This window comes from Pseudoflavonifractor capillosus, from assembly GCF_016899775.1.
Classification (GTDB): domain Bacteria; phylum Bacillota; class Clostridia; order Oscillospirales; family Oscillospiraceae; genus Lawsonibacter.
This window is the reverse complement of record NZ_JACJJE010000023.1, coordinates 1-49043: the sequence shown is the minus strand read 5'-3', so window position 1 is coordinate 49043 and position 49043 is coordinate 1. Positions and strand designations below refer to the sequence as shown.

General features: G+C 59.3%; 47 protein-coding genes and 1 pseudogene. 15 read left to right on the top strand and 33 right to left on the bottom strand.

What is annotated here, in order from left to right; genetic code table 11:
• Positions 1–25: 25 nt before the first annotated feature.
• The 11 genes from H6B31_RS09060 to H6B31_RS09010 all read right to left on the bottom strand — a co-directional run bounded on the left by H6B31_RS09060 (position 26) and on the right by H6B31_RS09010 (position 11081).
• Positions 26–277 carry a hypothetical protein gene (locus H6B31_RS09060; protein WP_204898211.1) on the bottom strand — a complete coding sequence of 84 codons (252 nt, stop codon included), beginning with the start codon at positions 275–277 and terminating at the stop codon, positions 26–28.
• A gap of 4 nt (positions 278–281) precedes the next feature.
• Positions 282–2171, bottom strand: a complete 1890-nt coding sequence (locus tag H6B31_RS09055) for an S-layer homology domain-containing protein (protein ID WP_204898210.1) — start codon at positions 2169–2171, stop codon at positions 282–284.
• A 58-nt stretch (positions 2172–2229) separates the two neighbouring features.
• Positions 2230–3414 carry an ABC transporter permease gene (locus tag H6B31_RS09050; protein WP_510186749.1) on the bottom strand — a complete coding sequence of 395 codons (1185 nt, stop codon included), beginning with the start codon at positions 3412–3414 and terminating at the stop codon, positions 2230–2232.
• 2 nt (positions 3415–3416) lie between these two features.
• On the bottom strand, positions 3417–4160 hold the full coding sequence (locus H6B31_RS09045) for an ABC transporter ATP-binding protein (protein WP_204898208.1): 744 nt from the start codon (positions 4158–4160) through the stop codon (positions 3417–3419).
• A gap of 12 nt (positions 4161–4172) precedes the next feature.
• Positions 4173–5891, bottom strand: coding sequence for an efflux RND transporter periplasmic adaptor subunit (locus H6B31_RS09040; protein ID WP_204898207.1), 1719 nt, complete (start codon positions 5889–5891; stop codon positions 4173–4175).
• A 457-nt stretch (positions 5892–6348) separates the two neighbouring features.
• A complete protein-coding gene (locus tag H6B31_RS09035) occupies positions 6349–6975 on the bottom strand; it encodes a hypothetical protein (RefSeq protein ID WP_204898206.1) in 627 nt (208 codons plus the stop codon).
• A gap of 67 nt (positions 6976–7042) precedes the next feature.
• Positions 7043–8665, bottom strand: coding sequence for a recombinase family protein (locus tag H6B31_RS09030; protein ID WP_002334812.1), 1623 nt, complete (start codon positions 8663–8665; stop codon positions 7043–7045).
• Positions 8666–8764: 99 nt separating this feature from the next.
• Entirely contained in the window at positions 8765–8959 is a 195-nt protein-coding gene (locus H6B31_RS09025) for a hypothetical protein (RefSeq protein ID WP_002334813.1), read from the bottom strand.
• 72 nt (positions 8960–9031) lie between these two features.
• Complete coding sequence (gene mobV / locus H6B31_RS09020; protein WP_002334814.1) at positions 9032–9976, bottom strand: MobV family relaxase; 945 nt, start codon at positions 9974–9976, stop codon at positions 9032–9034.
• A 184-nt stretch (positions 9977–10160) separates the two neighbouring features.
• Positions 10161–10556, bottom strand: a complete 396-nt coding sequence (locus H6B31_RS09015) for a replication initiator protein A (protein WP_002575861.1) — start codon at positions 10554–10556, stop codon at positions 10161–10163.
• A gap of 111 nt (positions 10557–10667) precedes the next feature.
• Complete coding sequence (locus H6B31_RS09010) at positions 10668–11081, bottom strand: cysteine-rich VLP domain-containing protein (protein ID WP_002575860.1); 414 nt, start codon at positions 11079–11081, stop codon at positions 10668–10670.
• A gap of 228 nt (positions 11082–11309) precedes the next feature.
• Here H6B31_RS09010 and H6B31_RS09005 point away from each other — a divergent pair, with 228 nt between their 5' ends.
• Positions 11310–11573 (top strand): hypothetical protein, encoded by a 264-nt coding sequence (locus tag H6B31_RS09005; RefSeq protein ID WP_002575859.1) that lies wholly within the window; start codon positions 11310–11312, stop codon positions 11571–11573.
• Positions 11574–11651: 78 nt separating this feature from the next.
• Complete coding sequence (locus H6B31_RS09000; RefSeq protein WP_002575858.1) at positions 11652–12452, top strand: helix-turn-helix domain-containing protein; 801 nt, start codon at positions 11652–11654, stop codon at positions 12450–12452.
• Between the two features lie 80 nt (positions 12453–12532).
• Here H6B31_RS09000 and H6B31_RS08995 read toward each other — a convergent pair whose 3' ends face one another.
• The 9 genes and pseudogenes from H6B31_RS08995 to H6B31_RS08955 form a co-directional block, all read right to left on the bottom strand.
• The gene (locus tag H6B31_RS08995) at positions 12533–13753 is read right to left on the bottom strand and encodes a Mef(A)/Tet(V) family efflux MFS transporter (protein WP_002584949.1); all 1221 of its coding nucleotides are present in this window, start codon (positions 13751–13753) and stop codon (positions 12533–12535) included.
• Positions 13754–14128: 375 nt separating this feature from the next.
• The gene (locus tag H6B31_RS08990) at positions 14129–14422 is read right to left on the bottom strand and encodes a hypothetical protein (protein WP_007886029.1); all 294 of its coding nucleotides are present in this window, start codon (positions 14420–14422) and stop codon (positions 14129–14131) included.
• Positions 14423–14822: 400 nt separating this feature from the next.
• Positions 14823–14960 carry a helix-turn-helix domain-containing protein gene (locus tag H6B31_RS08985; RefSeq protein ID WP_204898205.1) on the bottom strand — a complete coding sequence of 46 codons (138 nt, stop codon included), beginning with the start codon at positions 14958–14960 and terminating at the stop codon, positions 14823–14825.
• 81 nt (positions 14961–15041) lie between these two features.
• Complete coding sequence (locus tag H6B31_RS08980) at positions 15042–15731, bottom strand: winged helix-turn-helix domain-containing protein (protein WP_204898204.1); 690 nt, start codon at positions 15729–15731, stop codon at positions 15042–15044.
• Positions 15732–17144, bottom strand: a complete 1413-nt coding sequence (locus tag H6B31_RS08975; protein WP_204898203.1) for a sensor histidine kinase — start codon at positions 17142–17144, stop codon at positions 15732–15734.
• Positions 17145–17308: 164 nt separating this feature from the next.
• Positions 17309–19093 (bottom strand): LTA synthase family protein, encoded by a 1785-nt coding sequence (locus H6B31_RS08970; protein WP_204898202.1) that lies wholly within the window; start codon positions 19091–19093, stop codon positions 17309–17311.
• Between the two features lie 163 nt (positions 19094–19256).
• Positions 19257–19334: pseudogene (locus H6B31_RS17805) on the bottom strand (HIT domain-containing protein); the annotation flags it as partial.
• A 160-nt stretch (positions 19335–19494) separates the two neighbouring features.
• Positions 19495–19833 (bottom strand): histidine triad nucleotide-binding protein, encoded by a 339-nt coding sequence (locus H6B31_RS08960; protein ID WP_204898201.1) that lies wholly within the window; start codon positions 19831–19833, stop codon positions 19495–19497.
• A gap of 82 nt (positions 19834–19915) precedes the next feature.
• On the bottom strand, positions 19916–20773 hold the full coding sequence (locus H6B31_RS08955) for a rhomboid family intramembrane serine protease (protein ID WP_243418951.1): 858 nt from the start codon (positions 20771–20773) through the stop codon (positions 19916–19918).
• 217 nt (positions 20774–20990) lie between these two features.
• Here H6B31_RS08955 and H6B31_RS08950 point away from each other — a divergent pair, with 217 nt between their 5' ends.
• From H6B31_RS08950 to H6B31_RS08895, 12 genes are all read left to right on the top strand, one after another.
• A complete protein-coding gene (locus H6B31_RS08950; RefSeq protein WP_204898200.1) occupies positions 20991–22235 on the top strand; it encodes an adenosylhomocysteinase in 1245 nt (414 codons plus the stop codon).
• A 136-nt stretch (positions 22236–22371) separates the two neighbouring features.
• The gene (gene murB / locus H6B31_RS08945; RefSeq protein ID WP_204898199.1) at positions 22372–23283 is read left to right on the top strand and encodes a UDP-N-acetylmuramate dehydrogenase; all 912 of its coding nucleotides are present in this window, start codon (positions 22372–22374) and stop codon (positions 23281–23283) included.
• 1 nt (position 23284) lies between these two features.
• Positions 23285–23485 carry a hypothetical protein gene (locus H6B31_RS08940; protein WP_204898198.1) on the top strand — a complete coding sequence of 67 codons (201 nt, stop codon included), beginning with the start codon at positions 23285–23287 and terminating at the stop codon, positions 23483–23485.
• Between the two features lie 12 nt (positions 23486–23497).
• Positions 23498–24358, top strand: coding sequence for an RNase adapter RapZ (gene rapZ, locus H6B31_RS08935; RefSeq protein ID WP_087291497.1), 861 nt, complete (start codon positions 23498–23500; stop codon positions 24356–24358).
• A 45-nt stretch (positions 24359–24403) separates the two neighbouring features.
• Positions 24404–25438 (top strand): gluconeogenesis factor YvcK family protein, encoded by a 1035-nt coding sequence (locus H6B31_RS08930; protein WP_243418950.1) that lies wholly within the window; start codon positions 24404–24406, stop codon positions 25436–25438.
• A 4-nt stretch (positions 25439–25442) separates the two neighbouring features.
• Positions 25443–26342, top strand: coding sequence for a DNA-binding protein WhiA (gene whiA / locus H6B31_RS08925; RefSeq protein WP_204898197.1), 900 nt, complete (start codon positions 25443–25445; stop codon positions 26340–26342).
• Positions 26343–26349: 7 nt separating this feature from the next.
• Positions 26350–26985: a VanZ family protein gene (locus H6B31_RS08920; RefSeq protein WP_204898196.1), complete on the top strand. Its 636-nt coding sequence runs from the start codon at positions 26350–26352 to the stop codon at positions 26983–26985.
• A complete protein-coding gene (locus tag H6B31_RS08915; RefSeq protein WP_346014060.1) occupies positions 26982–27470 on the top strand; it encodes a GNAT family N-acetyltransferase in 489 nt (162 codons plus the stop codon). The genes H6B31_RS08920 and H6B31_RS08915 overlap by 4 nt, the downstream gene beginning before the upstream one ends.
• A gap of 204 nt (positions 27471–27674) precedes the next feature.
• On the top strand, positions 27675–28208 hold the full coding sequence (locus tag H6B31_RS08910; RefSeq protein WP_204898195.1) for a hypothetical protein: 534 nt from the start codon (positions 27675–27677) through the stop codon (positions 28206–28208).
• A gap of 98 nt (positions 28209–28306) precedes the next feature.
• Positions 28307–31780 (top strand): DNA polymerase III subunit alpha, encoded by a 3474-nt coding sequence (locus H6B31_RS08905; RefSeq protein WP_204898194.1) that lies wholly within the window; start codon positions 28307–28309, stop codon positions 31778–31780.
• Between the two features lie 601 nt (positions 31781–32381).
• Positions 32382–32918 (top strand): rubrerythrin, encoded by a 537-nt coding sequence (gene rbr, locus H6B31_RS08900; protein ID WP_204898193.1) that lies wholly within the window; start codon positions 32382–32384, stop codon positions 32916–32918.
• 111 nt (positions 32919–33029) lie between these two features.
• Positions 33030–33632: an immunoglobulin-like domain-containing protein gene (locus H6B31_RS08895; protein ID WP_204898192.1), complete on the top strand. Its 603-nt coding sequence runs from the start codon at positions 33030–33032 to the stop codon at positions 33630–33632.
• A 52-nt stretch (positions 33633–33684) separates the two neighbouring features.
• On the opposite strand, the gene H6B31_RS08890 is transcribed toward H6B31_RS08895, so the two are convergent.
• The 7 genes from H6B31_RS08890 to H6B31_RS08860 form a co-directional block, all read right to left on the bottom strand.
• Entirely contained in the window at positions 33685–34437 is a 753-nt protein-coding gene (locus tag H6B31_RS08890) for a hypothetical protein (protein WP_204898191.1), read from the bottom strand.
• A 150-nt stretch (positions 34438–34587) separates the two neighbouring features.
• Entirely contained in the window at positions 34588–35106 is a 519-nt protein-coding gene (locus H6B31_RS08885) for a hypothetical protein (RefSeq protein ID WP_204898190.1), read from the bottom strand.
• A 29-nt stretch (positions 35107–35135) separates the two neighbouring features.
• Positions 35136–36407: a competence/damage-inducible protein A gene (locus tag H6B31_RS08880; RefSeq protein WP_204898189.1), complete on the bottom strand. Its 1272-nt coding sequence runs from the start codon at positions 36405–36407 to the stop codon at positions 35136–35138.
• 38 nt (positions 36408–36445) lie between these two features.
• Positions 36446–37012 (bottom strand): hypothetical protein, encoded by a 567-nt coding sequence (locus tag H6B31_RS08875; protein ID WP_243418949.1) that lies wholly within the window; start codon positions 37010–37012, stop codon positions 36446–36448.
• Between the two features lie 98 nt (positions 37013–37110).
• A complete protein-coding gene (locus H6B31_RS08870) occupies positions 37111–40206 on the bottom strand; it encodes a hypothetical protein (protein WP_243418948.1) in 3096 nt (1031 codons plus the stop codon).
• A 351-nt stretch (positions 40207–40557) separates the two neighbouring features.
• Positions 40558–41730, bottom strand: coding sequence for a tRNA uracil 4-sulfurtransferase ThiI (thiI, locus tag H6B31_RS08865; protein WP_204898188.1), 1173 nt, complete (start codon positions 41728–41730; stop codon positions 40558–40560).
• Positions 41731–41791: 61 nt separating this feature from the next.
• Positions 41792–42073, bottom strand: coding sequence for a hypothetical protein (locus tag H6B31_RS08860; protein ID WP_204898187.1), 282 nt, complete (start codon positions 42071–42073; stop codon positions 41792–41794).
• A 965-nt stretch (positions 42074–43038) separates the two neighbouring features.
• Between H6B31_RS08860 and H6B31_RS08855 the strand changes: the two genes are divergently transcribed.
• Positions 43039–43218, top strand: a complete 180-nt coding sequence (locus tag H6B31_RS08855) for a hypothetical protein (RefSeq protein ID WP_087291524.1) — start codon at positions 43039–43041, stop codon at positions 43216–43218.
• Positions 43219–43435: 217 nt separating this feature from the next.
• Here the strand turns inward: H6B31_RS08855 and H6B31_RS08850 are convergent, their stop codons facing one another.
• The 6 genes from H6B31_RS08850 to H6B31_RS08825 form a co-directional block, all read right to left on the bottom strand.
• On the bottom strand, positions 43436–44053 hold the full coding sequence (locus H6B31_RS08850; protein ID WP_204898186.1) for a flavodoxin family protein: 618 nt from the start codon (positions 44051–44053) through the stop codon (positions 43436–43438).
• A gap of 86 nt (positions 44054–44139) precedes the next feature.
• Positions 44140–44775 carry an ABC transporter ATP-binding protein gene (locus H6B31_RS08845; RefSeq protein WP_204898185.1) on the bottom strand — a complete coding sequence of 212 codons (636 nt, stop codon included), beginning with the start codon at positions 44773–44775 and terminating at the stop codon, positions 44140–44142.
• On the bottom strand, positions 44772–45710 hold the full coding sequence (locus H6B31_RS08840) for an ABC transporter ATP-binding protein (RefSeq protein ID WP_204898184.1): 939 nt from the start codon (positions 45708–45710) through the stop codon (positions 44772–44774). Before H6B31_RS08840 ends, H6B31_RS08845 begins: the two co-directional genes overlap by 4 nt.
• 778 nt (positions 45711–46488) lie before the next feature.
• Positions 46489–47310 (bottom strand): ABC transporter permease, encoded by an 822-nt coding sequence (locus tag H6B31_RS08835; RefSeq protein WP_204898183.1) that lies wholly within the window; start codon positions 47308–47310, stop codon positions 46489–46491.
• Positions 47307–48299, bottom strand: coding sequence for an ABC transporter permease (locus H6B31_RS08830; RefSeq protein ID WP_204898182.1), 993 nt, complete (start codon positions 48297–48299; stop codon positions 47307–47309). The genes H6B31_RS08835 and H6B31_RS08830 overlap by 4 nt, the downstream gene beginning before the upstream one ends.
• Positions 48300–48488: 189 nt before the next feature.
• Positions 48489–49043 (bottom strand): IS30 family transposase (locus tag H6B31_RS08825; protein ID WP_204898181.1); only part of this gene is annotated, 555 nt, incomplete at its 5' end.

The following is a 49043-nucleotide window of genomic DNA, read 5'->3' as shown; positions in this document are numbered from 1 at the left end:
CCTTCACTTTTCTTTTCCCTTTTTCTTACAAAATCCCTGTTTTCATCTCTTGAAAACAGGAGTTCTTTGACAGACTGAAGCGGCCCGCGGAATATTCCGCGGGCCGCTTTGTGCTGCTGCGTTCCCGGCCCGTTCCGGGCTGGGAAAAATACGCTGTTTTTCTTTCGATCAGCCAGCGTTTGAACTGGGAAACAAAGGATAGGACGCCGCCGGGAGATAATTCCTCCCGGCGGCGCTGTTCTGCCTGTGAAGAGGATTGGTTGGACTGTGGAGCCATTTATTTATTCCTTAGGGGTGGCAACAATGATTCGGATGTGGCCGCCGGCAGAGTGGTCCAGGTCGTCATACCAGCCTGTGAGATCATAGTCCTGTGCGTTAATTTCAGACAGGTCTGTCAGGTAATAGGAGCGGCGGCTGTTGTCGTCCCGAAGCAGAACCTGAACCTGCTCCGAGATAGTGTACTTCCTGCCGTCTCCCACGGCGGTGAGTCCGCTGAGGCTGTCCAGAGTCACCGAGTCCAGCTGCTTCATAGAGTCCACCTGGCCGTCCTCGTCATACCCCAAGGCCGCGCCGCCCGTCTTGATGCTGTACTTCCGGTCGCTGTTGAGGGTTTGGGTCTCGCCGTCCTGAATGTACGTGTACGTCACGGAGATGTTTTGGATGGAGCCGCTGCCGCTGGTGGAGTTGTCCTCGACCCCGCTGAGATAGACGTACTCCGCCGTGTCCCCTGTGACATTGCTGAGAATCAGACAGTCAATCTCCCCCTGGTTGTTCAGGGTGTAGTAGACCACGTCGCTGCTCTTCAGGGTGTAACTAGCCAGACGGGAGGGGTAGATGCGGGCGTAGCCCCCCTCTCCGTCGGTGTCCAGGATCTCCACATCGGAGGCGAAGTCGTAGTCGGCGAAGGAGGTTCCGTCACTGCTGACCTTGCCGGAGAGGGATTTGGACTGCATGGATTTGATGGTGGTGCCCGAGCTGTCCAGGGTGACGGACACCAGGCGTCCCACGGAGTAGGGGCCGCCGCTGGTGTAGAAGGTGCGGACGGTGCCGTCGGAACAGACCACCTGGGTGGTTGTCTGGATGGAGGAGGTGTCCGACGAGCTGGTGGAGGAGCTGGAGGAGCCCTTCTTGCTGGAGAGAACCACGCCGTAGTAGATGGATTGTGCGCTTTCGATGGAGACCACATCCACCACCTCGCCGTTCATGCCCAGCAGGAGGGTAACCACGTCTCCGGTGGAGAACTCGCCCTGGCTGGAGCACTTGTAGATAGCGGTGGAGGTGCCCAACTCATACTCCGTGCCGGCCACAGTGATGGAGGTGGGGGCGGCGGAGCTGGGGGACAGGGCGGTAAGGGTGCCGCTGACCTTGTCGCTGTACACCCAGACGGTGCGCAGGTTTTCATTATAGTAGTACACGTCGTACTCCTGGACCGCCGACAGGCTGGAAAGCGCGCCGTTGCGGTAGATGGTGGCCCCGGAGGTGGAGAAGGGCAGGGACAGGCTCTTGTTGGCGCTGGCCACGTAGGGGCCCTTGGTGTCGGCGGTCACCAGAGTGGAGTAGTCCACCTCGCCGTTGGTGACAGTATAGCCCAGGGGGGTGCCGTATACCGTGCCGCTGCTGTCGTCGCTGACCAGCAGGTTATAGAAGAGCATGACGCAGTCCTGGCGGGTGAGGGCCTCCCCCTGAACCGCGTCCACATCGTCCCGCAGCCCCACGGAGGAGGCCTTGGACAGCTGGGCGGAGGGATAGGAGCCCGCCAGGGTGGAGGAGTCATAGCCCAGCATCTTCAGCAGGGCGGTGCAGGCCTCCTCCAGGGTGATCTGGTTGTCCGGCCGGAAGGTGCCGTCTACATAGCCGCTCATCCAGCCCTGCTCCACCGCCAGCTTGATGTATTCGCTGGCCCAGTGGTCGCTCTTGACGTCCTTAAACAGGGAGACACCGCTGCCCTCCCCGATGCTGTCCTTATAGCTGGAGGCCGCCGTCATCATGGTGACAAACTCCGCCCGGGTCACGGGGGAGGAGAGGTTCAGGTCTCCGGAGCTGTCTCCGGTGATGATCCCCAGGGCCTGGATGGCCTCCACTGCCGTGGAGGAACTCACCGCCCCCGCCGGGACCACCAGGGACAGAGACAGAGCCGCCGCCAGCAGGGCGGAGATGATCGGTCGTTTCATATACAACACTCCTTATTTGTGGTGATGTCTGGGCCCGGCGCCGCCGGGCCCAGATGGATCAATCGTAGTGCAGCGCGTCGATGGGGTTGAGCTGTGCTGCCTTTTTGGCGGGCAGGTATCCGAAGAAAATCCCGATGCCCACCGAGATGCCGAAGGCCAGGGCCACCGCCGCCAGAGTGGGGGAGATGGTGAGACTCTCCTCCATCAGCCGCTCCACTACCTGGGTAGCCAGAATGGACAGGCCGTCGCCCAGGAGAATGCCGATGATCCCGCCCAGGGCGCTGGTGGCTGCCGCCTCGATAACGAACTGCTGCATGATGTACCGCTCCTTGGCCCCCAGGAACTTTCTTATGCCGATCTCCCGGGTGCGCTCGGTGACGGACACCAGCATGATGTTCATAATGCCGATGCCGCCCACCACCAGGGAGATGGCAGCGATGCCCGCCAGCACGCCCACCAGAAGGTTGATCATGCTGGTCATGGTCACCAGCATTTCCGACATGCTGGTGACGGTGTAGTAGTCGTCGCTGGCAAAGACGGCGTACAGGGAAGCTTCCAAAGCGGCCACGCTCTCGTCGATGTAGTTCTCGTCCTTCATGGTGATGGTGTACGTGCTGGTCTCTCCGGTGATGCGCTCTGCGGTGGTGTAGGGCAGGTACAGGCAGTCATCGCTGCCCCCCTCCTCCAGCTCGTCGTCCTGCTGGGCCAGCACGCCCACGATCTCCAGACTCTGGCCCCCCACCCGGAGGGTCTGCCCCACGGCGTTTCCGCCGAAGTAGGCCTGGTTCAGATAGGCTCCGATGACGCACACCTTGGCCCGGGTGGACATGTCGCTGTACTGCAGGTTCCGCCCCTGGGCAATGGTCAGCCGGGCGATGTCCAGATAGTCCTCGCTGACGCCTAGAGAGGTGGTGGTATCCACCGTTTCCGACCCGATCTTCACATAGCCCGCCATCGTTACAGTGGGGGAGCACAGGTCCAGATACTCGCTGTTCTCCTCCACAATGTCGTACATGTCCTCCACATCCAGAGAGCGGGTGGAGCCCCGGGACATGACGGTGACGGTGAGGGTGTTGGTGCCCATGTCGGAGAAGCTCTCGGTGACGTAGCCCTCCAGGCCGTTGCCCAGACCTACAATGACGATGACCGCCGCCACGCCGATGATGATGCCCAGCATGGTCAGAAGGGTGCGCACCTTGCTGGAGACGATGTTTTTCAGGGCCAGCTCCAGGGATTCCAAAATGCTCATGCGCTCCTTCCCTCCTCCCCTCCGGCGATCCGGGGGGTGACCACCGCCTCGGGGGCGTCGGAGGGGCCGTCGTAGACCACATTTCCGTCCTCCAGGCGGATGATCCGCTGGGCCTGGACGGCGATGGAGTTGTCGTGGGTGATGAGAACCACGGTGTTGCCCTGGCGGTGGATGTCCTGGAGCATAGCCAGCACCTCACGGCCGGTGCGGGAGTCCAGGGCTCCGGTGGGCTCGTCGGCCAGGATGACCGACGGACGGCCCACCAGAGCCCGGGCGATGGACACCCGCTGCTGCTGGCCGCCGGAGAGCTCCATAGGCTTGTGCCGCCACTTGTTTCCCAGCCCCACCTGCTCCAGGGCCGCCAGGGCCCGCTCCCGGCGCTCCCCCTTCGGCACGCCGGCGTACATCAGCGGGACCTCCACGTTTTCCACTAAGTTCAGCTTGGGCAGCAGATTGTACTGCTGGAAGATGAAGCCCAAGAGCTCATTGCGGATCTCAGCCAGCTGATTTTTGTTCATCTGGCCCACGTCCTGGCCGCTGAGCAGGTAGGTTCCCTCTGAGGGAACGTCCAGACAGCCGATGATATTCATACAGGTGGATTTTCCTGATCCGGAGGAGCCCACGATGGCCACGAACTCCCCCCTATAGATCTGAAAGGAGATGTGGTTGGCCGCTGTGACGGTGGTGTCCCCCATGTAGTAGTATTTGCAGACCTGCTGGAATTCAATGAGTGTGTTCATGGCTGTACCTCCTTAGAAGCCTGGGCCGCCGCCCATGCCGCCTCCGCCGCCGGGCATGCCGCCGCCCATGCCTCCGGGCATTCCGCCCATCATGCCCAGCTCACTGCTGGAGGAGCTGGTGGGGATATAGGCCACTGTGTCCCCCTCCTGCAGGCCGGAGACAATCTCGATGTAGTCGTCGCCGCTGACGCCTGTGGTGACCTCCACGGAGTAGTAGTCCTCGCCGTCCTCGGTGGTGGACTCCACCAGGGTCCCGTTGGCGGCGCTGGGGGAGTCGGCGGTGACCAGCACGGTGTCTCCCCGGTTCAGGGCGGCGGAGGGGATGGCCAGCACATCCTCGGCGCTGGCCAGCTCAATGGTGGCGTCCACGCTCATGCCGGGGAGCAAGCCGTCGGTCTCGTCGATGCGGATGGTCACCGGATAGGTGGTGGCGCTGCCGCTGGAGGTACCCGCCACGCTCACCTTGGTGACGGTTCCGGTGTAGGTGGTGTCCTCCACCGCGTCGGCCACAATAGAGACGCTCTGGCCCACCTCGATGCTGGCGATGTCCAGCTCATCCACGGAGAGGGTCATGGTGAGGTAGCTCAGGTCGTAGATGGTGCACAGAACCTGGTTGGCCTCAGTGGTCTCGCCGGCGTTGTAGTTCTTATCCACGATGGTCCCCTTGATGGGGGAGGTGATGGTGTAGTCGTCCAGGTTTTCGTACTGGTTTTCCAGGGAGATCTCCGCGTTGCGCAGGCTCTCGGAGGCGCTCTGGAGGGAGTCGTCCAGGTCGTTGCTGGTGAGGACAATGAGGGTCTGGCCGCTGGAGACCTGATCCCCCTCGGACACCCGGATGGAGGAGACCTCGCCGGAGACCTGGGCGGTGACCGTTTCCTCCTCCTTATAGGTGAACGTGCCGCTCGCCGTGCTGGTGGCCGTTCCAACCGCCGCGCTGGCAGTCTGCTCGGTGGACAGACCACCGGGGTTTGACACGTCGATGGTCACCGTCCGGACGATCACATTGCCGGTGAGCACCGTGTCTGTGCCGCTGATTTCGCTGATGGTGCCGGTGAGGGTCTCAAAGGTGGAGTCCAGGGTGACGGTGGCGCTCTGCCCCACGTAGAAGGAGGTAGCGGCGTCGGCGGGGAAGGAGACCTCCAGGCTCATGGTCTGGGAGTCCCGGATGGTGGCCACCGTCTCCCCGGCGGAGACGTCGTCCCCCACCTCCACGTCGATGGAGTACACCTGACCGGACACCGGAGAGGTGATAATCAGATCCTCCTGGCTCTCCAGCTGGTTGTTGTAGCTGCGCTGGGCCTGGTTCAGAGAGATCTCCGCCTGCTCCAGGGAGTTGGAGGCGTCAGAGGAGTCGATGGTGTAGAGAATGGTGCCCTCCTCCACCTCATCTCCCTCCTCAAAGTCGGCGGTGAGGATGCTGCCCTCGATGAGGGTGGTCACCGAGTAGGAGTCGGCCGCCTCCAGGGTGCCGCTGCCGGTGATGGAGGAGGAGACGTCCATACGGGTGACCTCCGCCGTGGTATAAGAGGTAGCCGACGCCGCGGAGCTCTGACCGGGGCTGAGCATCTGCCAGCCTACGCCGGCCGCCACAACCAGGGCCACGCCCGCCACGGCAAATTTCTTCCAGCGGCGCTTCTTCCCGGGCTTTTTATCTCCCCTCCCAGGCAGCTTGGAGAGCAGCTTGGACGCCGCCCCCGAGGCGGCCAGGCGTTCCTTGATGGCAAGTTTCATATTCGTTTCAACCGTCCTTTCCGCGGAGCTCTTGGTCTGCTTACGGGCCTATTTTAGAGAGCGTTTCTCAACAGAGAGGGGAGGAAATCGAAACTTTTTCGAAACAAATGCCAAATATTTTCTGGAGCTTGTCCACTCTTTGGAAGAATTGAAAAAATGGGCAGGGAAAATCCCTGCCCATTGCAGGCTGTCGAAAAAGTCCTTAGACTTTTCCGACAGCCTGCAAAAATGCCGTTACTTTCCCGCCGCTGCGCGGCGGAAAAGTCCTCACTGTGCTCGCTGAACGCCTTGCCCTGCAAGGCATTCAGGGCATTCGATCCCACTCGAGGCGGGCTGCCGCCCCCTCGAGCTCCCCCGCCAACACTCGGGCGGATTCGTCTGAACAGAGGTTTTTCGACAAGCTGAAATGGGCAGGGAAAATCCCTGCCCATTTCAGCAAATTGATTTTATGAAAATTTTATGGACTGGCAGATGCTTTTTCACCAAATTCCTGAGTCCATGCGGTGCAGGCATCGGAAGAGGAGGCTATGATAGTACCATCGGACAGAGAAAATGCAAATTCTCCGCCCCACCAGTCCAGATAAAAGGGAGCAGATAGAAAGGGTCCCTCCTGTTCACGGATATTTCCATTCCAGCTTTGATGACTCAAAGAGGTGGTCTTATCCCAGGTAAGAGGAAGAGCCAGATGCAGCTCACGGTCCGGGTCCAGGGTAGTCTGCGCCAGAGGAGTCTGGATCTGCCCTCGAAACTCCCAGCGTAAGGGCAGGCGAAACTGAAGTGTTCCGGACCAGTGGACTAAAGTCAGTTCCTGCTGCTGTCCGTCCTGATAGACCCAGGCGAGACAGGTCCGGTTCGCGGGAAGGGAAATCAGGCCGCAAACGGCCAGCCACAAAACCAGAGCGCCCACACCCAGGACGGCACAGATATATTGTCTCCACCGCTCCTGACGTTTCCAGCCCTGGACCTGCTGGACGGAATCCAGGGCGAGCCGTGCGGCACCCTCCGAATCACAAGGAGCGCTCTGCTCTCCTTGAAGGAGCTCCAGGACGCTCAGGCCCAGTGCTTCGGCCAAGGGCACCAGCATGCTGACATCTGGAAATCCGGCTCCCGTTTCCCTTAGTTAAAGATATTGTTGGGTATCTCAAGATGTGTCATTCGATTTTGCCGATAAAGCGGTAGAAGATTTCCACTTCCTGTTCCCGGCTTCCGTCCTCACTTTTGACCGCTTCATGGACAAGGATTTTTTCAATCAGCGTATTCAGAAGTTCAGCCGTCAATTCTGTGGGATTGACATACTGTTTCATCAGACCTATCCACTTTTCAGCGTCAACCGCTGTCTGGGCGGCGGTCTCCATCGCTTCGTGAAGCCGTTCAATTTTTACGTCCAATTCTCGCTGTTCGCCCTGATACTTTTCGGACAGCATATTGAAATTGTATTCTGTAATGCGTCCGGCAGACCAGTCCTCATACATTTTTGCAAACAGGGTGTCTACTTCTGCTTTGCGCTTTTCCGCCTTTTTCAGTTCGGCTGTCTGCCGCTTCCTTGCAGTATTGCGTTCCTTGTCGCTGGCGTTAAGTAGCCGTTTCAGAAGTTTGTCCCCATCCTGCTGTGCCAGCACAGACCAGTATTGCAGACGGGAAAGGACATAGGCGTAAAGCACATCATAGCGGATATAGTGCATGGAACACTGGTGCAATCCTTGCCCGTACTTGCTACAATGGTAGTGGGCATAGGGATTTTTGTTCTGGCTGTTCATACCATAGGCCAGCGACCAGCCGCAGTCCGCACATTTTACCAGCCCGGAAAATATCTGTGTTGTGCCGTTCTTCTGCCGTCTGCGCCTGTTGCAAATCTGCTCCTGTACTTGACGGAACACATCTTCGGAAATAATCGCTTCGTGGGTGTTCTCCACACGATACCATTCCTCTTTTGGCTTGCGTACTTTCTTCTTGTTTTTGAATGAAATGTTGGTCTGCTTATTGTGGACGCTGTGTCCGATATAGGTTTCCTCTTTCAGAATACTTTTCACCTGCGCTATCGTCCACGCATAGGCTTTTTCCTCCGGCGCTCCGGCATAGATATTTGCGAAAGTGCCGTATCTCTGGAAATTCAGCCAGCCGGGAGTAGGTACTTTTTCTTCGACCAAAATCCGTGTAATGCTGGCGGCTCCCCGGCCATGAACGGCAAGGTCAAAAATCTTTTCGATAATCCACCTTGTTTCCGGGTCAATCAGAAGATGGCCTTTCTTATCTGGGTCTTTGACATAGCCAAGCGGAGCATAGGCTCCATAGTGTGCGCCATTTGCGAACCGTGTCCGCATGGCCGCCTTTACCTTTTTGCTGGTCTGGCGGGCGTGCATTTCATTCAGAATGTTGAGGAATGGGGCAAGCTCATTCTCTCCGTTGATGGTGTCCACATTGTCATTGACAGCGATATAGCGGACGCCTTTGCTGGGAAAGTAGATTTCCGTGTACTGGCCGGTCAGAATGTAGTTTCTGCCTAAGCGGGATAAATCCTTCGTAACAACGCAGTTGATTTTCCCGTCCTCAATGTCATCAATCATTCTCTGAAAATCCGGCCTGTCAAAGTTCGTTCCAGACCATCCATCGTCGATATATTCATCTATGACATTCAGGCCATGCTCGGCGGCATATTGCCGGAGCATCATGCGTTGTGTCTGAATACTCCCGCTTTCTCCTTGCAGTTCATCGTCCCGGCTCAATCTCATATAAAGCGCCGTGTTGTAAATCGTAGTATTGTAAGGTTGTTTCACCGTAAAAATCCTCCTTCTAAAGAAACAACCCACGCTTACAATACTTTTGCTCTATGGCAATTATATCATAAGCGTGGGCGTGTTATCAATGATGGGCTATCAGGTTGAAGCGGCTTTTTCTGCGGTATGCCGCACCACATCTACAATCAGATCACCGAGGGGCTTCCCGCCTGCGGCGAAGTGTTCGGAGATTTTTATACGGTTGTTCCCACATACAAAATACTGCGTGCCGTTCTCTGCTTGTATAACCTGCCCTGTTCGGGGTGTAAAAATATCGCTTTCACTTTTTGCCATCCAGTGTCCTCCATATTCAGTTTTCAAGGTACAATGCCGCACAGAGGCGGCGAAAATTTCTGCTTATATCTATCACCTTTCCTTTACCGTGTGCCGCTGCTGACGTTTCAGTTCCGCCAGTATATCCGGCGGGATACGGTCAACCAGCCGCTGTAAATTGTCCAGTTCGCTTTTCAGCTTTGCCCGTTCCATCGTATCTTTCATCTTTCCTTTTTCGCTGGCCTTTGCCCTTGCTTCCAACTTCTCATTCTCCGCCAGCAGGTCATTGATTGTGACCTTGTACTTTTTCAACTGCCCGGAGAAATTCTCCATCTGCGGGAACCACTTTTTCAGCATGGAGAGGGCTTCCTCTTTTTTCTTTCCGGCGTTCAGCGGGTTAATGCCGTCCAGTGTGGCTTCAATGGCTCTTGCCTGCCGGGAGAGGGAAACCGCCTGTTTGAAAAGCCGGGTGGGGATATGCTTCCGGCCTGTCCTGCTGGCGCTCTCCCCACGCTCCAAGTCAGGATATTTCTCCACCATATAGGCGTGAAAATCGTCCTGCCACTTCGTCAGGTTTGCCCGGTTGCCGATAATCTCCTTTGCACACAGGCGGTTGTCCTTTGTCAGCGGAACAAAGGTCAAATGCAGGTGGGGCGTTTTCTCGTCCATGTGTACCACCGCCGACACGATATTTTCCCGTCCTACCCGGCCAATGAGGAAGTCCGCCGCCCTCTGGAAAAACGCCTGTATCTCCTTTGGGGATTTCCCCTTGAAAAACTCCGGGCTGGCAGTTACCAGCGTATCGACAAACCGTGTGCTGTCCTTGCGGGTTCGGCACCCGGCCTGTTCAATGCGGTTTTGAATGAAATGATAGTACCTGCCCTCTGGCTTGACGATATGAAAGTTGTACTTGCTCCGGCTTGTGTCAATGTCGGGGTTGCTGGCGTATTGTTCTTTCTGTCTTTCGTGATGGGCTTCCAGCGGCCTTGCCGGGTTGCCCTTGTGCTTCTCAAACCGCAAAATTGCGTGTTGTGCCATTCTGCTCCTTTCCCCATTCCTTTCCTATCCGGGGTTTTCCACAGGGAAAATCCCGCAGAAATTAGCTCGGATAGGATTGGAATGGATAGAATATAAATAAATCTTTTTAATCTTTGTATTTCTATATACCGTCAGATTTCCGTACTTCAAGAGGATTGATTTTCGTACTCGCCAAGTACGGTTTTCAGCCCTCCGGCGTACCATAACCGGATTTCTTGAAGTCGGTGTTTGGAACCGCTTCATAGGATTTCGGGTAAATGCGGTTGGGTTTTCCACAGCCCTGTTTCTGGATTTCCACCAGCCCCGCATACTGCAACTCCCGCAGGGTGTTGACCGCTTTCTGCCGCCCGCAGCGGAGCAAAGCGACCACCTCGCAGATGGGGTAGTACAGGTAGACCCGCCCGTACTCGTCCGCCCAGCCGTTCTTCCGGGACAACTCCGCCCGGCGCAGGACAAAGGCATACAGCACCTTCGCTTCGTTGCTCAAGGGCTGGAATGTGGGTGCTTCAAAAAGGAAATTGGGGAGCCGGGTGAAACTGAACGCCTTTTCCGGCTGGTGAATATAAATCGTGTTTGTCATAGCGTGTTTTGTGGACGGTTAGAGGCCCGTTTTCCGGGGCGAATGATAAATGATACCAGCCGCCCCGGTTGAGGGCTTGCGGAGCCTTGCAAATCAAGGCTTTTCCCGCTCTTAACTGTCCACAGCAGACCTCCTTTTCCGTTCACTTTCTGTTTTCTGCCGCCTGTGAACTCTGGCGGCGCAGTCCGGGCAGTATTTGCCCCGGTTGGACTTCGGGACGAACACACCGCCGCACTCCGCACAGCGTTTCAAGTCCCTGTCCCGGTAAATCTCCGCTTCCAGCGTCCTGTCCAGCGGCAAGACCGCCCAGCGGAACCACTTGCAGCAGACGGAGAACGAAATCATCTGCGGACAGGCGCAGGTGTCGCCATCGTCCAGCGCAAGGCAGTTTCCGTCCTCGCAGTTGCAGCACTCCCGGCGTATCAGGCCGCTGGCTCGTCTCTTCTGGGGCGGGGTTATGCGGTAGGGGGAGCCGTCCGGCCTGTGTTCCAGCGGCGGCAGGTGTTGATAGGGTCTTTTGCTCATGCGTCCCTCCGTTTTCTTTGGCGTGTTCTGTTTCCAAGGTGCTTGTCCATCGATGAACTATCCCAAGTCTACACCTTTTTGACCGCCTGTGCCGTATATCCAAGAGGTAGGAAATCAGCCTGAAAAACTCCCTATTTCCACGCTCTCGGATTTGTGATATAATCAAAAAAAGATAAAAGACAAATTCAGGTTTCTGGTCTTCTTGCACAAAATAAAGGAGGAGCTATTATGCAAATTGTTTATATTCCAAGCGAATCAATGTCTGTTCAAGGTAAAAAAGATGAAATCTATAAAAGATATGGGAAAGACTGGAATATTAGAGAACAGGGAGGAGGTAACGGAAATTGGTTGTTGACCAGAAAAAGTGATGTGCTTGTAGATGGAAAAAGTTATCGTACTTTTGTACTTGAACACTACGGTAAATCCAAGCTGACAGCGAAGCTTGTTGATAAATTTCGTGAAGATGTAGCAAATGGTAAAATAAAACTGTAAATGCCTATGCCGTTATGCTATGAGCATAGTACATAGCATAACGGCTTCTCTTTCGTTGAGCTAGCAAGGAGGGTGAATATGTCTTTATCCATACAAGAGCGATTAAAAGACCTACGTGTGGAGCGTGGCTTGACGCTGGGGCAGCTTGCGGAGCAGACCGGGCTTTCCAAGTCTGCGCTGGGCAGTTACGAAACGGAAGACTTCAAGGACATCAGCCACTATGCCCTTATCCGGCTGGCGAAGTTTTACGGTGTGACCGCTGATTATCTGCTGGGGCTGTCTGAAATGAAAAATCACCCAAACGCCGATCTTGCAGACCTGCGTTTGAGTGATGAAATGATTGACCTGCTGAAAAGCGGGAGGATAGACAATACCCTGCTGTGTGAGCTGGCGGCGCACCCGGATTTCCCCCGGCTGATGGCTGACCTTGAAATCTATGTGAACGGAACGGCACTGAAACAGGCGCAGGGTGCAAACGCCATAGTGGACACGATGAGCGCAACTGTTATAAAAAAGCATAATCCTGGCATGAGTGATACGCAGTTAAGACAGCTTATCACCGCCCATATTGATGAGGACGAGTTTTGCCGCTATGTGATACAACGGGACATAAACGGGATTGCCCTTGCTCTGCGGGAAACACACAAGGACGATTTTTTCAGCGTCCCAGAGGATAACCCGCTAAAAGAAATGCTGGAAACTGCTGGTGAAATCGTCAGCCAGGACAGCGACACGGAACAAGCGTACTTGGCGTTTATCTGCAAACGGCTCAAGCTGAATTTTAGGAAGCTGTCAGTAGAAGAACGGAAGTGGCTGAAAAAGATTGCGGAAAAATCCGACTTGCTGAAGAATCCAAAACCGCAGAGAGGACGAAGATAAAAAATGCCTGAACGGCGGTTCTGGTTTTTCAGAACCACCATCCAGGCATTTTGTTTAGTAATAGAAAAAGGTGCAGTTGATTATTGCGTATTGTCAATCTCTCTCAAACCGGGTAGTAAAAATACGGCAAGCGCAACGATGATAATGCCAATTCCGCAAATGACAAACCATTTCTCAACTCCCAGCCGCTCCGCCAGAGGCCCGGAAATGACAAGGCCAAACGGCATGGCGAGGGAAGCGGCGCTTGTCAGTAGAGAAAAAACTCTCCCCAGATATTCTGGTTTGACCGTTTCTTGAAAAATCGCATTTTGCACACCGTAAAATGGAGCGGAAATTCCCATAACAGTACAGCACACAACAAAGACAAGAAATGCGTCTGGCGGCAAAAGCCCGGAGAGCATATTGCTAACGCCCATCAGGAGAACGGAAAGACCGATGGTGTACCGCCGTTTCTTAAAACCGCCCCAAATGCTCAGAATGACTCCGCCAAGCAGCATACCAACCGCAAAAGCAATTTCAGCGGCAGAGGCATGGGCCGGTGTTCCTTTGAAGTATGACATACAGATGAGAGGAAAAAGCGTACTGATTGGCATATAAAAGAACATATAAATTACACCAATCCAGAGCAGAGCAAAGAGGCCCCTGTTTTGCTTTAATACCACATACCCCTCTTTCATATCCTGTAAAAACTGTTGTCTTTTCGTTTCTGGACATAGTTCAGGCGTTGGTATGGACGAAATCGCAACAGTCACACAGGCAAGGATTGCACCCACAATATCTAACAATATAATTGCATTAAGAGGCCAAACAGCATATAAAAACGCTGCGGCAGCTGGACTGATAATCGCACTTACTGCTTGCATGGTCTGCGTGTAACCAGCGCATTTTGTAAGTTCCTCTTTTGGCACAATCATAGGTGTTGCTGCGCTGAATGCTGGAGAATGAAAAGCAGTTCCCGCACTTCGGATTAACAGGACAACCATAATAGACCATACGGGCAATTCCATGTAAAACGCCACCAGCGCCAGAATACCGCCAGCGGCGGCAATTATCAAATCCGCACCAATCATTACGCTTTTACGGCTGTGCCGGTCAACAAAAGCACCTGCAAACGGGCCTAAACAGGCTTGCGGCAAAAATCCAATCAGTGTTGCCGCCGTCAATATGATTGCAGAATTAGTTTTCGCAACCAAATAAAAGATAATGGCCATTTGCAAAATACCGCTGCTAATAAAGGATATTGCTTGTCCGGCAAGAAGTGTAAAATAAGTTTTTCTCCATGAATTGTTGTTTTGGGTCATAATGCGAACCTCCTTTTTTATTGCATTGTTCCTTTGTTTCTGCAATAAAAAGCAGGCGTTGTCCCACAGAGAGGGCAGACGCCTGCATAACAACAAAGCACGAAAAAACACCACGATACAGTTCAAAGACTGCTCGTGTCAAACCTACGTGTTCCTTTGCATACGCACGCAAAAAAAGCCCACCATCATGTGGAAAGGTACTTCTACTTTTTATTGCTTATTAGCGTACACAAATTAACACACGTAAGCCTCCTTCCAATCTCAAACTGTCGCACAGTATAACACACATCCGATAGACTTGTCAACCATTTTTAACCTTGTTTTCCATCTTGTTTTTCCATCTCTTACGGGCAGTAGCAAAGCCAGGCGAGCCAGTCAACGGTCAAGATGAACGGCGCTTTCAGCGCCGCCGTTGACAGTCTCGCCCGTCTTTGCTAATGGGTAATCAAGGCGGGAAAGCCATTTTAGGGCTTTCCCGCCCATTTCAATTTTGGGAGAAGAAAGGCCCCAAAATGAACGAGTGCGGCCAAACACTTTTAGGGATTGGCCACCTTGTCCACCCATCCAGCGGGGCGGCGGGGAACGGTCAAGGCCGGGCGTCAGCCCATTCATTTCAGCCTTGACGGTTTCCTGCCGTCCTGCTACTTTTCCCGGAGTGTGGCCACACATCTGGTCACGGTGTCCAGAGCTTTGGGACTTTTTGTCCCATAGGCCGGGGGCGGAGGACGAGGGACGGGGGCTTTCATAATACGCCCTGTCTGCTGCTGAAATCAGCCCTTTGTTTCCGGCTTACCAGCCCCAAACAAAGCCCTGCTTTCCTGCCGCGTCAAATGCCCTTGCCCTCCCCGGCGGCAACGGCATTTTCACGGCAACGCCGGCAGAGCGTATAACACACTACACTTTGCTTCGCAAAGTCGTGTGCCAAATGGGGGCGTTGCCCCCTTTGGAAACCCCCACAAGAAAAGGCGGTACGCTACCCCTCCACGGGGCGCATACCGCCTTTTCTTGTTATCCAGCCCTCCGGCTGTATCGGTTGAGCAAAAGTCCGCGTGGGATTGATGTGGTATCTTTAACTTTGGGAAACTCCACGCTCCCACTTGCTCACCGCCCGGTCGGAGACGTGCAGCTGCTCGGCCAGCTCCCGCTGGGTAAGTCCCCGCTCCTTCCGCATCTGCGCAATCAGCGCGCCGGTTTTTTGCCGGTCCATCCCCATCACCTCCCAGACAGTATACCATCAGAGGGAGGAGGGAGCAACAAACGCTGCGTAGAGCGGCCAGATTGGCCCGTTTTACCGGTTCAGCCGGTAGCCCGCCCCCCACACCGTCTCGATGATTTTGGGATGGGCGGGGTCGTCCTCGATCTTGTCCCGGATTCTCCCCACATGGACGGTGACAGTGGCGCTGTCTCCCACATAGTCATAGCCCCAGATGGTCTCAAACAGGCGCTCTTTGGAGAATACGATGTTGGGGTTTTCCGCCAGAAACTTCAGCAGGGCGAACTCACGGTTGGGCATCTTGATCTCCTGGTCCCCTTTAAAGACCTTCCAGCTCTGGGGGAGGATGCGCAGGTCCCCCACCTGGATGGCGCCGTCGTCCTCCCCGCGGCCGCCGGTGAGGCGCTGATACCGGCTCAGGTGGGACTTGACCCGTGCCACCAGCTCCGCCGGGTCGAAGGGTTTTCCGATGTAGTCGTCCGCCCCCAGGCCCAGCCCCCGGATTTTGTCCACCGACTCGGTGCGGGCGGTGACCATTAAAATGGGCACGTCCACCTGGTCCCGGATGCGGCGGCACACCTCATAGCCGCTGCGCCCCGGCAGCATCAGGTCCAGCAGGATCAGATCGTAGGCCCCGGTGAGGGCGGCCTCCTCCGCCGCCCCGCCGTCAGAGATCACCTGGGCCTGAAAGCCCTCAATTTCCAGGTAGTCCCGCTCCAGCATGGCGATCTCCTCGTCGTCCTCCACAATCAGGATTTTGGCCATTTATTCCACCGCCGCACAGGGCAGGGCGATCTCAAACACCAGCCCGTGGTCGTTTCTTGCCTGAATCGAGCCCCCGTGGGCCTCGACAATATGCTTGACGATATACAGCCCCAGGCCGCTGCCCTCGCCGCCCCGGCTGCTCCGGGCCTGGTCCCCCCGCCAAAACTGTTCAAACAGGTGGGGGAGCTGGTCCTCCGGCACCCCCTGGCCGTTGTCCGCAAAGCGGATGCACTCCCGGTCCCGCTGCCGCCAGACGGTGAGGGTGAGCACCAGGGGGGAGGCGCCGGAGTACCGCACCGCATTGTCCTTTAAATTGTTGAGCACCCGCAGCAGCTGCTCCGGGTCGATCCGAACCGGGTGGGGGGCGGGGGCCCCCCGCAGCGCCACCTGGCCCCCGGAGGGGGCCAGCTCCTGCCGGGCCTCCCGGACAAATTGGGCCACAAAGTCCCCCAGATCGGCGTCACTGAGAAACAGCGGGAGGTTTCCGGTCTCCAGCTTGGAGAAGTAGAACAGCCGCTGGAGCAGACGCTCCATCTCGCATGCCTTCCGATAGGCCACGTCCAGATACTGCTCCCGCTTCTCCGGGGTGTTGGCCACTCCGTCCCGCATCCCCTTCAGATAGCCCTTCACCGAGGTAAGGGGGGTGCGCAGGTCGTGGGAGATGCCCGCCACCAGATCGGTGCGGGCCTGCTCATAGCGGGCGTTTTTCTTCTGTTCCTCCAGCAGATGCCGCCGCATATGCTCGAAGGCGGCGTATACTGAGGAGAACTCGTCCGGCCCCTTGCAGTCCAGAGGGGTGGACAGATCCCCCCGCTCCACCCGTCCAGCCGCCTGAATGATGGCGTTCACCGGCTTGAGAATCCGCCGGACCTGGTACTGGGTAAACAGAAAGCTGAGGACGCCGATAACTGCGATGGCCGCCAGGCCGATGACAGAGAAGGAGATGAGAGCCGCCTCATTCTGGGGGCGCTGCTGGCCGAACATCTCAGGGGTCTGGGGCTCCATCATGGCCACCAGGACCGCGTCTCCGCACCGGCGCCCCACGATAAAGACCCCCTGGTCCTGGAGGGACAGCGTGCCGGACTTCGGCCAGGAGGCGTTGGCGAAGATGCGGTTGTAGAGGTCCTCCTGAAACCGGTTGAGAGAGGAGTAGACTACCTGGTGGTTCTGCTCCACCGCCAGACGGTAGTCCAGCTTTGCCAGGCTCTGATCCAGCTCCCACCAGTCTCTGGCCTCCTCCGGCCAGCTGGCCAGAGTGCTCTGCACCTGGTCGGAGCGGCTGTCCGCCGCCGGGACCGCCTGGTCCTGATAGGCGCGGAATACCAGATGGAGCACACCGCCGCTTACGGTGAGAAGGGTCAGCAGGGCCAGGATCAGGGTCACCATATGGAAGAAGAAAATCTGCCGTCTCATCTCCACCCTCCGTCCTCCATTTGTTATCCAGCATAAGGGATAATTGTAAATAGGGAAGTGGGAAAATCTAAACTTTTTGCAAATTATCCTGAAAGAGCAGGGCCGGACGCCCGCCGGAGCGGACGCCCGGCCCGTTCAGCGGCCGCGCGGTTATGGGGAGAGGGTCAGGCGGTGAGCTCCTCGCCGCCGAACAGCCGCACATACTGCAGCCGCTGATAGTCCTCGATCTTTCCGGTATAGACGGTGTCCTCCAAATGGCTGTAGGCATTCCCCTGGGCGTCGGTGTACCCCACAAAGGTGAGGGCGGGGATGGTGTTCTGGAGGCTCCATAGGAACTGGCCGTAGGGATCGGTCTCAATCCCGGCGTACCGGAGCAGGTACTGCCCCAGAAAGTTCAGGCTGGACTCCTCCGGCCCCTCCTCCTCCAGGGGGTAGTTGGCCCAGATGACGAAGGGGGTCCGGTACTTGTCCATGTACTGCTCCATGGTCATATCCGACTGGGCCACCCCGTAGGCCTTGTCCAGAAACGCCTGCTCCACCGAGGGCTGGTGGTCCCCAAACATGAGGATGATGGTGGGCTCCTCCTGCTGGGAGAAGTAGTCCACCAGCATCTGAAAGGCCTGGTCCGTCTCGTTGGCCAGGGTCAGGTACTGCTCCGCCATGGGATACTTGCCCGGCTCGTCGGTGAGCTGGACCTGGGCGGGGTAGTCCTCCACAGTGTAGCTGCCGTGGTTCTGGATGGTGACGTTGAACAGGAACAGGGGCTCTCCCGCCTCCTTGTGCTCAAACTCCCAGATGATCTGGGCGAAGTCGGACCGGTCGCTCACGTAGCCGTGCTCCAGGGTCTGCTCCACGTCCATGTCCTCGCCGCACTTGAAGTCGTCGAAGCCCAGCCGGGGGTAGGCCTGGTTCCGCTGCCAGGAGGTACGCTCACCCGGGTGGAAGGCCAGAGTGCGGTACCCCTCCTCCCGCAGCAGGGAGGCCAGGGAGGGGGAGTCGTCCAGAATGTACTGCTGGTAGGGGATGCTGCCCGAGGGCAGGAAGGCCATGGAGTTCCCCGTCAGAAACTCAAACTCGCTGGCGCTGGTGCCCGCCCCGAAGACGGAGGTGTAGGCGTGGCCCCAGATCGCGTTGTCCAGGGAGCGGATGTAGTCGGTGACGCTCTCCGAGAGGGAGAGGGTGCCGAACTCCTCAAAGTCCGCCCAGGACTCGTTCATAATGGCGATGATATTGGGGTGGTCGGCGCTCACCGCCGTCTCCTCCGGGCGTTCCACCTGGTCCATGATCCAGTTCAGCCGCTGGGAAGACAGGTCCTCCGGCTCCTCCACCTCCATGAACTCCGTGTTGCGCAGAAAGGCGGCCACCGCGCCGCTCTTCTGATAGGCTCCCAACTGGTCCCACACGTCGGTCTCCACGCCGAACCGGCCCAGGGACTCGGTATGTACCGCCTGGCTCAGGCAGAAGACGCCCAGGACCAGAGAGAGACAGCGGAGGGGGGCGGTGTGCCGGTCGATAAGAAAGCGGCCCTCCCGGAATTTGTGCCGCAGGAGCCAGGCCAGAAGGGCCACCAGGGCGATTCCGGCCAGCATGGGGGCAGTGGGGGCGAAGGAGTAGCTCCCCGACACCGCAGCCGCCGTTCCCAGGGCGGTCAGGTCCCAGGGGAGCACCGGCGTCCCCCGGTACAGGACGACAAAGTAGTTGGCCGCTCCCCACACCCCGCACAGGATATGGAGAAGCAGACAGCACACCGCCGGGTAGCCCGTGGCCGCCCACAGCAGAAAATAGACCGCGCCGATGCACAGGCTGTTGGCCAGCACCACACCGGGGGCCAGCTCCCAGGGGAGGACTCCCAGAATAAACTGCATCAAATAAAAACTTGTCAGGGGCGGAAGGAGCAGCAGCGCCGCCTGCTCCAGACGCTCCCTGGTGAAAAGAGCTCTGAACTTCATAAATTTTCTCCTGTATTTAACATATATTTAACATTTAGAGCTCTATTGTACACACTTTGTCCCGGTTTGTCAAAAGGGAAAGTTCGGTGCGCCGGGCCGGGGAAAAATAAAACGCCTTTCTGACGCGAACTGCGTCAGAAAGGCATTGAAATCAAAGGACGGCTCAGCCGGGAGGCCAGGTCATGTCCCGGCCGGACAGCACGTGGAAATGCAGGTGCGGTACAGACTGGCCCGCCTGCTCTTCCCAAAGGCTGTTTTTGACAGCCTTTGGGTTCCCGGATTTTATCAATGCTCGGGCGAAATAAATTCGCCCTGCGCCAAGGTTTTGCCTGCGGCAAAACGCTTGTACGGCGCAAAAGCGCCGCCGCCGCTACGCGGCGGAATCGGCGAGCAGGCTCTCCTTATCCGGGAGGCCAGGTCATGTCCCGGCCGGACAGCACATGAAAATGTAAGTGCGGCACACTCTGGCCAGCCTGCTCGCCGATGTTGGACACCACCCGGTAGCTCTCCAGCCCCAGCTCCTTGGTGACCTTGGAGATGACGGCGAAGATGTGGGCCACCACGGCGGCGTTGTCCTCAGTGACCTCGGCCACCGAGGCGATGTGCATCTTGGGGATCACCAGAAAGTGGGTGGGGGCCTGGGGATCGATGTCGTAGAAGGCGTAGCAGACCTCGTCCTCATAGACCTTGTTGGAGGGGATCTGTCCCTCCGCGATCTTGCAGAACAGACAATCGCTCATAAACGGAAGTCCTCCTTTCCTGGGCGGAGACCGCCCGATTCATTCGTTCCCATTGTAGCACGCTTTTGGGAGAAGCACAACCTCACTGCACGTGGACGTGGTCGTTGATGTGCTTCATGCAGTAGCAGTAGTAGCCGTTGCACTTGGAGCAGTACCGGAACTCCATGTTGGGGTCGTCCGCGTCGGTGATGCCGCACACGGCGCACTTGTGGAGGTAGCCCTTGTGCTCCCGGACCTGCTTTTGGGCCTTTTTGAAGTTGATGGTCTGAGGATTGGTGCGGTAGGCGGCCCGCTGCCCGGTGCGGCGGACAATGCCCATCAGGTCCTCCCAGAAGAAGATGAGGTAGTTGAGGATGGCCACCAGGGGCAGGACTGCGGTGATCCACTGGCGGGAGAAGATGCTGAAGAAGAAGTCAAAGGCAAACAGCGCCGCGTCGATCCAGGCCAGCCACTTCACCTTCAGGGGCAGGATACCGTACAGCAGCACCTGCAGGTCGGGGTACAGGGTGGCGAAGGCGAAGAACATGGACATGTTGATGTAGTACATGGAGGTGCCGCCCATCAGGAAGCCCACCAGAATGTTCAGCACCACGCCCAGACCGTAGAAGACGGTAAAGCGGGGAGTGCCCCACTGCCGCTCCAGGGAGTTGCCGATGTAGTAGTAAAACAGAGTGGTCATGGCGAACCACAGGATGCTGAACATGTCATTGGGGTTGTAGCCGCTGGTGGGGACGAAGATAAAGCTGATAATCCGCCAAATCTGTCCCTGCAGAATCAGCGGGCTGGAGAAAGAAAACAGCCAGGAGACATATCCGCGGGAGAACATATCCAGGAAGTACACCAGCACGTTGCCGATGACGATAAACTTCATCAGATTGGGAATGCCGAAGTTGGGGTGATTATAACAGAAGCGGTCCAGCCAGCGGGAAATGGCCTTCATGGACAGCCCTCCTTTTGTGATGATAATTGGGCATACAAGCAACATTGTATCCGCTTTCCGGGGAAATGTCTATAACCAAAGTGTAAACATTTTCGGCGGGGAACAAACCTGCCCTTCCCCTGGGCGGCAAATCGTGATACAATAGCATCCGCGAAAAACGGGCCGGAACGGCTCAAAAAATAGATTTATTTTTCGAGAAGAGAGAGGAACGGTATCTATGAGCATCGTAAAGGATATGTCCCTGGCCCCCTCCGGCCACCAGAAGATCCAGTGGGTGCGGGACTTCATGCCCGCCCTCAGCGGCATTGAGGAGCGCTTCCGCCGGGAGAAACCCTTCGAGGGGCTGACCATCGCCGTCTCCGTCCATTTGGAGGCCAAGACCGCCAACCTGGGTCTGGTCCTCCGGGAGGGGGGCGCCAAGGTGTACCTCACCGGCTGCAACCCCCTGTCCACCCAGGACGACGTGGCCGCCGCCATGGCCGACCTGGGGGTGGAGACCTTCGGCGTCCACGGGGTGGACATGCAGGGGTATGAGGACCTGCTGGTGGAGACCCTGAAGTGCCGCCCCCACCTGATCGTGGACGACGGGGGCGACCTGATCTCCCTGATGGGGGGCAAGTGCGCCCAGTACGGGGACCGGCTGCTGGGGGGCTGTGAGGAGACCACCACCGGCATCCACCGCCTGTACGCCCGGGAGCGGGCGGGCATCCTCCCCTGCCCCATGATGGCGGTGAACGACGCCAAAGCCAAGCACTACTATGACAACAAGTACGGCACCGGGCAGTCCTCCTGGGACGCCATCATGCACACCACCAACCTGATGGTGGCGGGCAAGACGGTGGTGGTGGCCGGCTACGGCTGGTGCGGCAAGGGCATCGCCATGCGGGCCAAGGGCATGGGGGCCGACGTGATCGTCACCGAGGTGGACCCCTTCAAGGCCCTGGAGGCAACCATGGAGAATTTCCGGGTCATGCCCATGGATGAGGCGGCCAAGTACGGGGACATCTTTGTCACCGCCACCGGCTGCAAGGACGTGATTGTGGAGCGCCACTTCCAGGTGATGAAGGACAACGCCATTTTGTGCAACTCGGGCCACTTCGACTGCGAGGTGGACGTGAAACGGCTGGCCGAGCTGTCTGTGGAGCGCTTCCCCCGCCGGGAGAACATCGAGGGCTTCCGCCTGCCCGACGGGCGCACCCTGAACGTGCTGGCCGAGGGCCGTCTGGTGAACCTGGCGGCGGGCAACGGCCACCCGGCGGAGATTATGGACATGTCCTTCGCCGTCCAGGCCCTGTCCCTGGAGTGGATGGCCAAGCACGCCGGACAGCTGGAGAAGAGGGTCTACAACGTCCCCGAGGAGATCGACGACCAGATCGGCCGGGTGAAACTGGCCGCCATGGGCCTGTCCATCGACACCCTCACCCAGGAGCAGAAGGACTATCTGGCTGGCTGGGAGGCGTGACCGGCCGCCCGGCGGCCGCGTCCGCCGGGCGGGCCAAAATTTTCTCCGGGCTATTCTATTCCTTGGGAAGGTTTGTTATAATAACGGTACGATCATACTCTGGGGGCGTGCGCCCCCGGTTTTATTTGGAGGTTCTATGGAGCGGTTTGAACAGCTGGCGGCGGCGCTGAGACAGTCCTGCCCCGCCCTGGAATTGAGAGAGCATGAGCCCATGGCCCGCCACACCACCTTCCGCATCGGCGGTCCGGTGCGGCTGATGGCTATGCCCCGCAGCGAGGGGGAGGTGCTCTCCTGCCTGAGAGAGGCGGAGCGGGCCCAGGTTCGGCTGGTGGTGCTGGGCAACGGCTCCAATCTGCTGGCGGCGGACGGGGAGATCCCGTGCTTCGCGGTGCTGCTCACCGGCCTGGACGCCCTGGAGCGGACGGGGGAGCGGGAGATCTGGGCCGGGGCGGGGGTGTCTCTGGCCCGGCTGGCCTCGTTTGCCGCCCAGGAGGGGCTGGCGGGCCTGGAGTTTGCCCACGGCATCCCGGGGACCCTGGGGGGCGGCGTGCTGATGAACGCCGGCGCCTACGGGGGCGAGATGGTCCAGGTGGTGAAGGAGGTCACCGCCGCCGGGAGAACCGGCGGCGTGGAGACGGTTCCGGCGGAGCAGTGTGGGTTCTCCTACCGCCACAGCGTATTTTCAGATGGAGCGCGCGTCATTCTGGGGGCGAAATTTCAGCTGGAGCCGGACGACCCAGCCGCCATCCGCGGCCGCATGGACGAACTGGCCCGGCGGCGGAAGGAGAAGCAGCCCCTGGAATACCCCAGCGCCGGCTCCATGTTCAAGCGGCCGGCGGGGCACTTCGCTGCCGCTCTTATCGAACAGTGTGGGCTGAAAGGCCTCACCGTGGGCGGGGCCCAGGTGTCCGAGAAGCATGCGGGCTTTGTTATCAACCGGGGCGGGGCCACCTGCGCCGATGTGCTCGCCCTGGTGGACCAGGTGAAGGAGCGGGTGCTCCAGCAGACCGGCGTGGAGCTGGAGATGGAAGTGCGGGTACTGCGGTAAGATGGACGGATATACGAGAGAGGACCTGTCCGAGTCTTTGACCGCCGTTGAGTCGATCATTCACAAGTGCGAGGAGGCCCAGAAAAAGTTTTCTCCGGGCACCTCCCACCACACCCTGCTGAAGCGGCGGCTGAAGGCCATGTACCTGTCCCGGGCGCTGATCCTCCGGGAGCTGGCCGGGGACGGCGGCAGAGAGAAATAGAGGTGTACAGCCATGGAATTTATCATCATCTCCGGTCTGTCCGGGGCGGGCAAGAGCCGGGCGGCCTCCATCATGGAGGACATGGGCTTTTTCTGCGTGGACAATCTGCCCGCCCCCCTGATCCCAAAGTTTGCCGAGCTGGGGATGGGGGGCAACGGGGAGTACGACCGGGTGGCCCTGGTCACGGATGTCCGGGGAGGCACCAACTTTGACGGCCTGTTTCAGGCTCTGGATGGCCTGAAGGCCATGAAGTGCGGCTACCGCATCGTGTTCATGGAGGCCTCCGACCCGGTGATCATCCGCCGGTACAAGGAGACCCGCCGGAATCACCCCCTGGCGGAGGAGTGCGGTTCTCTGGAGGAGGCCATCGCCCTGGAGCGGAACATGCTCGCCCCCTTAAAGGAGCGGGCCGACTGGGTGATCGACACCTCCAACCTGTCCACCCGGGCCCTGCGGGGGGAACTGCTGCGGATGTTTTCCAAAAATGCGGCGGAACGGTCCATGGAGGTGCGGGTGATGTCCTTCGGCTTCAAGCACGGCATCCCCGCCGAGGCCGACCTGGTCTTTGATGTGCGCTTCCTGCCCAACCCCTACTACGTGGCCGAGCTGCGGCCCCTCACCGGCCTGGACGCGGGGGTGCGGGACTACGCCCTGTCCTCCCCCCAGAGCCAGGAGTTTTTGAAGAAGCTCACCGACTTTGTCACCTACCTGCTGCCCCGGTACCTGGAGGAGGGCAAGGCCGCCCTGGTCATCGCCGTGGGCTGCACCGGGGGACACCACCGATCGGTGGCGGTGGCCCACGCCCTGGCGGAGACCATCCGCGGATTGAACTACCCGGTGACCGAGAGCCACCGGGACATGGGGCGGACATAGAGCCTTTTGTTTTGAAGCCTGACACAAGCAAGAGAGGAGATCGCTATGCTGGAGATGCTGCCCAACGCCCAGCAGTGGGAGCGCGGTCCCAAGATCACCGCCATCGGCGGCGGGACCGGACTGTCCACCATGCTCCGGGGCTTGAAGAAATATACCCGAAACCTCACCGCCGTGGTGACGGTGGCCGACGACGGCGGGGGGTCCGGCGTGCTCCGCCGGGACATCGGCATGCCCCCGCCCGGGGACATCCGCCACTGCATGGAGGCCCTGGCCAACGTGGAGCCCATCATGCAGCGGCTGCTCACCTACCGCTTCACCGAGGGAGGGCTGGCCGGTCAGTCCTTCGGCAATCTGATCCTGGCCGCCCTCAACGGGGTCACCGGCTCCTTTGAGGAGGCGGTGTCCCAGATGAGCCAGGTGCTGGCCATCACCGGCCGGGTGCTGCCGGTGACCAGCGCCGACGTACAGCTGGAGGCCGTCTTTGAAAACGGCGCCCGGGTGGTGGGGGAGTCCAAGATCTGCGACGTGAAGAAGCAGCAGGACTGCCGCATCCACCACGTGGAGCTGATCCCCGCCAAGCCCAAGGCCCTGCCCGCCGCCCTGGAGGCCATCCGGGAGGCCGACCTGCTGCTGCTGGGGCCGGGGAGTCTGTACACCAGCGTCATCCCCAACCTGCTGGTGGCCGGGGTGCCGGAGGCTATCCGGGAGTCGGACGCCCTGAAAATTTACATCTGCAACATTATGACCCAGGACGGGGAGACGGAGGGGTACACCGCCGCCGACCACCTGGAGGCTCTGATGGACCACGGGGCCAAGGTGGACCTGTGCCTGGCCAACTCCGCCCCGGTGGGGGAGGGGCTGGTGGAGCGCTACCGGGCGGAGGACGCCGCCCCCCTGGTGGTGGACCGGGAGCGGATCTCCGCCATGGGCCTGGAGCTGGTGGAGCGGCCGGTGGCCTCTGAGGGGGGCGACTACGCCCGCCACGACCCGGATAAGCTGGCCGCGGCGGTGCTGGAGCTCTACCGCCAGCGGGCCGTGCGCATTTTCCGGGGCAAGAACCGCTATATCATAGAGGAGTGAGGGCATGACCTTTGGAGGAGAGGTAAAAAACGAGCTGTGCCGCCTGGAGGTGCATAAGAAGTGCTGCGCCCAGGCGGAGGCCTACGGGGTGCTGCTCTACTGCAACACCTTCAGCGGGGACGAGGTGCGCATCGTCACCGAGCACGAGGCCTTTGCCCAGCGGCTGCCCGTTTTGTTCAAAAAGGCCTTCCGGCTCACCTTCGACCGCCTGCCCCAGGGGGAGGGGAAGTACATCTTCTCCATCCAGGACCCCGGCAAGCTGGAGATTATCCATCAGACCTACGGTTCGGACCGGACGGCCCTGGCCCTGCACATCAACTTCGCCGTGCTGGAGGAGGACTGCTGCCGGGCCTCCTTCCTGCGGGGGGCCTTTCTGGCCGGGGGCTCGGTGACCGACCCGAGAAAGGGGTACCATCTGGAGCTGGCCACCTCCCACCACAGCGTCAGCCGGGAGATGCTGGCCCTTATGCGGGAGGAGGACTTCTCCCCCAAGGATGCCCAGCGGAAGGGCAATTCGGTCATCTACTTCAAGCAGAGCGAGTCCATCGAGAACTTTCTCACCGCCGTGGGCGCCCCCCTGTCCGCCATGGAGGTGATGAACGCCAAGCTGGAGAAGGATTTACGGGGGAGCGTGAACCGGCGGGTGAACTGCGACGCCGCCAACCTGGACAAGGTGGTGGAGGCCGCCCAGGCCCAGCTGGAGGCCATCCGGCGGCTGGAGCGGGACAAGGTGCTGGAGAAGCTGCCGGACAAGCTCCAGGAGGCCGCCCGCCTGCGGATGGACCACCCGGAGGACACCCTGTCCCAGCTGGCGGAGCGCTGCGACCCGCCGGTGACAAAATCTGCCTTGAACCACCGCCTGCGCAAGCTGGTGGAGCTGGGGAACCTTGAGGAAAAGGAATAGGGACCCTATGCTTCACGTCATATGTTATGTGGTCGCGGCGGTGCTGAATCTGGTGTGGCTGCTGCTGGGGGACGAGCTCCATCTGACCCACCAGCTGGCCGTCCCGGTGCTGACCGTGGTCATCGCCGGGGCGGGGGTGCTGTTGCGCCTGCGGACCCTGCCCAGGACGGTCTGGAGGCGGTATCTGCGGGGGAGCTTGTGGGTGCTGTTTTGCTACTATTTGTTCCTGCTGCTGGTTCTGCTGTTTTTCGGCGGCTTGTTCCACATGGACCGGGGCTGGGGAGGCACCGTGAACCTGGAGCCCTTCCACACCATCCGCAATTACATCCGCTTCTACCGCAACACCGGCAGCTATGTGAGCATTATGAACCTGCTGGGCAACGTGGCCATCATGGTCCCCCTGGGGGTGCTGCTGCCCCTGCTGTTCCGGGGGATGCGGCACTTCTGGACCTTCCTGCCCCTGGCCGCCCTGGTGTCCGTGGGGGTGGAGTATATCCAGTGGTGCACCGCCACCGGGGCCGCCGACGTGGACGACTCCATTTTGAATTTCCTGGGGGCCTTTTTGGGGTACTTCTTTGTGCGGGTGTGTCAGATGGGGTATGCCGCCTATGTGCGGCGGCGTCAGAAAGGAGAATTACTGTGAGTGAGACCATAAAATTTCGAAGTGCGGTCCCGGGGGATGAGGGACTGATTTTGACCTTTATCCGTGAACTGGCCGACTATGAGGGGATGCTGGACCAGGTGGTAGCTGACGAGGATACCCTTCATACCTGGATCTTTGAAAAGGAAAAAGCGGAGGTCCTCTTTGTCCTGGAGGGGGAGACTGAGGTGGGCTTCGCCCTATTTTTCCACAACTTTTCTACCTTTTTGGGCCGGGCGGGCCTCTACCTGGAGGATTTGTACGTCCGGCCAGAGTGCCGTGGAAAGGGCTATGGAAAGGCCCTGTTTCAGAAATTGGCGCAGATTGCCCTGGAACGGGGCTGCGGCAGGATGGAGTGGTGGTGCCTGGATTGGAACCAGCCCTCCATTGACTTTTACACCAAAGGTATGGGCGCTGAGCCCATGAGCGACTGGACGGTTTACCGCCTGGCTGGGGAGACCTTGAAACGGACGGCAAATCAGCTATAAGCAGCGGGGCGCTCTGAGTTTCTGAGGGAACTCCCATGTGGACGACTCCATTTTGAATTTCCTTGGGCGTTTTTGGGGTTCTTCGTTGTGCGGGCGTGCCTGCTGAGGTATTCCGTTAGGAAACGAAAAAGAAAGTAGTAATTTGAGAAAAGTTTGGAAATAAGGGGTATGCAAGCGGATCAATAATAGATTGGGGACAGAGTTATGAATTATCAAGATGTGCTTCAGCGGTACCATTATCAGGACGGAGCAGAAATTTTTGAGCGAATTTCTGCGGCAGACAAAGAGAACTATCAAGAAAATAAAGATATTATCAATGAAATTGTCCTTTGGAAGATCAATCGGATGCCGCAAATAACCCCACAAGTAATTGAGGAAATCTATGACTTGGCTGCGATCACAGATCCGATGGAAGCCTCGGAAAATCAGGCTACTTTTTCTGTGATTGTGAAACTGCTTGGTGCAAAAGGAATTCGGCTTCCAATGGCAAGTACCATTTTGCACTTTTACCATCCCGCTCTTTACCCGATCATAGATCAGAGAGCCTACCGGGAGCTATATCGTGAAGAGTACCCTAAATATCTTATAAAAAAAGAGGCATTGGCACAATTATATATGCAATATGTTAGAGACTGCTACGCCTTTCAACAGAAAAATTGTCCGGATATTCCGTTTGAACAAATCGATAAGATTCTCTATCAGCTGGATAAAGAAAAAGGAAATAAAGTAAAATATTAGACATCCTAAAAAGAGACATAATCCGTTTCGGTTGATAGGAGTTTATCAATTATTTGCCACAGATAGTGTTCCAAGGAGAACTAAAAAGGAGAGACACCATGTCCTTTGTCCACCTACATCTGCATACTGAATTCTCCCTTCTGGACGGCGCCTGCCGGATCAAGAAACTGGTCAAGCGGGTGAAGGAGCTGGGCCAGGAGGCGGTGGCCATCACCGACCACGGTGTCATGTACGGGGTGATCGACTTCTACAAGGCCTGCAAGGCGGAGGGAATCAAGCCCATCATCGGCTGTGAGGTGTATGTGGCCCCCCGGGGCCGGACCCGGTTCCAGAAGATGCACGAGTATGACTCTGCCTTCTCCCACCTGGTGCTTTTGTGCCGGAATGAGGAGGGATACCGCAACCTGTCCTATATGGTGTCCCAGGCCTTCCTGGAGGGCTTTTATATGAAGCCCCGCATTGACCTGGACCTGCTGAAGGAGCACTGCGACGGCCTCATCGCCTGCTCCGCCTGCCTGGGGGGCGAGGTGCCCAAGCTGCTCTCCGCCGGGGACTACGACAAGGCCAAAGAGGTGGCCCTGGAGATGCGGGAGTGGTTCGGGGAGGACGGCTACTACCTGGAGCTCCAGGACCACGGTATCCCCGCCCAGCGGCAGGTGAACGCGGGGCTGATGCGACTCCACCAGGAGACGGGCATCCCCCTCATCGCCACCAACGACGCCCACTACCTGCGGCGGGAGGACGCGGAGATGCAGGACATCCTCATGTGCATCCAGACGGGCAAGACGCTGGACGACCCCAACCGCATGAAGTTCGAGACCCAGGAGTTTTATGTCAAGAGCGAGGAGGAGATGGCCTCCCTCTTTCCCAACTGCCCCGAGGCCCTGGAGAACACCGCCAAAATTGCGGATATATGCAATGTGGAGTTCGAGTTCGGCAAGTACCACCTGCCCCACTTCCAGCTGCCCGAGGGCTGGACCGACGGGGACGCCTACTTTGAGAAGCTGTGCATGGACGGCTTCCGCTGGCGCTACCCGGCGGAGCCCCCCGAGTACCTGGAGAAGCTGCGGTACGAGATGGGCATGATCCGGAAGATGGGCTTTGTGGACTACTTCCTCATCGTCTCCGACTTCATTGCCTACGCCAAAAACAACGGAATCCCAGTGGGGCCAGGGCGAGGCTCGGCGGCGGGCTCCATGGTGTCCTACTGTCTGAACATCACCGACCTGGACCCGGTGAAATACGGGCTGTACTTCGAGCGCTTCCTGAACCCGGAGCGGGTGACCATGCCCGATATCGACATCGACTTCTGCATCCGCCGCCGCCAGGAGGTCATCGACTACGTCTCCCGGAAGTACGGGGCCGACCATGTGGCCCAGATCGTCACCTTCGGCACCATGGCCGCCCGCGGTGCGGTGCGGGATGTGGGCCGGGTGCTGAACATGACCTACGCCGAGGTGGACGCCATCGCCAAGCTGATCCCCAGCGGCCCGGGGGCCCTCCACATCACCCTGGAGGAGTCCCTGAAGCTGTCCAAGCAGCTCAAGGACGCCTACGACGAAAATCCCCAGGTGAAAAAGCTCATCGACACCGCCAAGGCCATCGAGGGCATGCCCCGGAACACCTCCACCCACGCCGCCGGCGTGGTCATCACCAGCCGGCCGGTGAGCGACTATGTGCCCCTGGCCAAGAACGACGACCTGGTGGTCACCCAGTACATCATGACCACCCTGGAGGAGCTGGGCCTCTTAAAGATGGACTTCCTGGGTCTGCGGAACCTGACGGTGCTGGACGACGCGGCCAAGCTGGTCCGCCGCAGCCACCCGGATTTCGACCCGAAGAAGATCCCCGACGATGACCCGGCGGTGTTCCAGATGCTGTCCGACGGCAAGACCTCCGGCGTGTTCCAGATGGAGTCCGCTGGCATGACCGGCGTGTGCGTGGGCCTGAAGCCCCAGAACATCGAGGACATCACCGCCATCATCGCCCTGTACCGGCCGGGGCCTATGGACTCCATCCCCCGGTTCATCGCCTGCAAGCACAACCCGGAGAAGGTCACCTACAAGCACCCCTCCCTCATTCCCATCCTGTCCAACACCTACGGCTGCATCGTCTATCAGGAGCAGGTCATTCAGATCTTCCAGCAGCTGGGGGGCTACTCTCTGGGCCAGGCGGACATGGTGCGCCGGGCCATGTCCAAGAAAAAGGTGAAGGACATCGAGAAGGAGCGGGCCACCTTCCTCCACGGGGACCCGGAGCGAAACATCGCCGGCTGTGCCGCCAACGGCATCCCCGAGGATGTGGCCCAGAGCATCTACGACGAGATCTACGACTTCGCCAACTACGCCTTCAACAAGGCCCATGCGGTGTGCTACGCGGTGGTGGCCTATCAGACGGCCTGGTTCAAGTGCCACTACCCCAAGGAGTATATGGCCGCCCTGCTCACCTCGGTGCTGGACTCCAGCGACAAGGTGGCCGAGTACATCGCCGAGTGCAAGGAGTGGAACATCGCTCTGCTGCCCCCGGATATCAACGAGTCGGAGGCGGATTTTGCCGTGTCCGAGGGGGGTATTCGCTTCGGCCTGGTGGCCCTGAAGGGTGTGGGACGGAGCGTGATCAACGGCCTGCTGGAGGAGCGCTCAAAGAACGGACCCTTCACCGACTTTATGGACTTCTGCGACCGGATGTTTGACAAGGACTTAAACCGGCGGGTGCTGGAGAGCCTGATCAAAGCCGGTGCCTTTGACCGGATGGGGTATAAGCGCGCCCAGCTGATGGAGGTCTATGGGCAGGTTCTGGACGGCATCGCCGCCAGCCGCAAGCGCAACCTGGAGGGCCAGATGGACCTGTTCGGCATGGGCGGGGGAGAGGCGGAGGAGGCCGCCCTGCCCGCCCTCCACCTGCCGGACGTGTCAGAATACCCGCCCCAGCAGCTCATGTCCATGGAGAAGGAGGTCACCGGCCTCTACCTCACCGGGCACCCCATGGACGCCTACCGAGAGGCGGCCAAGATGGTGGGGGCGGTGACCATCGGCTCCATTTTGGGGGACTTCGGCCGGGAGGACGGCCCCGCCCGCTACCGGGACGGGGAGGTGGTTACCATCGCCGGAGTGATCTCCACCTATAAGACCCGGACCACCCGGAACAACACCCTGATGGCCTACGTCACCCTGGAGGACGACACCGCCTCCATGGAGCTGCTGTGCTTCTCCCGGGTGCTCAATGAGAGCGGGGGATACATCCGGGAAAACAGCGCCGTGCTGGCTACCGGGAAGATCTCCGTCCGGGACGAGAAGGAGCCCCAGCTCATGGTGGACTCCATCCGTCCTCTGGGGGATCTGGACGGCAAGGCCCAGGGGAAACCGGAGAAGCTGTGGCTCCGCCTGCCCACCCGGGAGGACCCCCGCATGCGGAAGATCAAGCTGGCCCTGTCCTTCTTCCCCGGAGAGAGCCAGGCGGTGCTCTACTTTGAGGACTGCAAAAAGCGGGTGGGCACCCGCTGTATGATCCACCCGGCCCTGGTGCAGGACCTGAAAGAGCGCCTGGGGGAGGAGAACGTGGTGGTGAAGTAACAGGCGGGCAGCCGCGAGGCGGCGGATGCCTCCACGGCGGGCGGCCCAGGTGTGCCGCCCCTACAGAGGTTTGCGGATAGGCGGAACGGCGCGTCCGGGAGGCCGCGCCCTCCACAAAAAAGCGTTCTATCATCGTCCCTCATCCGCCCCCTTCGGGGGCACCTTCCCCCCAAGGGGAAGGTTTTCGGGCGGCTGATAGCCGCCCCTACAAAATACGGGAAACTCTCCGGTCTTTCCGTAGGGGCCGACGACCTCGGCGGCCCGCGGGCGCACCCTGTGCGCCCCTACAGCGGGGAACGAGGTGGGCGCCTTGATTTGGCAAACTCAGGCGCAGTCATAGAACTGCGCTAGTCCCAATTTTTCACCCACTCAGACCCCCAGTGGGGCCGGACAGAATGGCACTCAACCACTCTGCTCCCAAAGACAAAAAAGGCCCCATTTGTGCAGAATTAAAAAAATCTGTTTCAATTCACGAAAAAAGTTGACAAGAATGTGGGAAAGATCCTTGACAATCGGAGGAAAGTCTGGTATAGTGGACTCAACTAATAAGAATAATTCTTGTTAGAAAATAACAATACATAGATTTAGGGAGGAATTTACGATGCCGGAACTGAAGGGCAGCAAGACCGAACAGAACCTGTGGACCGCCTTTGCCGGGGAGTCCCAGGCCCGCAACAAGTACACCTACTTCGCCTCCAAGGCCAAGAAGGACGGCTATGTGCAGATCTCCAAGATCTTTGAGGAGACCGCCGCCAACGAGAAAGAGCACGCCGAGATCTGGTTCAAGCTGCTGGGCGGCATCGGCACCACTGCTGAGAACCTGGAGGCCGCTGCTCAGGGCGAGAACTACGAGTGGACCGACATGTATGCCACCATGGCCAAGGAGGCCAAGGAGGAGGGCTTCGACCACATCGCCTTCCTGTTTGAGGAAGTGGCCAAGATCGAGAAGGAGCACGAGGAGCGCTACCGCAAGCTGCTGGCCAATGTGGAGGGCGGCCTGGTGTTCTCCCGGGACGGCGACATGATCTGGCAGTGCAGCAACTGCGGCCACATCCATGTGGGCAAGGAGGCCCCCGAGGTCTGCCCCGTGTGCGCCCATCCCCGCGATTACTTCCAGCTGAAGGCTGAGAACTACTAAGATTCCGCACTGTTTTCTGAGTTACATGGAAAACGGCCTGTCCAATCTATATTATGGGTTGGACGGGCCGTTGCTTTTTGAGGGGAGCAGAGTAGGGAGGACACCGCCGGAGTGGAACAGAAAGCCCAAGTTGTTCTGCCCCTTGCGCCAACCAAAAAAGTGAACCGCTCTGCGGGGAAATTATGCTATAATGAATCAACAAGCAGCTTTTCCACCGAGACAGCGGAAATGGGGGATATCACCATGGGAAGAAAGGGCGCAGTTCCAGTCCTGATCGCGGTTACGGCGGGCCTGGTGTGTATAGCCGCACTCCTTTGGTTTCGTGAGCCCACCTACTGGATAGAGGAGAGTGTCAGCTCTTACGAGGCAAGCCCGATGTCAGGGGTGAGCTTTGACCTGGAGGCGAACCGAAGCAGAGGTTGGGTTACCATTGAGAATCAGGGGGCGGAGCATCTGACGTTCTGCCTTCGGGATCAGCCGATTGACATTGAGAAGCTGGAGGAGGACGGGTGGCACCGGCTCTGTTCTACCAAGCCGCAGCCTGCGCGCGTGGAGGCAGTTTCACAGGGCGGTTCCTATCAGTGTGAGTTTTCCTGGAAGGAGTGGATGGGCGGAAATCTGAGTCCGGGCAAATACCGGGCCATTTTTCACCACGGTACGGGGAGCACGGAATTTTATGTCTACAGCATGGATGCGGAGTTTACGATTTCCTAGATAAGAAAGACGGCGGGAGAGCTCCTTTGAGCGCTCCCGCCGTTTTCTCTGGTCAGTTATTTTCTTTCCCTGCGGCCGTGTCCCGCATTTCGTCCGGCTGAGCGGGGCGGCCGTCTACGAGCTCCCTCAGATCACCGTGGAAAGACCAGCGGTTGGCATCTATCAGCTCAAAAAATTGTTCGTAAAATTCACCGGCGGTGGTCCACATGGGGAGCTCCACGAGGCCCCGGATCTCCACTTCTCTGCGGTGTGCAAAGTCGTCCAAATTCAAGGAGGCCAGGCTGTTCTGCGTTTCCTCCTCCTCCCAGGTGCCCAGCGTTTTCAGCTGCGCGCCGAACTCCGGTGAGAGAACGTGAGCGTAACACATGAACTCATGGGACAGGGTCCCGAAAAACAGCTCCTGATCCCGAAAGAAACACAGGTCCTCCAGAGAACAGCCGTTTTGGTCGTCGCCGGTTTTCAGAAACAGGTTGTCTGCATACCGCAGAAGGGTCTCCTTCGCCTTCCGGGAGGCGTGGTACAGGGTGACTTTATGGAGATAACCTGACGGAGCGTAGCAGAACCAGTGGTCCACGGACAGGTGTTTAAACTGGAATTTCTGCAGGGCTCGCTCCAGCCTGGCGTCGGTGCGGTACGGTCCATGTACTTTGGTGAGTGAAAAGACATCCGCCTGGGCAAAGCACAGGTCCATCAGGCGGCAAAAGTCCTCTCCTGCGATGGTGCCGGGATTCGGAAGGCTGTTGTCATCCAAATTGATCTCGTCGGACAGGTCAGGGTCATTTTGAAGATACCAAATGTTTCTCACAGAAGCGGCCGTCCTTTCTCTGGTGTGGTGTGTGGGACGCAACTAGGATACCAGAGCCGAGAAAGGCTGACCAGAAAGAATCTCTTAATTTTTTCTGAAGACGGGTAAAAGAATGCGGGAGCGCTCCAATGAACGCTCCCGCCGTTCCATTTACGCCTGACCGGGCCGTTCCAGCCCAGTGCAGTCGTAATACTCGTCGCTGTACTGGATTTTACTGCCGTCAAAAGCTTGCTGCAGGGTCTTCACATAGGAGAAGGGGTCCTCTATAGGTGTCAGGTTAAAGGTGCTCTGGAGCTGCTCCAGGGCGGCCTTCTGCTCCTCGGTCTGGATGGTACGCTCGGCACGCAGGTGGTCCTCGAACCGTTCCCGGCTCATCCAGGCGATCTGCTCCACCGGGTTGGCGGAGCCGCAGGCCAGAATCAGCCGGAGAAAATCGGAGAAGTTTTGGGCCAGCGGGTACACGCATCTGTCCGCACAGGTCTCCGGGTTGGCGGCAAAGACCATTTCGCCATACTCCGGCAGAAAGCAGTACAAAATGCACCCCTCAAATCCGATGGGGACGGCGTTGACCGGATAACAGAAGTAGGAGACCTCTATGGAGCCGGGCTCGAGAGAGATCAGGCTTTTGTCTATGGGGAGCTTCTGGAATTGGGAAAACAGAGCATCCATCTTGATATCCTCCCGATTGAGATTGGCGGTTATTGGGGCATGCCCGCCTCATAGTCCAGCCCGGTGAGGTACCGCCGGGCCAGGTCGAAGGCGTGGTGGGCGGTGATGGTGCGCAGCCGCTCCCGCACCGGGCGCAGGGTGATGTGGAGGGGCCGGACGTAAGTGCCCTCGGGGGTGGCGATGCCCACGAACATGGTGCCCACCTCGTTGCCACGGTCGTCCTTGTCCGGGCCGGCCACGCCGGTGGAGGAGAGGCCGATGTCGCAGCCCAGCACCCGCCGGGCCCCCTCGGCCATGGCTTCTGCCACCGGAGCGGACACCGCCCCGTACTGGTCCAGAAGCTCCTGGGGCACCCCCAGCACATGGTGCTTCACCTCATTGGTGTAGGAGACGATGCCCCCCTTGAACACCTGGGAGGCCCCGGAGAGGTCGGTGAGCCGCTTGGCCATGAGGCCGCCGGTGCAGCTCTCGGCGGTGCCCAAGGTGAGCCCCTTCTCCTTCAAAAGCCCCTCCAGCACGAACTCCAGGGAGGGCACGTCTACCCCGTACACCAGGGGTCCGAAGTGCTCCTTCAGCTTGTCCACCGTGGGCAGCAGGAGGGCCTGGGCCTCCTCCTGGGTGGCGGCCTTGGCGGTGACACGCAGCTCGCACTCCCCCTCCTTGGCGTAGGGGGCCAGGGTGGGGTTGGCCATGGCGTTCATCTGCTCCCGCAGCTGGGCCTCCATGGCGGACTCCCCGATGCCGAACAGCTTCAGGGTGTGGGAGGCGATGACCCCCTCGGAGAACTGCTGCAGGTAGGGGACCGCCCGGAACTGGAACATGGGGCGGCACTCACTGGGGGGGCCGGGGAGCATGATGACGTGGACGCCCTCCGCCTCAAAGGCGCAGCCGGGGGCGGAGCCCCAGTCGTTCACCAGAACGGTGCACCCCTCGGGGAGCATGGCCTGCTGGTAGTTGTTCTCGGTGAGCTTGCGGCCCCGGTTTTTGGCGAACTCCTCCAGCCGGCGCACCGAGTCCTCATCCCGGTACAGCTTTTTCCCAAAGGCCTCCACCAGCACGTTTTTGGTCAGGTCGTCGCAGGTGGGCCCCAGGCCGCCGGTGGTGATGATGATGTCCGCCCGCTGCTTGGCGATGGCCACCGCCTCCCGGGCCCGCTGGGGGTTGTCCCCCACCACTGTGTGCCAATACACATTCAGCCCCAGGGCGCTGAGCCCCTGAGAGAGCATTTGAGCGTCGGTGTTGGCGATGCTGCCCAGCAGCAGCTCGGTGCCCACCGACAGGATTTCCACTTTATGAGACAAAGGAAAGACCTCCATTATAGGGCGCGGAAGAGGCACCCTTAGTTTGTGCGTTTATAGATCAGGGGCACGTCGTAGCCGAACACCCGTTTTCCCTCCCGCTCCATGGACTCGGATACCTCCAGGCGGTCGGGGAAGAAGCGCTCAAAGAGGGTGAATTTCATAACAGGGGAGAACATGCTCTCACTGCCGCCCACCCAGCCGCCGTCCTGGAACCGGTAGAGGGCGGGGGTGAACTTCTGGGAGGGGGAGAGCTGGTCAAAGGGGAGCTCCGGCATGGTCTCATAGGACAAGGTCTTGGGGTCCAGTTCCCGGGGCAGGTCGTAGGAGGTGAGCAGCACCCCCTCCGCCTCCTGGGTGAAGCAGAACAGGTGGGGGGAGGCGTTGGTGCGTCCCTGGACGGTGTAGTAGCTCTCCTCCAGCAGGAAGAGGCCGGGAAAGTCCGCCGGAAGGCCGGAAATCTTCTGATTGCAGATGGTGTTCACGTGACGGGCAAAGGGAAAGGAGGTGTCTCCCGCCGCCTGGCGCTGTTCAAACTGCTCGCGGTTGTCAAAACGGCCGCAGAGCAGGTCCATAAATTCAGAGAGTGTGTGTCGGTCCATGTTCATGGAAAATGCTCCTTTTCAGGAAAAATTGTCCCGGGCGCAAAAAATGCCCCCGGTATGTACAGTGTAATACCGGGGGCGGGTCCCGTCAAGCGGGAATCTTATTTGGTAATCTGGAAGGAGCGGGTGATGGGGGCCGCCTGGTAGTTTCCGCCCAGGGTGACCACGGTCATCACATAGCGGCCCGGCTCCGTGGGCGGGGTGGTGGTGCTGGAGTACACCCGCCACTTGCTGGTGAAGCCGGAGTACAGGTAGCTGACGCTCTCCTGGCTGTCGGTGGCGACGCCGTCATAGGACAGGGTGGCGCCGAAATCAAAGGTCTTGGCCTCCTCGGCGGTGAGCTTACCATTCGGGATGTTCTCATTCCAGGTGAGGTTCACCCCGGACAGGCGCATCTTCACCAGCAGGAAGCCCATGCCGAAGCCGGTCTCATAGTTCTGGTTGTCGGTGACGACGGCCACGGTGTACAGGCCGGCCCGGTTGGGGGCGCCGAAGGAGATGCGGACGCTGTCCAGGATGCCGGGCATCTTGTTCACCGCCTCCAGGATCTGGCCGAAGGTGCCGGTGTCGATGTTCAGCTTGTCCAGCAGGTCCAGCAGCTCCTGGGTGCTCAGCAGCTCCCGCAGCTCGCCCACGGTGACGCCGTCATTGAGCATGTCGGTGAAGCTCTTGCCGTAGACCTTCTCTACAATGGGGTCCAGCAGTTTAATCACAGTGCTGTCGGTGTACCGCTCGGGCAGATCCAGGTAGAGGGCGGTGGTCACGTTGCTGGTGATGCCGGCGTAGATGACGTACTGGTCAAAGTCGTCGGCGGGGTCGGTGGTGATGAAGCCCTCAGGGAGAGCCTCGTCGGCGTAGATGTTGTCCGAGTGGACGCTCACCTTCACAGTGGCCTTGTCCACGGTGACGGTGCCCTCCGTGCTGTCGCTGGGGCGGTAGTCGGCGTTTCCGTTAAAGCTCACCCGGATGGACTGGGCTTCACCCGCGCCCATCTGGGGGAAAGAGCCGATTTCCTGGCCCAGAATCTCATAGACTTTACCCTCGATGGGCACCCACTGGGTCAGAACATCACTGTTAAGAATATCATCAAGGCCGGGAATGTTTCCAAGCAGGCCCTCCAGGTCCTCCAGACCCGGGTCCACGCCGCTCTCGGCGTCGGTGAGCTTGGCCTTGTACTCGATGGTAAAGTCGTCCAGGGAGAGGGTCTCCTTGGCGGGGAGGGTGGAGCTGTCCCAGTCAATGACGCTGTCAAAGATGGCCTGCTCCATGACGGAGGGGTCCATGTTATAGGTGAAGGACACGCCGCTCTTGAGAGCTACGAAGCTCTCCCAGCGGCTGTCGGTGGTAGTCACGTCCACGATGACGGAGTTGCCCCGGTACTGCTGGTTCCCGGGCCAGGAGATGCGGATCTCCCAGGTGCCGGTGCCGAACTTTTTCAGGCCGGTCCAGTCAGTGCCGTCCAGGGGCTTGAACTGGTCAGTTGCCCCGGTCAGGGTAGTATTGTACTCCACGGTCACATCGTCTGCGGTAAGCGAAATGGGGGTGGTGGACGCCACCACGGCTTCATAGATGGCCTGGGCGGTGGCTTCATAGTCATAGCCCTGGTCCGCGGTGAACTTCATGCCCACCTCGTAAGGGCCTTCGTTCAGGTTGAACTGAATCTGCTCCCGGTCGTTGACGGTGACATTGGCCTCGATGGTGGTGGGGGCATAGGTCTGATTGCCCGGCCAATAGATTCGGATCTGCTGTTCTCCGGCGGAGATGGCGGGGTAATTTAGAGCATTGACCCATCCGCCTTCCAAAGTAACCCAATTATGTCCCAATTCGCCTACTGCGCCGCTAACGGCGGTGGCATAATAAGTAATGGTAACATCATTTACCGTCAGTCCATTGAAGTCGTCCACCACGGCGTTGAAAATATCCGTGCGCAGAGCGTCGAAGTCGGTCTCCAGGTTCTCGTCCACGGTGATAGTCACACTGTAAGGACCTTCCTTCAGCTCATAATTGGCTTCGGGCCGCTCCTCAACAGTGACGGTGACCGTAAAAGCCCCGGCCTGGTAATCCTGAGTACCGTCCCAGGAGAAGCGGATTTTCCACGTACCGATGTCAAACTTCTTGAAGTTGTACCAGTCGGAATTATTCAGCGGTTTATAGTTTTCGCTAATAGTACCGGCGTCATACTCGATGGTCACATCGTCAAAGCCGAGGCCCTGATTGGTACTCCTCACCACGGCGTTATAAATGGCTTCCTCCATGGCGTCATAGTTGATGCTCTGGTCCTCGTTGTAGATGATCCCAACGGTATAAGTGCCATCTTCACCCGGGGAGTTCTGCTCCCAGAGGTCAGTATCCCGCTCGTCGGCGATGGTGACAGTGCCCTCAGCGCTGGTACTGTAGTAGGTATCGTTCTCCCCGTAGGAGATACGGATGTCCCAAGTGCCTTCAGAGATGGCGGGGTAGGTCAGCCCAGAGATCTTGCCGCCCTCCAGAGAAACCCAAGTTTTACCGATATCACCCAAAGAGCCAGTCGTAGCAGTCGCATAATACTCGATGTCCACATCGTCCACGGTCAGCTCCGGCGTGGTATCTGCTACCACTTCGGCCCAAATATCCGACCGCAGCTTGTCATAGTTTACCGTGGCATCCTCGCTGTAGGGCAGGGCCACGGTGCAGTTGTCCTTCAGGGTGATTTCGCTTTCTTGCTTTGCGACCTTGGTCAGCGTAACTGCCGTGCCTGTACCCGCAATCCGGACCTGATATTTTCCGTCGCTGTTGGCCGCCAAGGCGGGGTGCGTGAAGGTTGTTGGGACAAACACAACATTTTTTTCACTGGTAAAACCATTCACAGACCCCCAGGCGTCATTGGTCAGCAGGCCATTTTTGCCTGTGCAGTAATACTCCCACTCCAAACTCTGGGGGTCTACATCGTCGCCGGTGTTGACCACCAGAGCATCGAACAGGATATCCTTTACCTCACGCTCTGTCGCACCGCTGGGGATAACCGCTGTGCCGTCTTGCAGCTGGACCGGAGTCTCCTGGCTCTCATACATCTCTACCTGGGCGGTCTCCTCCTGTTCCTCCTGGGGCGAAAAGATGTCCCAGAAGGACCGGGCGGAGGCCGCCATAGGCATGGCCTGGAGCAGCATCAGGGCCGCCAGGCCGCCCGCAAGGCCCTTGCGGAATCGTTGTTTACCCATTTTCCGATCAAATCCTCTCCTAATTTTGTTTTGGCTTCGGACTCAACAACACACAAAAGTCCTGGAAAAAATCCTCTAAATTATAGCATTCGAATTTGAGATGTCAAGAAAAAAGTTTGAAAAATCAAAATATTTTGCAGAAAATGCGTGAAAGTAACGTGAAAAAATGAAATAGAAACTGGAAAAATGCAGGATGCGGCGTTCGGGCTTTCTGCTTTTTCATGCAGGAGGGAATAAATTTGCAGGCAAACGGCGGAAAAGAAAATGTTCGGAGAACAGATATGACATATCTGTCTCCGAACATAACGTTTTTGGGATTTATATACATATTTGCCGGCAAGACCACGCAGGTTACAGGTTGACCTGCACCCGCTCGATGCCGTCCACGGCGGCCTTCACCATGGCGTCAATGTCCAGGGCCTGCTCGGCGGCCTCTACCTCGCCGGGCATGGGCCGCAGGCGGGGGTGCCGGGGGGTGAAGACGGTGCAGCAGTCCTCATAGGGGAGGATGGAGGTCTCAAAGGTGCCGATTTTCCGGGCGATCTGGACGATCTCCTCCTTGTCCATGCCGATGCAGGGGCGCAGGACGGGCAGGTCCACCACCGCGCCGGTGCAGCGCAGCGCCTCCATGGTCTGGCTGGCCACCTGGCCCAGACACTCGCCGGTGACCAGGGCCTTGGCCCCGCAGCGGTTGGCCACCTCCTGGGCGATGCGCATCATAAAGCGGCGCATGAGGACGGTGAAGAGCTCCTCCGGGCAGGAGCGGCGCAGCTCCTCCTGGATGGCGGTGAAGGGGACCACGTGGACGGTGAGCCGCCCGGTCCAGGGGGTGAGCAGGCGGGCCAGCTCCAGCACCTTGTCCTTGGCTTCCGGGGAGGTGTAGGGGTAGGAGAAGAAGTGGACCATGTCCAGTGCCACCCCCCGCTTGGCGATCATCCAGGAGGCCACCGGGGAGTCGATGCCCCCGGACAGCAGGGAGACCGCCCGGCCGTTGATACCCACGGGCAGGCCGCCCGCCCCGGGCTGGGCCTGGGCGTGGACGTAGGCGGCGTAGTCCCGCACCTCGATATACACGGTGAGCTCCGGGTGGTGCACGTCCACCTCCAGGTTGTCATAGGCCTCGTGGAGCTCGCCCCCCACGTACTGGCTGAGCTGGATGGAGGTCATGGGGAAGGTTTTATCTGCCCGCTTGGTCTCCACCTTGAAGGATTTGGCGGAGCGCAGCTCAGTATCCAGGAATTCTTTGGCGGTGGCCAGAATGGCGTCCTTGTCCTTCTCACAGGGCCGGGCCAGGGACAGGCCCGCGATGCCGAACACCTTTTTCAGGGCCTCGTAGGCCCCCAGCACGTCGCAGCGGTCGTCCTTGGGCTCCACATAGGTGGCCGACTGGCGGGTGTACACCCGGAACTGGCCGTAGGGGTGGAGGCGGCGGTGGATATTGGCCTGGAGCTTATCCTCAAAGCTGCGGCGGTTCAGGCCCTTTAACACTAATTCGCCCAACTTGAGCAGAATGATTTCGTTCATTGGGATTCCTCACTTTTTTGTTCTATGTTCCTCACATTATAGCGAATCAGGCGGGAAATGTCTAGTTGCTGGGTGGATTCTGCAAAAGGTTTAGCAGGCGGGTCCCATCATATAGTCCCTGGCAATAAAAAAATTTCAGTTTGCGTTCCGTGTGGCGTTGAAAATCTGCGGCGATTTCCTGTAGAAGATCCTGCTGATCCAGAGAAAGTGCGTCCATCAGCATGCCGGTTGTGTTGTGGCTCCACTGTTGAAAGTAGTAATGTTCCGCAGTATTTTGGTCCTGTCGCTTAGCTTCCTCGTATAATTGGTCCCATAGGGTTTCCCAAATTGTATTTTCCTGCATGTCTTATTCATCCTTTCTTCGGTGTGGATGAGAATAGTATAAAGGAAAAGATAGATTAGGAGAGGACCCATTTCAGTCCATGGGGAATTTTTTGGAGAAGTTTTGCCCTTTTAAAGCCTTCCCCTTTAGGGGAAGGTGGCTGGCCGTCAGGCCAGACGGATGAGGGGGACAGATTTTGGATTGGTTCGTTGTACGCAGGGGGATTTCGCCGCCTGCGGGCGGCGAGTTACTTTGCCCTCGGCGGCAAAGTAACCAAAACGCCGCTGGGGACGCGGCCGACGGGCACTTCGTGCCCATAGGACCGCTTTCCCCAGACCCCGTTTACGGGGGACGCGTACCTGTCAGGATGAGCAAAATTTCCGGCGCGTGAAAATCTGAATGGGTGTCTAAATTCCCGCCGGGCCACTGGGCCCTGGCTGTTCTAAAATTGCGGCTGGTGCGGTTTCACTTCCGCGCCTAGGTTTGCCGAACCAACGCTCCCACCTCGTTTCCCGCTGTAGGGGCGCACAGTGTGCGCCCGCGGGCCGCCGAGGTCGTCGGCCCCTACGGAACGGCCGGAGAGTTTCCCGTATTTCGAAGGGGCGACCTTTGGCCGCCCGCAAGCCTTCCCCCTGCAAGGGGGAAGGTGCCGAGCGCATGCGAGGCGGATGAGGGTGGGCTTCGGAATGGCAGAACCCTCTCGACGGGCTGGCCAGTGTCCGGCCCCTACGAAAGAAGGGATGGCTTATAGAGTTGCCGTAGGGGCGGCCCCATGTGGCCGCCCGCCGTTTTTCTCTGCACAACTTGAGCTTTGCCGCAAACAAAGGCGCTTTCAAACGGGGGAGTACCCGGCTCTCGATTGCAGCCCGGTCCAGCGGCAGCGAAAGACGAGGGGCGGCGAAATCCCCCTATAAAAATTAACCAATTCAAGCCCAAACGACAAAAATCATCTCTCTGCCGGGCATACTACTCTGGGGGTGAGGAACATGAGCAAACGCAAAACCAAACGGTCATCCCAACAAATGGGGGAGAACCTGCGCCTGAATCCCCAGTTGCGCCTGTGTCCCAAGTTTGACCCGGACAGCATCGCGGAATTCCATGTGGGGGAACCAGGTGAGATGGGCGTCCGGGTGGTGGACAACTGCGCGGAGGAGCACATCATGTAAAAGATGCGCAAAAGGGCCCCAGCCTGCGGCTGGGGCCCACAGCTTGTCGAAAAACCTCTGTTCAGACGAATCCGCCCGAGTGTTGGCGGGGGAGCTCGAGGGGGCGGCAGCCCGCCTCGAGTGGGATCGAATGCCCTGAATGCCTTGCAGGGCAAGGCGTTCAGCGAGCGTAGCGAGGACTTTTCCGCCGCGTGGCGGCGGGAAAGTAACGGCATTTTTACCGGATGAAGTTGGTGCGCTGGAAGGGCTCCCGCTCCGGGATGCCGTAGGCCTCTTTGCCCAGCTGGATGCTCTTCATCAGGAAGACCATGTTCCGGGCCAGGGTGCGCATGCCCTGGAGGCCCTCCGCGTCCTGAGAGGCCTCGCCGGGCTCCCGGCCGTGGATGCCGTTCCAGTACTGGCCGGAGGCGATGGGCATGCCGGAGATGCCGAAAAACTTGTTCAGCTCGTCGTAGGTAGCGGTGAGCCCGCCCCGGCGGGCGGCGGCCACGGCGGCTCCCACCTTCATGGTCTTGTCGAAGTGGGTGCTGTAAAAGAGCCGGGTCAGAAAAGCCACCAGGGTGGCGTTGGCCGAGGCGTAGTACACCGGGGTGCCCACTACCAGGCCGTCGCAGGCCTCGAGCTTGGGGGCGGTCTCGTTTACCAGGTCGTCAAAAACGCATTTGCCAGCCTCCATACATTTGTTGCAGCCGATACAGCCCCGGATGTCCTTGTTGCCCACGTGGACGGTCTCCACCTGGATGCCCTCCTGGACAAAAATCTGCTCCATCTCGCGGAGGGCGATGGCGGTGTTGCCGTTGGGCTTGGGGCTGCCGTTGATCATTAAGACATTCATTGTGACAAAACCTCCTGAAAATAGAAACGAGAGAAGCGTACCCCTCTGTCAGCAGTACCATCATATACCCTGGAGTGCACTCCAAGTCAAGAGAGGGGCGTCGTTTTTTCCAAAGGAGAAGAGAGAACCTCCACCCGGGTGCACACCCGCTCCAGGAGGGGAGCGCTGTGGCTGACAATGAGCAGTCCCAGATTCCGCCGCTCCGCCTCCCGCAGGAGTAACTCCCAGATCTGGGCCTGGGTGATGGGGTCCAGCATGGCGGTGATCTCGTCGCACAGCAGGTATCTTGTGGCCCTGCCCAGGGCCCGGGCGATGCAGAACCGCTGGAGCTCCCCGCCGGACAGCTCCTGGGGGTAGCGGCGCAGCCACTGGGGCTGGATGTGCAGCTCCTCCAGCAGGCGCTCCTCCACCGGACCCGCCTCCTTCAGGGACACCTCCAGGGGGAGGAGGGGGTCCAGCACCGTCTCCGGGTGCTGCCAGATCATCTGGACCGGGCAGGCCCCCCGGTACTGGGATAGGGGGCGGCCATCCAAAAGGACCTCCCCCGCTGTGGAGCGCTCGTACCCCGCCAGGAGCTTGCACAGGGTGGTCTTGCCCCGGCCGCTGGGGGCGGTGAGGCCCACCCGCTCCCCGGGCTCCAGGGTGAGATTCACGTGTTCCAAAACGGGTCCCTGCCCCCGACGGGGGTAGCGGAAGGTAAGGCCGCGGGCTTCCAGGCTCATGGGGTATCTCCTCCTTCCGGGGTATAGCAGCGGACCATGCCGCCCGCCTGAGGCACATAGGGGACGGGGCCGCCGGACCGGCACCGCTCCTGACAGCGGGGACACCGGGGGGCGAACTGGCAGCCGTCTAAAACCTCCCCGGGGTAGGGCTGGGTGCCGGAGATGGGGCGAAAGCCGTTCTGGGGCAGGGCGCCCCACAGGGCCCGGGTGTAGGGGTGGCGGAGTTTTCCGGCTGAAAAGTCGGCGGCGTCCGCCTCCTCGATGGTCTCCCCGGCGTAGAGGACCAGCACCCGGTGGGCGATGGTGAGGGCCAGCTCCAGGTCGTGGGTGATGAGGAGCACCCCGGTCCCCTCCTCCGCCAGTTCCCGGAAGTGGCCCAGAATGCGCCCGGCGGCCCGGGCGTCCAGGCCGGGGGTGGGCTCGTCGGCGATGAGCAGCTTGGGGTGTTCCACTGCGGCGGTGGCGATGAGCACCCGCCGGGCCATGCCGCCGGAGAGCTCGAAGGGGTAGAGCTCCTCCGTCTCCGCCCCCAGGCCGTACCGGGCCAGGACGCTCCGGCTCTCATCCCGGGCGGCGGCGTCCCGCCGCCCACGGCGCACCTGGGGGCCCACCGTCATCAGGGGGTCCAGGTAGGTGACCCCCTGGGGGACCAGGACGATCTCCCGGCCCCGGAGGGCCTCCGCCCGTTTTTGGGTGAGAGGTTCCCCACGGTAGAGAATGGTCCCCTCCATGGCACTGTTGTAGGGGAGGATACCCAAAATCCCGTGGGCAAGTAAACTCTTGCCCGAGCCGCTGGAGCCCACCACCGCCACCACCTGGCCGGATTGGATGGAGAAGGACAGGTCGTGGATGACGGGGAGGTTTTGCTTTTGGGTGCCCCGGCTGTATTGAGAGAAGGAGAGAGATAGATGGGATACCTGTAAAATTGGTTCCATGGAGGTTCAGCTCTTTTCGTGGGAGATTTCGCCACCTGCGGGTGGCGAGTTACTTTGCCCATGGCGGCAAAGTGACCAAAACGCCACCGGGGACGGCTCCGACGAGCACTTTGTGCTCATAGTCGCCTTTCCCTGGACCCCATTACGGGGGACGCGTACTTATTAGGTTTTGCAATATTTCCGGTGCACAAAATTTGAGTGGCGGCCTAAAATCACGCCGGGCCACTGGGCCCTGGCTTTCCAAAAATTGCCGCTGGTGCGGTTCCACTTCCGCGCCTGGCTTTGCCGAGCAGGTGATAGTTGGTCTATTATCGGCGTGCCGGCCAGTGTCCGGCCCCTACGAAAAAGAAGGGCCCGCTTCCAGATCTGCTGTAGGGGCGGGTGTCCTCACCCGCCCGCCAGATTTCAGGCAAGGCGCCTATAAAGCCGTAGGGGCGGCCTTTGTGGTCGCCCGCCGTCCATCTGAGCCGCACTTGAGCCCCACCTACCTAAAAGGCGCGCTTCCCGCCAAGAGGAGGACCACCCAAAGGTTACCGGAAACTCAGCGGCAGCGGTCATAGAACGGTAGCCAATCCCCTGTCCACCCGCGCCTTTGCGATGATGGAGCAGCTTCCTAATTGGCGGCCCCCGTAAAATGGGGGTGCAGGGGGTGAGCGAATATGAGCGCGAAGCGCTCATCCTGAGCTCATCCCTTGGCGGTTCTTTGGTGACTTTCTGGGTGTCCAGAAAGTCACTCGCCGCCGCAGCGGCGAAACACCCCCTAAAAAGTCCTCTTGCCTTACTGATGCACACTGGACGGGTCCAGCACCCGCCGCACCTGCTCCCCAAGAGCGGCAAAGAGGAGGACCACTCCCACCAGGGCCAGCCCGGGGAACAGGGCCAGCCACCACCTTCCGGTGGTGAGGTACTGCATGCTCTCCGAGAGGATGACCCCGATGGCGGGCTGTTCCGAGGACAGGCCGAAGCCCAGGAAGGTGACGCTGGCCTCGTGGAGGATGGCGTGGGGAAACTGGAGGATGAGCCCGGTGAGGAACTGGGGCAGCAGGTGGGGAAGGAGGTGCCGCCGGACGATCTGCCCCCGGGGGACCCCCAGCTTTTCCGCCGAGAGCAGATAGGGGGCGTGGCGGAGGGAGAGAACTTCGCCGCGGATGACCCGGGCCAGGGAGGGCCAGTGGCTCAGGGACACCCCGGCCACCACCCCGAGAAAACCCCGGCCGAAGGCCAGGGAGATGAGCATGACCAGCAGAATGTGGGGGATGCCCAGAAACAGGTCGATGCACCAGGAGAGGACCGCGTCCGCCCTCCGGCTCAGGGCGGCGGCCACCCCGCAGAGCAGGGCGATGACGGCGCTCACCAGGGCGGTAAGCACGCCGATGCGGATGGACAGGGACAGCCCGGCCAGGGTGCGGGCGAGCATGTCCCGCCCCATCCAGTCGGTGCCGAACAGAAAGGAGAGGCTGGGGGAGAAGTTCATGCGGGAGAAATCGGTCTCCATGGCCCGCTGGGTGAGCAGAGCGCCGGCCAGCGTGACCGCCAGGAGCACCGCCAGAGTGAGAAACAGGAGCAGAAGGGTCCTCTGTCGCCGGTTGAGCGGTCTCATGATTTGGCCGCCCCCCTTCGGATCTTGGGGTCCACCGCGCCGTAGAGGAGGTCGGCAATCAAATTCCCTCCGAAGACGATGGCGGCGGTGATGACGGTGATGCCCAGGAGCAGGGGCAGGTCACTGCCCAGCCCGGCGGTCACTGCCGCCTGGCCCAGTCCGGGGTAGGAGAACACCTGCTCCACCAGCACCGAGCCGCCGATGATCTCACTCACCGAGGCAAACTGCAAGGTGATGGCGGGAAGGGCCACGTTCCGCAGGCCGTGGCGCAGGACGATGCTCCGGAGGGATTCCCCCCGGGCCCGGGCGAACAGCACGTAGTCCGACTCCATCACGTCCACCATCTTCTCCCGGGTGTGGAGGGCGATGGAGGACACCCCGGTGATGCTGAGGGTGAGGGCGGGGAGGACGGCGTGGTGGAGACGCTCCAAGAAGGTGACGCTGTCCGCATCCACTCCGATGGGGACGGACAGACCGGTGGGGAACCACCCCAGCCACACGGAGAATACCAACAGAAGAAGGATGGCCAGCCAGAAGGCTGGAGTGCTGGAGATGAGCAGACACCAGCCCCGGATGAGCCGATCGGGCCAGCGGCCCCGAAAGGCACCGGCCAGCACCCCCAAGGTGAGCCCTAAGATCCCGGACAGAACCCAGGCGAACAGGAGCAGTCCCAGGGAGTTCCCCAGCCGCTCCCCGATGATGGCCAGCACCGGCTGGCGGTAGAGCAGGGAGGTGCCCAGGTCTCCGTGGAGGGCGTCAGCCAGCCAGCCCAGATAGCGCTCCGGCAGGGGGGTGTTCACCCCCCAGTAGTCCTCCAGCTGGGCGATCTGCTCCTGGGACATGGTGCCCAGGGCGGCCTGGCCCACGTTGGTCTGGAGTGGGTCCAGAGGGGAGGCGGACATGAGCAGAAAGGCCGCCAGGCTTACCCCCAGCAGGAGGAGCAGCATGCGGATCAACTTTTTTCCCGCAAATTGCAGGCGGTGTTTCATTGGGAGGCTCCTTTCTTGGAAAGGTTTGCAGGGGAATTTCACCGCCTGCCCTTCTCGAGCCTTCCCCCCGGGGGGAAGGTGGCTGGCCGAAGGCCAGACGGATGAGGGGGCGATGATAGAGCTTTTGCCTTTGTCGCAGGGGGAGTTTCGCCGCCCCGGCGGCGAGTAACTTTCTCAGCGGGCGGATTGTCAAGTGAAGTGCAACGGTTTGTGAAAAAAGAGTTCAAGAGGAGATTTCCAGCCTAGGCATTTGCGCGGGCGACGATTTAGCTTATCAGTAAATAAAGCCAGAAGGGATGGAGAAAAAGGAACCTTATAGGTGTCCTTTGGAATGTATTGTCGCAGCAAACCATTGGTATTTTCGTTTGTACCTCGTTCCCAGGGGGCATGAGGATGCGCAAAATAGAAGACTGCGTTTGGAATTATTTTTGTAATGTTGGCATGATGGGCAAACTCCAATCCCCGATCCAGGGTAATGGAGCGAAGCTTTCCCTTGGGTAAAGTATCCAGCATGGAGGCTATGACCCGTGCGACTTCTTCTGGTTTCCTGCTCTGGCAAATACCAGTCAGCAGGTATCGAGACCGTCGATCTACAAGTGTGACCACATAAAGCTTGTGGAAGCTGCTATATACAAGATCACCTTCAAAATGTCCGAATTGGCTCCGCCTATCTGCCGCTTTGGGCCGCTGTTCAATGGTTTGATGCACAAAGGCTGCGGTTTTTCTCAGCTTCTTTACCCCACG

Coding starts and splice junctions, on each gene's coding strand:
- H6B31_RS09060 (WP_204898211.1), bottom strand. CDS start 277: ATGGCTCCACAGTCCAACCAATCCTCTTCACAGGCAGAACAGCGCCGC.
- H6B31_RS09055 (WP_204898210.1), bottom strand. CDS start 2,171: ATGAAACGACCGATCATCTCCGCCCTGCTGGCGGCGGCTCTGTCTCTG.
- H6B31_RS09045 (WP_204898208.1), bottom strand. CDS start 4,160: ATGAACACACTCATTGAATTCCAGCAGGTCTGCAAATACTACTACATG.
- H6B31_RS09040 (WP_204898207.1), bottom strand. CDS start 5,891: ATGAAACTTGCCATCAAGGAACGCCTGGCCGCCTCGGGGGCGGCGTCC.
- H6B31_RS09035 (WP_204898206.1), bottom strand. CDS start 6,975: ATGCTGGTGCCCTTGGCCGAAGCACTGGGCCTGAGCGTCCTGGAGCTC.
- H6B31_RS09025 (WP_002334813.1), bottom strand. CDS start 8,959: ATGGCAAAAAGTGAAAGCGATATTTTTACACCCCGAACAGGGCAGGTT.
- mobV (WP_002334814.1), bottom strand. CDS start 9,976: ATGGCACAACACGCAATTTTGCGGTTTGAGAAGCACAAGGGCAACCCG.
- H6B31_RS09015 (WP_002575861.1), bottom strand. CDS start 10,556: ATGACAAACACGATTTATATTCACCAGCCGGAAAAGGCGTTCAGTTTC.
- H6B31_RS09010 (WP_002575860.1), bottom strand. CDS start 11,081: ATGAGCAAAAGACCCTATCAACACCTGCCGCCGCTGGAACACAGGCCG.
- H6B31_RS09005 (WP_002575859.1), top strand. CDS start 11,310: ATGCAAATTGTTTATATTCCAAGCGAATCAATGTCTGTTCAAGGTAAA.
- H6B31_RS09000 (WP_002575858.1), top strand. CDS start 11,652: ATGTCTTTATCCATACAAGAGCGATTAAAAGACCTACGTGTGGAGCGT.
- H6B31_RS08995 (WP_002584949.1), bottom strand. CDS start 13,753: ATGACCCAAAACAACAATTCATGGAGAAAAACTTATTTTACACTTCTT.
- H6B31_RS08990 (WP_007886029.1), bottom strand. CDS start 14,422: ATGTGTGGCCACACTCCGGGAAAAGTAGCAGGACGGCAGGAAACCGTC.
- H6B31_RS08985 (WP_204898205.1), bottom strand. CDS start 14,960: ATGGACCGGCAAAAAACCGGCGCGCTGATTGCGCAGATGCGGAAGGAG.
- H6B31_RS08980 (WP_204898204.1), bottom strand. CDS start 15,731: ATGGCCAAAATCCTGATTGTGGAGGACGACGAGGAGATCGCCATGCTG.
- H6B31_RS08975 (WP_204898203.1), bottom strand. CDS start 17,144: ATGAGACGGCAGATTTTCTTCTTCCATATGGTGACCCTGATCCTGGCC.
- H6B31_RS08970 (WP_204898202.1), bottom strand. CDS start 19,093: ATGAAGTTCAGAGCTCTTTTCACCAGGGAGCGTCTGGAGCAGGCGGCG.
- H6B31_RS08960 (WP_204898201.1), bottom strand. CDS start 19,833: ATGAGCGATTGTCTGTTCTGCAAGATCGCGGAGGGACAGATCCCCTCC.
- H6B31_RS08955 (WP_243418951.1), bottom strand. CDS start 20,773: ATGAAGGCCATTTCCCGCTGGCTGGACCGCTTCTGTTATAATCACCCC.
- H6B31_RS08950 (WP_204898200.1), top strand. CDS start 20,991: ATGAGCATCGTAAAGGATATGTCCCTGGCCCCCTCCGGCCACCAGAAG.
- murB (WP_204898199.1), top strand. CDS start 22,372: ATGGAGCGGTTTGAACAGCTGGCGGCGGCGCTGAGACAGTCCTGCCCC.
- H6B31_RS08940 (WP_204898198.1), top strand. CDS start 23,285: ATGGACGGATATACGAGAGAGGACCTGTCCGAGTCTTTGACCGCCGTT.
- rapZ (WP_087291497.1), top strand. CDS start 23,498: ATGGAATTTATCATCATCTCCGGTCTGTCCGGGGCGGGCAAGAGCCGG.
- H6B31_RS08930 (WP_243418950.1), top strand. CDS start 24,404: ATGCTGGAGATGCTGCCCAACGCCCAGCAGTGGGAGCGCGGTCCCAAG.
- whiA (WP_204898197.1), top strand. CDS start 25,443: ATGACCTTTGGAGGAGAGGTAAAAAACGAGCTGTGCCGCCTGGAGGTG.
- H6B31_RS08920 (WP_204898196.1), top strand. CDS start 26,350: ATGCTTCACGTCATATGTTATGTGGTCGCGGCGGTGCTGAATCTGGTG.
- H6B31_RS08910 (WP_204898195.1), top strand. CDS start 27,675: ATGAATTATCAAGATGTGCTTCAGCGGTACCATTATCAGGACGGAGCA.
- H6B31_RS08905 (WP_204898194.1), top strand. CDS start 28,307: ATGTCCTTTGTCCACCTACATCTGCATACTGAATTCTCCCTTCTGGAC.
- rbr (WP_204898193.1), top strand. CDS start 32,382: ATGCCGGAACTGAAGGGCAGCAAGACCGAACAGAACCTGTGGACCGCC.
- H6B31_RS08885 (WP_204898190.1), bottom strand. CDS start 35,106: ATGGATGCTCTGTTTTCCCAATTCCAGAAGCTCCCCATAGACAAAAGC.
- H6B31_RS08875 (WP_243418949.1), bottom strand. CDS start 37,012: ATGAACATGGACCGACACACACTCTCTGAATTTATGGACCTGCTCTGC.
- H6B31_RS08870 (WP_243418948.1), bottom strand. CDS start 40,206: ATGGGTAAACAACGATTCCGCAAGGGCCTTGCGGGCGGCCTGGCGGCC.
- thiI (WP_204898188.1), bottom strand. CDS start 41,730: ATGAACGAAATCATTCTGCTCAAGTTGGGCGAATTAGTGTTAAAGGGC.
- H6B31_RS08860 (WP_204898187.1), bottom strand. CDS start 42,073: ATGCAGGAAAATACAATTTGGGAAACCCTATGGGACCAATTATACGAG.
- H6B31_RS08855 (WP_087291524.1), top strand. CDS start 43,039: ATGAGCAAACGCAAAACCAAACGGTCATCCCAACAAATGGGGGAGAAC.
- H6B31_RS08850 (WP_204898186.1), bottom strand. CDS start 44,053: ATGAATGTCTTAATGATCAACGGCAGCCCCAAGCCCAACGGCAACACC.
- H6B31_RS08845 (WP_204898185.1), bottom strand. CDS start 44,775: ATGAGCCTGGAAGCCCGCGGCCTTACCTTCCGCTACCCCCGTCGGGGG.
- H6B31_RS08840 (WP_204898184.1), bottom strand. CDS start 45,710: ATGGAACCAATTTTACAGGTATCCCATCTATCTCTCTCCTTCTCTCAA.
- H6B31_RS08835 (WP_204898183.1), bottom strand. CDS start 47,310: ATGAGACCGCTCAACCGGCGACAGAGGACCCTTCTGCTCCTGTTTCTC.
- H6B31_RS08830 (WP_204898182.1), bottom strand. CDS start 48,299: ATGAAACACCGCCTGCAATTTGCGGGAAAAAAGTTGATCCGCATGCTG.